Origin of the sequence: Paraglaciecola sp., assembly GCF_039964565.1 — a bacterium.
In the GTDB taxonomy this organism is placed as follows: Bacteria; Pseudomonadota; Gammaproteobacteria; order Enterobacterales; family Alteromonadaceae; genus Paraglaciecola.
The window spans coordinates 115,343-173,013 of the sequence record NZ_JBDVXF010000049.1; the positions used below are offsets into that span (position 1 = coordinate 115,343).

Here is a 57,671-nt window from a genome sequence, read left to right on the forward strand (position 1 = left end):
ACTCTCTCCACCGATTGACCAGCCTTTTTTCTTAAGTAATTCCATAACGTGGCGGTCGCCTACCTTACTACGCAAAAACGGCACGCCTAACGTACCTAGAGCAACTTCTAGACCTAAGTTACTCATCACAGTACCGACTACTCCACCATGCAGACGACCACTTTTAAGAGCGTCTCTTGCGATAATATACACAATTTGATCGCCATCAATTACATTGCCTTTATGGTCAACTAACATTAAACGGTCACCGTCGCCATCTAGTGCAAATCCTAGGTCGGCGCTATTTTCGATAACACTTTCAGTTACCGCTTTCATAGAGGTCGCGCCAACTTTACGATTGATATTTAGACCATCTGGCTCAGTTCCAATCTCAATCACATCTGCCCCTAGTTCACTGAGTACATTAGGCGCTATGTGGTAAGTAGCGCCATGAGCGCAGTCGACAACAACCTTTAACCCTTTTAAGGACAGTGCAGAAGGAAAATTGCCTTTACAAAACTCTATATAACGACCGGCCGCATCACCAATGCGTACCGCTTTACCCAGTTTATTTGAAGCGACGCATTCCATGGGCTTATCCATTTGTTCTTCAATGGCGGTCTCAATCGCATCGTCTAATTTCATGCCATCAGCGGAGAAAAATTTGATACCGTTATCATAGTAAGGATTGTGTGAAGCACTAATCACTATACCGGCTTCAGAGCGAAATGTTTTGGTAAGATAGGCAATAGCCGGCGTTGGCATGGGGCCAAGTAAACCAATGTTAATACCGGCTGCAGACAAACCGGCCTCTAAAGCAGACTCCAGCATATAGCCTGAAATACGAGTATCTTTACCAATTAGTACTTTATTAGTACCCTGCCCGGCCAATACTTTACCTGCGGCCCATCCTAGTTTCATCACAAATTCAGGGTTAATTAGGTTTTCACCTACTTTTCCGCGAATTCCATCAGTTCCAAAATATTTTCTATCACTCATTGTTGTTCCTGTAATCCTGGATTAATCCCAGTTTTCCTTGAATACCATCTATACCAAAATATTTTCTATCAAACACAGCTATTTCTTAAAGGTATTAATCATGTTGACTACTTTAACAGCATCAACTGTCTCTTTAACATCATGTACTCGAATTATCTGCGCCCCTTTTTGGGCTGCAATAGTAGCAACGGCCACATTACCAGCAAGACGTTGTGTTACTTCTCGTTGCAATAAATTACCAATCATAGATTTTCGGGACATACCTGCCAAAACAGGCACATCTAATTTGTGAAACTCTTCAAAGTTCGCAAGCATTTGGTAATTATGTGCCAGTGATTTACCAAAACCGAAACCTGGATCAACGATAATTTGTTCAGCAAGCATACCTGCTTCAATACATATTGAAATCCGTTGCTGTAAAAAGTCCTTCACCTCCGCTACGACATCCTCATAGTGTGGGTCTTGTTGCATGACTCTGGGTTGTCCTTGCATATGCATTAAACATACTGGGACATTGGCTGCAATAGCCGCTTGTAACGCGCCTTTTTCTTGTAGTGCACGCACATCATTAATTAAACTTGCTCCAGCCCGTATTGCTTCGGTCATGACTTGAGGTTTACTAGTGTCGATTGAAATGATGGTGTCAAAGCGTTGTGACATTGCCTCAATCATTGGGATAACGCGATCTAGCTCTTGCTGCAAAGACACGTCCTGAGCGCCAGGCCGGGTAGATTCCCCTCCTATATCAATAATGTCAGCCCCTTCCTCTAACATTAAAGCCGCATGGGCGAGTCCATTTTCGAGTAGATTAAATGTTCCTCCGTCGGAAAATGAATCCGGCGTCACATTGAGGATCCCCATCACTTTAGGTGTAGATAATTCTAAAAACTTATCTTTAAACTGCATACGTACTCGATAATTTCATCTTGTGATCAACAAGCCACAATAAAAAAACGCCTTGTTGAACAATCAACAAAGCGTTTTCATTACCGGCAATTAGCCTAGCTAGTTGCGTCGCCGGGCTTACCTACTTTAGGTTTCACTGGCTTTTCATCTTTTTTATCATCTGTTACAGGCGCACCACCTGAAGGTTTTCCACCATCATCTTTATGATCTCGATCCCAATCAGCTGGCGGCCTTGGTTCAATTCTAGCCATTAAATCATCAATTTGTTTGGCATCAATGGTTTCATACTTCATTAAACAATCTTTCATTGCTTCAAGTACGTCACGATTTTCAGTTAGAATTTTTTCCGCACGCTCATAGTTGCGGTCGATGATAGATTTGATTTCCGCATCTATCGCTCGAGCCGTATCGTCAGACATATTTTTGGACTTCGACATACTGCGACCTAGAAACACTTCACCTTCTTCTTCAGCGTATAACATCGGTCCCATTTTTGACGACAATCCCCACTGCGTTACCATTTTACGTGCGATTTCGGTAGCGCGTTCGATATCGTTAGATGCGCCAGTAGTGACACCTTCTTCACCTAAAGTCATGTTTTCGGCAATTCGACCGCCAAACAAACTGGAGATCATGCTTTCTAGATGTTGCTTACTGTGGCTATACCGGTCTTGTTCTGGCAGATACATAGTCACACCTAACGCTCTACCGCGAGGAATAATCGAAACTTTATAGACAGGATCATGTTCTGGCACCAAACGACCAACAATAGCGTGACCGGCTTCGTGATAAGCAGTATTGGTTTTTTCTTCTTCCGACATCACCATGCCTTTACGCTCAGAGCCCATCATGATTTTGTCTTTGGCTTTATCGAATTCTTCCATCGACACCACTTTTCTACCTGAACGAGCAGCAAACAAAGCGGCTTCGTTAACCAAGTTGGCCAAATCTGCACCCGAGAATCCTGGCGTACCGCGAGCAATCAAACTCGCTTCTACGTTATCTCCCAGAGGTACTTTACGCATGTGTACTTTTACTATCTGTTCACGCCCGCGAATATCCGGTAAACCTACTGTTACTTGGCGATCGAAACGACCAGGTCGTAACAATGCAGGGTCTAGAACGTCTGGGCGGTTAGTTGCAGCAATAACAATGATGCCTTCATTCCCCTCGAAACCATCCATTTCTACTAACATTTGGTTTAGTGTTTGTTCTCTTTCATCATGGCCACCACCTACTCCAGCACCACGTTGACGGCCTACAGCATCAATTTCATCGATAAAGATAATACAAGGCGCCGACTTTTTAGCCTGATCAAACATGTCACGAACTCGAGACGCCCCCACACCCACGAACATTTCCACAAAATCAGAACCTGAAATGGTAAAGAAAGGCACTTTGGCTTCACCTGCAATCGCTTTGGCTAACAAAGTTTTACCTGTTCCTGGAGGACCCACCATTAAAATACCTGTTGGTATCCTGCCACCTAATTTTTGAAATTTGCTGGGGTCACGAAGAAAATCCACTAACTCAGACACATCTTCTTTTGCTTCATCACAACCTGCCACATCAGCAAAAGTCGTTTTAATTTGGTCTTCTCCTAATAAACGCGCTTTGCTTTTACCAAAAGACATGGCCCCTTTTCCGCCACCACCTTGCATTTGGCGCATGAAGAAAATCCATACACCAATCAGCAATAACATTGGGAACCAAGAAATAAAGATAGATGTTAACAGAGACGACTCTTCAGGCTCTTTACCAAAAACCGCTACGTTGTTTTCAATAAGCTCGTCCATCAAAGCAAGGTCAGTGTAGGGAATAATCGTTGTGAATGACTCACCATTACGTTTTACACCATTAATTTGTCCAGTATTTCTGTCGATTGTGGCACTGCTCACTACACCATTACTGACATCACGTAAAAACATGGTGTAATCAGTATTGGATGCTTTGGATTCATTGCCTGAAAAATTTTGGAAAACCGACATCAATACGACAGCGATGACCAGCCATAAGATTAAATTTTTTGCCATGTCGCTCAAGTTTTTAAACCTCTGTTGTTGCTAGAATCTATGTGACTCTATGAATTGCGTCTTGCGCCTAATTACTTAGTGACGTTGAGACTACTATAATTTGTAACCGGTCGCCACCAGATAAACCTCTCTGGAGCGTGCTCGGGATGATTCGGGCTTTCGAGTTTTGACTGTTTTAAAAGTCCTTTGTAATTCTTTCATAAAGGGTTCAAATCCTTCTCCCATGAATACTTTGATCACAAAACTGCCATTATTTTTCAAAACTTGGTGGCACATGTCCAATGCCAACTCGCTTAAATACATCGATTTAGCTTGGTCTATGGCGTCGTTTCCACTCATGTTCGGCGCCATATCAGACATCACAACGTCTACGTTTTTACCACCTATTTTGTTCAATAATTCGTTTAAAACATTTTCTTCACGAAAGTCACCTTGCAGAAATGACACCCCTATTAAAGGATCCATAGCTAAAATGTCACAAGCTATGACTAAACCATCATCCCCCACTACTTTTGCCGCAAATTGTGACCAACCTCCCGGTGCAGCCCCTAAATCAACCACCGTCATGGCTGGTTTGATTAAGCCATCCTTTTGTTGAATTTCTTCAATCTTAAACCCAGCTCTAGATCTTAGACCTTGTTTTTGTGCCTTTTGCACAAATTTATCGTCGAAATGTTCTTTCAACCAGCGCTGACTACTGACAGATTGTTTATTTTTGCTCATCGACCTGAAAAAAACACTGTATTCAAATTAGGAATAAATGGGAGATGGCGCTAGAATAGCGCTTTTCAACCATTCATCATTAATATATTTGTAAGAAAAACTAATCAATGACATTATCAAACAAACAAAAACAACACCTTAAGGGCTTAGCCCATTCTATTAAGCCAGTAGTTCAGTTGGGCAACAACGGTCTGACCGAAGGCGTTTTGGCAGAAATAGAGGGGGCTATTAATCACCACGAATTAATCAAAGTAAAAGTGCCAACTGACGATAAGGAAGAGAAAGCCCTTATCATTGACGCTATTGTTAGAGAAACAGGTGCGTTCAAATTGCAAACGATTGGCCATGTAGTGGTACTGTATAAACAAAGTGAAGATAAAAAAATCGAGCTTCCTAAGAAGTAAAGATTCCAGTAAAAGAAAAGTAATTTAAGTATCTTGTGGTTGCCGATTAATTGCTCATAGATTTTATGTCTTTTTATTGATAAAAATAACAACAGTAAGTGAACACAATGAAAGAAGTCGAAAAAGTGGGCAGTATCGTTATTGTCGGTACTGGCATGACACTTGGTGCACATATTACCCCTATTTGTAGAAGCCATATTGAACAAGCCAATGTGGTATTTACCAGCGCCCATCCTATGATGGAAAAATGGATTCAGACCATGAACTCTGATGTCCGCACGCTTCAAAGATTATACGCTGAAGGCAAAGACCGCCGCATTACATATCGTGAAATGGTTGATGCTATGATGGCCGAAGTCAGAGCAGGCAAAAAGGTAGTGGGTGCTTTTTATGGCCATCCTGGTGTATTTGCTTGGTCGCCTCATAAAGTTATCGAACAAGCGAGAGAGGAAGGCTACGCAGCACACATGGAAGCTGGCGTATCTGCCGAAGACTGTTTGTATGCCGACCTTGGAATCGATCCAGGTAAAGTTGGCAGTCAAAATTTTGAAGCCAGTCAATTTATGTTTTACCAGCGTAACATCGACCCCTCAGCTTACTTAATCTTATGGCAAGTGGCGATTGCGGGCGATAAATCCATTAAACGCTTTAGTACGGGTAAGGCTTATCGGCAATTATTAGTTGAACTATTACACGAATATTACCCGTTAGAACATAAAGTAGCTTTATACGAATGTCCAACCCTAGCATTGGAACCACCCAGAATCGATTGGATAGCGCTTAAAGACTTTGCAGAGGCTGATATTTCACTGATTACCACTATGGTTTTGCCTCCGAGTAAAAAAATGCTTAAAAATCAGCAAATTTTAGATAGACTATCCGAGTTAGACAAAAAATTTCAATAACCTAAAAGGAACGACAATGACCGCTATACAAATATTAGAAAAGCTCGGGGCTAACGCCTCATTTAACCCTAATAATTTAACGGACTTAAATAAACAAGAAATTTTAGAACTATCAGAAAATGACGAAGATTTTAATGCTGCGTTAATTTTGAGTCATTCGCCCGCAGAAGAGGATGCTCCAGAAGACGAGCCCGAAGAAACCCCAGAAGATAAAGTTTAAAATATAGGTCTATGCTCATAATATAAAGCTTTTAATATGCGCAGATTTTTAATACTTATCTTTGTATCCGTTTCGTACGGAGCCTTAGCGCTAGAAAGTAGTGAATCAATTTCAGAGCAAAGGCTCCAACAAGTAAACAATTTAGTACATAAAGAGCCAGAAACGGCGAAAAAACTAATAGCAAGCATTGACGTAACTAAACTATCACCACCAGACGCACAGCTCCTCGATTATTTATCAGCTTTTCTTGTGGCCACCTCTGGTCAGTTAGACGAAGCAATTACAAAATTATTACCTCTAACAGCCCCAAACTCAGATTTGAACATTCAGATTCGATCTCATTCTCTACTACTACTTATATATGCCGGGGTGCATGATTGGGAAAGTGGTTTAAGTTCCTTGGCTGTTCTCACTGAAATCATAGAGAAAAATCCCCAGCACAAGTTGAGAGAAGCTGTTTATTCCAATATTGTTAACTTTTATAATCTTATTGGTGAATATGAAATTGCCAAGCAGTATGTAGATAATGTTATTGATTCTTTCGAATCTAGCGACAACAAATGTTCACTCTCCACCCAAGACGTTTACGCAGAACTTAAGTTAAACTCAGAAAAGCTGACTGAACAGGTATTCTTAGAAGTTATCGATTCTTGCAAAGCGACAAATTCCATATACGCCGCCCATGGAGCCTACACTTATTTGGCTGAATACCTCATCTCTCAAAATAGATATTTAGATGCAGAAAAAATCTTGTTAGATAACCTTGAAGAAGTTGAAGGTACTGGCTTTCACACCATGACGGCTTCATTTTATGCAACGCTTGCAGAAATAAATTTACTAAATAATCAGTTTGATGAAGCTCAATCCTATGCAAAACGAATAATTGATAGCGAAAGCAAACACCAAAGTGCTGAAAGTATTGCAACCGCTTACAAAGTGTTATCTAAAACCTCTGAAAAACAAAAATTATATGAGCATGCGCTTAACTATTACAAAAAGTATTCTGAAACTAAGCAAATCGAAATAGACCAAAATAAAGCAAAATTACTAGCCATCCAAAAGGCTAAGGTAGACGCGGTTAAAAAGAATACCCAAATTGAGATACTTGATAAAGAAAATATGCTGTTAAAGACCCAAGCACTTTTAGATAGTGAGTCAGCCCAAAATAAACGCTTAGCTTTAGCCTTACTGACAATGGTGTTAGTCATGTTTGTGTTATGGACCTATAAAAACCGCAGAAACTACCTGCGAATGCAACATTACGCTCAAACAGATGAACTAACAGGTATAGCAAACCGTCACTATTTTACTCAACTAGCCAGTACCGCCATAAAATACTGCAAACGAACGGATCAGCCTGTTAGCTTTATAATATTTGACCTAGATTACTTTAAACGTATTAACGATAGCTTTGGACACCAATCTGGCGATATAGCATTAAAAATCGCAGTCAACGCAGCCAAACTGGCGTGCCGTAAAAACGATATAGTTGGACGTTTAGGCGGAGAAGAATTTGGTATTTTGTTACCGGGCTGTGCCAGTCACTTAGCATCATTTATCGCTGAAAAGTGCCGTAAAGCGGTCGAACAAGCAGATTATTCTTTATCAGGACATGGATTAGATGTAACAGCTAGTTTTGGTATCGCAGATTCCAGCAACTGCGAATACGATTTCGAAAAGCTATTCGCAGGCGCTGACTTTGCATTATACCAATCTAAAGACATGGGCCGAAACAGAGTGGTGCAATACCAAAAAGAAACAGCTAGTTTCCATATTTAATATTGCACAATAGAAGTTTATTTTTAGTGGTGATGTCCACCAACACCATGAGCATGTCCATGTTCAATTTCTTCGTCAGTAGCTGCCCGTACATCTTCCACTTGAAATTCAAACTGCAAGGTTTTTCCGGCTAAGGGATGATTAGTATCTACTGTTACCATAAACTTGCCCGCTTTAATGATGGTTACTTCACGCTGCCCTTGTTCAGTATTTACCACAGCTGTCATACCCGCTTTCCATTTTGGTTTCTTTTCGGCACTCATTAAATGTTTTACTGATATTCGTTGTTCGCTATCTGTTTGAATCTCGCCAAACGTTTCCGCCGCTTCCAATTCGGCTTCTAGCACGTCTCCTTTTGACATGGACTCTAACGACTTTTCAATACCCGGCATCATATTGTTATAGCCATGTAAATAAGCAACGGCTTGCGCGTCAAAATTAGATTCTACCTCTTTTCCATCTAAGTCTTTGATTCGATAATGAAATTGTACAACCGTACCTTTTGAAATTTTCATAATGTAGTCTTTTATAATAAAAAATTGAAGGCAATATCATAACAGATATATCGCTTCACATTAGAAGTGTGAAACGATATACGCCGCGATGGGTAAAATTAAATCTGCGGTTTCAGAAAACCGGCTGATATCAAAACTTAACGTTTTGATTCATTTGCTTGTTGGATAAACAAACCGCTACTTTGTCGATACACATATTAATCAATCTGAAGAAGCAATTGATAAACCTAGTAGGGTAATTGTTTTAATCATCATCAGCGCCTGCCACAATATTGGCAATGTTCAATAAACTAGAAACTGCCATATAGTTTACTGATGTTTTTGGATAGCGGCCTTTAGAATTATGCACTCCCGCTTCCTTATCCATTAACAAAGTCAAGGCGTCATCCACTGTTTCAACTACACAGATATGGAACTTCTGGGCTTTTACTGCTGCCAATACCTCTTTATCAAGCAAAAGATTGACTTGATTAGACTTGGGAATAATCACCCCTTGAGTGCCAGTTAAACCTCTGTGTTGGCAAAGCTTAAAGAACCCCTCAATTTTTTCATTCACGCCGCCTACCGACTGTACTTGTCCATATTGATTAATTGAGCCGGTGATCGCTAAATCCTGACGCACAGGAATTTTAGTTAGCGCTGATATGAGAGCGACTAATTCAGCTAACGACGCACTGTCTCCGTCAATGTGCCCGTAAGACTGTTCAATAGCAATATTGGCTGACAAAGTTAACGGAAATAACTGTGCGTATTTATGCCCCAAGTACCCAGTTAACAGCATGACTCCTTTAGAGTGACTAGGTTGTCCTAGTTCGACTTCACGCTCAATATCCACTACACCATTCGCACCTGCGTAAACAGTTGAAGTTATGCGCGCTGGCGTGCCAAACATACTGTCGCCGATTTCCAGTACGGTTAAACCGTTGACTTTACCCACGTCAACGCCTTGGGTTGCGATTAATATCTGGCCTTGTTTAATGTCGTCTAAAACGGCTTCACTTACACGACCGGTTCGGTGAGTTTTCGCCGCCAAAGCCGACTCGATATGGGTGACATCTAGCTCTTGGGTTTGTTGTTGTCTGCAAAAATATTCTGACTCATGAAGTAGCTCAAGCACATCTGAAAAACGTGCAGATAAACGCTGTTGATGTTCTGCAAGTCGCAAACTGTATTCTACAAGGCGGTACATAGCTTTTGCCGATATGCTTTGTAAACCCAGTTCTTTTACTTGGATTCGTACACGTCCAACAAAATCAAACAAAGTTTTTTTGTCTAATGGAATTTCATGATCAAAATCTACTAACACTCTAAACAATTCATAAAACTCATCGTCGTAATCTTGCAAGGTGTAATAAAGATCTCGAGACCCCAACAAGATGACTTTAACGTCTATGGGTATTTGTTGTGGGTTGAGAGTAATAGAATTAACCATTCCCACATCGTGCTGTGGTAAGTCCATTTTTAATGAACCAAATTTAAGCACTAACTTGAGAGTTTCCCACGCGTAGGGTTGCTCGATTAGTTTGTCTACATCTAGCAACAAATACCCACCATTTGCTTTATGCATTGCTCCGGGGCGGATCATCCTATAATTGGTAAAAACTGAACCTTGGATATTGGTATATTCAACCCTACCAAACAAATTTTGGTGCGTTGGATTCGCTTCATAAACAACAGGTGACCCACTATTAAGCTCATGGGATACAATAATATTGGGTAAATATTGTTCCTCCAAAATGGAACGTTTATCGTAATCATCGTGCTTGTCGTCTTTTTTGTCATCAGCTAATACTTCCACCACCGTTTCCACTAAGTGAGGCTTAAGCTGTCGCAAAAATTTCAAAATGGCCAAGTCAGAAGAATACTTATGTTCTAAGTCTTTTAGCAAAGGCCTAATCCCTTGCTCCGCTGTTTCTTTCTTCAAAGTCCTGAGTTTTTCGGCTGTAGCGCGTTTCCATTTTGGCAACTCGATTAATGCTTCGCTTAACTTGTCCTCAAGTTCATCAATCAATTGGTAATAGTGCTGTCTTTGCTCGTCGGATACGTTAGAAAATTCAGCGTCTGTAACAGTTTTACCATTGATAATAGGCGAAAAAGAAATAGTACCGGCGTCTTCACATAAGGCGATACTGTGCTGCAAGGCTTGTTGTTCAACATCATCAATAGCCTTGTCGTAGCCTTGATCGAACTCACGAGTGATAGCGGCTTTCTTACGTTGGTAACCGGGGTTATCAAATGCAGCTGGAAACGTGTCTAACAACTCATCAACAAGATTTTCCATGTCTTTGACCAGCTTTTTACTTTCTCCTGCTGCTAATTTTAGAGAAAAAGGCTCTCGCTCATCTTCAAAGTTGTTGATATAACACCAATCATCAGGAGTAACGGTTTTACTCACATATTTATCAATAAACTCATGAACTAAGGTAAAACGTCCAGTGGCTTGTTCACCCATCACATAGAGGTTATAACCTCGCGCCTCTATACCCAATCCAAAAGACAACGCGTCACGCGCCCTATCCTGTCCGATAAAAGTGGTATTCAGTGCTTGTTGATCTTTTAGTGCTTGATTAATCAAACGCCGGCTGGGTTTTGCAGTCAACTGCTGCAGATGTAAGGCATATTTGCTTTGCATGTTAAAAGACTTATTTACCACAAATTAGGAATATATCAATTAGTGAAACCTGTATTCATCAGGCTGTCAAACAGATACGAAAAGAATCGAAAATAATGTCGATAAGTGACTATTTTTAATACAATTGCTATTTGTTTGTAATTCTACAAACACTAAGGTTGTAATCGCCTATTTTTTGCTCATATAAATATAAATGACTTCATACATCAAAAAAATTTTGAATAAGCTCCATAAATCACGCATTTACTATTGTTAGCATGGGATACGCTAAGGTATTCTAACAAGCTAAATTTTATATCATTGTGTAAGGTTATTTTGACCTTATCCCTCTAGTCACGGAAATCTTTGTTAATGGCCGAAAAACAGTATCAACCTCAAGAAATAGAAAAAGAGGTTCAAGCCTATTGGGAAACCCAACAAACTTTTAAAGCGCAAGAAGACCCTAATAAAGAAAAATTTTATTGTCTTTCTATGTTTCCTTACCCTAGTGGCCGTTTACACATGGGCCATGTACGCAATTACACCATAGGTGATGTGATTAGCCGTTATCAGCGGATGTTAGGTAAAAATGTGTTACAACCAATGGGTTGGGATGCGTTTGGCCTTCCAGCCGAAAACGCTGCTATCAACAATAACACGGCACCCGCTAAGTGGACCTACTCAAATATTGAGTATATGAAAACCCAATTAAAAACCTTGGGATTTGGTTACGACTGGGATCGCGAAATCGCCACGTGTAAAAAAGAATATTATCGCTGGGAGCAATGGTTTTTTACACGTTTGTTCGAAAAAGGATTAGTGTATAAAAAAAATGCGACCGTAAACTGGGATCCTGTAGACCACACGGTTCTTGCTAACGAACAGGTAATTGATGGACGTGGATGGCGCTCTGGCGCATTAGTTGAGCAAAAAGAAATTCCGCAGTGGTTTGTAAAAATCACCGACTATGCAGAAGAATTGGTTAACGATTTAGAACAATTAGAAGAATGGCCAGAACAAGTCCGCGCCATGCAAAAAAACTGGATTGGCCGTTCAGAAGGCGTAGAAATAACCTTTGAACTTGAGAATCCTGTTGCACAACAAGCAAATTTTGACGTGTATACCACCAGGCCCGACACATTATTAGGTGTGACCTATGTAGCGGTTGCGGCACAACATCCCATAGCCTTAGAAGCAGCCAAATCAAACACTGAATTAGCTGAATTTATCGAAGAATGTAAAACCACGAAAGTAGCAGAAGCTGACATGGCCACCATGGAGAAAAAAGGCTGTGCAACGGGTTATTACGCGGTTCACCCACTAACGGGTGACAAAGTACCAGTTTGGGTAGCGAACTTTGTGCTTATGGGATACGGCTCAGGCGCAGTAATGGCGGTACCGGGTCATGACCAACGTGATTGGGAATTTGCGACTAAATATGGCCTTGAAATAAAACAAGTTATCCAAGGTGACGCACAAAGTACTATCGAATGTGATCTCTCAAAAGCAGCCTATACTGAAAAGGGCATACTGATTAATTCTGGCGAATTTAATGGTCTGAATTCAGCTCAGGCGTTTGAAAAAATTGCCGAATCACTCAGTGAACAAGGTAAAGGTAAAAAGAAAATCAATTATCGCCTGAGAGACTGGGGCGTTTCTCGACAACGTTATTGGGGCAGCCCAATCCCGATGTTAAATCTAGAGAATGGTGATTCAGTTCCGGTACCTAGTGACCAATTACCGGTGGAGTTGCCAGAAGACGTGCATATGAACGGCGTTATTTCTCCCATCAAGGCAGATCCAGAGTGGGCAAAAACCGAATTTGAAGGGCAACCAGCATTACGGGAAACCGATACCTTTGATACCTTTATGGAGTCATCTTGGTATTACGCTCGTTATTGCAGTGCTCAAAATGATCAAACCATGCTAGATCCTCAACAAGCTAATTACTGGTTACCTGTCGACCAATATGTTGGTGGAATTGAACATGCAATTTTACATTTATTATATTCGCGGTTTTTCCACAAATTGATGCGTGATGAAGGTTTAGTGCAGTCTGATGAACCATACAAGCGTTTATTGTGTCAAGGAATGGTGTTAGCCGACTCATTTTACCGTGAAGACGAAGCAGGCAAAAAAGTCTGGTATTCCCCTGCAGATGTAGTCAGTGAAAAAGATGATAAAGGTCGGATTATCAAATCGGTACTGAAATCAGACGGACAAGATGTGATTCATCACGGCATGATCAAAATGTCAAAATCTAAAAATAATGGCATAGATCCGCAGCAAGTTATTGATTTATACGGTGCAGACACCATCCGCGTATTTACTATGTTTGCCGCTCCTCCAGAACAAACGTTGGAATGGATAGACTCTGGAGTTGAAGGTGCCCATAGGTTTGTAAAACGCCTTTGGACGCTAGTACAAGAGCATATCGAAGCCGGTGAAATTGCAACTATCAATAAGGCTAATTTATCTAGTCAGCAAAAAAATCTTAGACGCTTAATTCACAAAACCATTGAAAAAGTCAGTGATGATATTGGTCGTCGTCAAACATTTAACACCGCTGTTGCTGCCACGATGGAATTACTTAACCACTTACAGAAAGCAGATAAAACATCTGAGCAAGATTTAGCGGTGATGCGTGAAGGTATAAATGCCATGGTTTTATTACTTGCGCCTATCGCTCCGCACATTTGTCATGTGATGTGGAAAGATTTAGGTCATAGGAATGAAGTTGAAACTGCACCTTGGCCAGTGGCTGAAGCTGAAGCTATGGTTGAGGATGAAAAACTGGTTGTTGTGCAAGTAAACGGTAAAGTCAGAGCCAAAATTACAGTTGCTGCAGACGCAACAAAAGAGCAAGTTGAAAGCTTAGGCTTAGCTGAACAAAATGTGCAGCAACATATAGAAGGCAAAACTATCCGCAAAGTTATTTATATAGCGGGTAAATTACTCAACATAGTGGCCAATTAAGGTGTTCAAAACCATAGGCTTAAAAATCTGCGTCCTTGCTATTGTTATGACAATAGCAGGATGTGGATTTAAGTTACGTGGTGACTATGGTCTTCCGGTTGGAATCGAACAACTGCAATTATTGGCCTTGCAAAAAAACACCCCTCTTTACCGAGTGTTATGGAAGCAACTACAAGGTTACAAAATCGACGTTTTGGATAACACCGCCAGTGGTGCTCAACTCGAATCAGAAATAGATGCGATTGTTTATCTAACCTCAGATAAACTTGAGAGACGTTTATTGTCGTTATTTTCGACGGGCCAAGTGGCAGAATACGAATTGGTGTACACCATAAAATACCAAGTCCAATTTCCCTCTGAAGACCCTCAAGAAATGGAGTTCGATGTCACCCGAGAATATCAAGACGACCCTGATGCTGTATTAGCAAAGTCTCGTGAATTGGACCTAATTCAAAACGAAATGCGTCAAGAAGCCGCCAATCGTATTATTCGTCAAATAGCCAGTTCTCATAGTAGCTGGCGACAAACAAAAGGTGGCTAATGCAGGTTTATCCAAACCGATTTAGTGTTGACGCGTCTGCGCAACTAAAACCCTTTTATCTAATTTTTGGTGATGAGCCTCAACAAAAACTTGAATGTATAGAAATCATTAGAGTTGCTGCGCTTGCCCAAGGATTTGATGAACGCCAATCTTTAGTAGTCGACGCTCAATTTAGCTGGGATACCCTAATTGAAGCCACACAAACCTTATCGTTGTTCTCAAGCAAGCAGCTTATCGAGCTTGAGTTACCCACCGGAAAACCTGGAGCAGAAGGAAGTAAAGTTTTAGCAGCCATCGCACAAAACGTTAATCCCGATGTATTGATAGTGATACACGGGGGCAAGATTGGCAAAGATGTACAAAACACAAAATGGTTTAAAGCGGTGGATAAACAAGGGATTTATGTACCTTGTTACCCACTAGAAGGCAATGCCCTGTATCAATGGTTAAATAACCAAATGCGACAATCAGGCATGCAGCCATCACAACATATTTCACAATTGTTAGTGGACTATTGTGAAGGTAACTTACTTGCTGCCAAGCAAGAAATTCAAAAATTGATATTGCTCTACCCACAAGGCAACCCAAGCTTAGAACAAGTTGAAGAAGCGGTAGTCGATCAATCTAGGTTCACTGTGTTTCATTTAATCGACGTTTTGCTCGCAGGAGAAGCGCAAAAGGCAATCAAAATGCTTTATCGTTTGGAAAGCGAAGGCGTAGAGCCTAATATTATTGTGTGGGCATTAACGCGTGAGTGGCAAACTCTGCAATCTTTATTATTCGAGCGCCAACAAGGTAAAACGATCAATTGGAATCAACATCGTATTTGGAAAAATAGGCAACCTTTTTATCACTCAGCTTTACAACGGTTATCCTTAGAGCATATGCAAGCGCTACAACAAAAATTAACCGAGTTTGATAACGCAATTAAACAATCTCAAATAGTTCGTCCTTATGTGGAGCTATGCCATTTATGCTTGTTATTTGTCCCATGCTCGTTACATAACTTACCTCTAGATTATGGCTCTTTAGACTAACGTTTTCATGAAACTTACTCCTCCTTTAGGTATTTTTGGCGGTACATTTGATCCCATTCACAATGGGCATATATTTCCTGTACTAGAGGCAGCAGAAAAGACCAATATTACAAAGATTGCCTTAATGCCGTGTTATATTCCCAGTCATAAAGATCCTGCCACTGCTAGTAGCGAAGATAGGCTTAAGATGGTGGAATTAATTTGCGGCCAGTACCCTCTTTTTTATGCTGACTCACGAGATATTAATCGTGGCAAACCCACATTTAGCGTCGACTCCTTAACAGAAATACGTCAATCGATGCCTAATACTCCACTGTGTTTTTTCATAGGCACAGATTCGTTGCAAAACTTGTTTACTTGGCACAACTGGGAAAAACTATTTTCGCTCTGTCATTTTGTAGTATGTAGTCGCGTCGGAGAAACCTTAAACGCTCAGAATACCTATTCAGACGAGCTACAAACACTGTTAAAAAAGAGACAGGTAACCGATCCGTTTGCGTTGCATAATAGTCTCGCGGGATATATTTACCTTGCCAATACCCAAACTTTAACAGTGTCATCTACAAAAATAAGAGAACAAATCTTTAATAATCAACCAGTTGACAAACTTTTACCCTCTAAAATATTAGATTACATTCAGCGCCATAAGCTCTATCAGCCACATACTGATTTCTGTTAAACTATGGCAAACTCATACTGTATAAAATTCAACCAAAAGGAAAACCTTTGGATCACCAACAATTAAAAGCGTTCGTAATAGAAAAAGTCGAAGACTTAAAAGGCCGCGACATCATCGATATTGATGTCGCAGAAAAATCCTCAGTTACCGAAACTATGATCATTTGCTCAGGTAACTCTAAACGTCATGTTATTTCGATTGCCGAAAATGTGGTAGTTGAAGCCAAACAAGCGGGCAACGCACCTTTGAGTATTGAAGGCCGGGAGACTGGCGATTGGGTGTTAGTGGACCTAGGTGATGTGGTTTTGCATGTCATGCAAGACGAAGCGCGAGACTTCTATCAGTTGGAAAAACTCTGGGCCTAAGTCTGTGCGTATACAAATGATTGCAGTGGGCATGAAAATGCCTAAATGGATTGAACAAGGGTTTTCAGAATATTGCAGACGTTTTCCTGCGGATATGCCTTTGCAACTAACCGAAATCGCCGCGGGAAAACGAGGCAAAAATGCTGATATTAAACGTATCTTGCAAAAAGAAGGTGAGTTGACTCTTGCAGCTATTCCTAGGGGTAATAGAGTCGTCACTTTAGAAGTAACAGGTGCTCCTTGGGACACCCCAAAACTCGCAAAAACCATGGAAAGCTGGCAAATGGACGGTAGAGATGTCAGCTTATTAATTGGCGGGCCAGAAGGATTGGCTCCAGAATGTATAAGAATTGCGGAACAAAAGTGGTCGTTGTCGAGTCTTACCCTACCGCACCCCTTGGTACGTATCATTGTTGCAGAAAGTCTGTATCGAGCTTGGTCAATTAATAATAACCACCCTTACCATAGAGAATAACATTGCCTAATCCGCGTATCCTCATAAAAGACCATTCAGCGGAAGCCAACCTTTTTGCAAGGCGCACCTTTATTGGTCTCTTAGTGGTATTTGTAATGATTGCGATGGTGTTGACAAATTTGTATTACTTGCAAGTCAGTCGCTTTGAAGACTATCAAACTCGGGCAAACGGAAATCGCATAAAAGTGTTACCCGTGGCGCCAAACCGCGGATTAATCTACGATAGAAATGGCATTTTATTGGCAGAAAACCGTCCGGTCTTCAGTTTACAAATTATCCCAGAAGAAATTGAAGATTTAGAGGTCACTATTCAGGCACTCAGTAATTTATTAGAAATCGATGACGAGGATATCAGTGACTTTTATAAAGATTTAAAAGGTAATAGACGTTTCAAACCAGTTAATTTAATTAATCGCTTAACCCCCAAAGAAGTGGCGCTATTTTCAGCAAAACAACATAATTACCCTGGCGTATCTGTCGAAGCTAGATTAGCGCGATACTACCCCTATGGCAGTGCGCTTACCCATGTATTAGGATATGTTGCCAAAATTAATAAAAAAGACCTACAAAAACTCAGTGAAGCGGGATTTGAAGCCAACTATGCGGCCACCTACGACATCGGCAAACGTGGCATAGAAAAATATCACGAAGAAATACTTCACGGAGAAGTGGGATTTCAAGAAGTGGAAGTCAATAATCAGGGTAGAGTAATTCGGACTTTGAACTTCAACCCTCCTACACCCGGTCAAGATATCGTTTTAAACATTGATATGAATTTGCAATTGGAAGCCGAAAAAGCCTTTGATGGCAAAAAAGGCACCGTCGTTGCAATCGACCCCAAAGATGGAGGCGTGTTAGCTTTATATAGTAGTCCAAGCTACGACCCTAACCTTTTTGTGCATGGGATCAGTAGTAAAAATTATAAAAAATTACTCACCACTGACCGACCATTATTTAATCGTGCTACCCAAGGGCAATATCCCCCAGCGTCAACTGTTAAACCGTTATTAGCATTAGCGGGGCTCGAAGAAAAAGTTATTACACCAGAAAGTCGTATTTATGATGTAGGTAAATACCAGTTGAAAAATGTTGAGCGAATCTGGCGTGACCATAACCCATGGGGGCATGGGTGGGTGGATGTAACCAAAGCGATTGAAGTGTCCTGTGATATCTACTTCTATGATATGGCTTATAAATTGGGCATAGACCGCATCAGTGAAAGTATGAACGAGTTTGGTTTTGGTGATTACACAGGCATTGATTTACATGAAGAAGCGGATGGCATCATGCCAAGTAGAGGCATAGTAAAAGCCTTGTTTAATCGCCCTTGGTACATTGGTGATACTATCAATATAGGAATTGGGCAAAGCTATTGGACTGCTACACCGGTACAACTTGCCCAAGCGATAGTGACTTTGGTCAATAAAGGCAAACGTATAATCCCACAGATTATACGCGGAAATATGCAAAACGATGAAGTCATATTGCAAGGAATAAGAGAAAGGCGACCCATTGCGATTAAGGACGAACACAACTGGGATGTCGTATTAGATGCGATGTACGGAACAGTTAACCGAAAAGGCTCAGCGCGCAAAGCATTTAGAGGTGCTCATTACATATCAGCAGGAAAAACAGGTACAGCGCAATTGGTTACTATCGCACAAGATGAAAAATATGACGCCGAAAAACTCTCTAAGAAAAATCGAGATAATGCGATGTATGTGGGATACGCACCCTACGACGCACCACAGATTGCAGTCACTGTAGTGTTAGAAAATGCAGGCCACGGCGGCGCTGAAGCGGCTCCGATCGCGCGTAAAATGATGGATAATTTTTTCAGAGATCAAATATTTCCAGAACATCAAGTAATAGAGCATTTAGGGCAAGAAACAGAAAGCGCAGAGTCAACACAAGCAGAGGTGCAACATTGATGCTTAGGACCAAGCTCGCTCCAAACAGCCGTTCGTTTTGGGACAGAATACATTGCGATGTATTACTATTATTGGGGCTTTTAGTGCTGATGGTGGTAGGACTGGTGACTATTTACTCTGCTGGCGGCCAAGATTTAGGTCTAATTCAAAGGCAGTTAACACGCCTTGCTGTGGCTTTAGGTGTGATGTTAATTGTGGCGCAAATTCCTATCATGACCTATCAAAAACTGTCCGTGTATTTTTATGTCATTGGGGTGGGTATGTTAATTGCCGTTTTGGTCATTGGGGTATCTAGTAAAGGGGCTCAGCGTTGGTTAGATTTAGGGGTATTTCGCTTTCAACCTTCCGAAATAATGAAACTAGCGGTACCTATGATGGTGGCTTGGTATATCAGCCGCTTTAATTTACCGCCCAAAACTTGGCATATCCTAATTGGCTTTGTTTTAGTAGGCATTCCGACGCTACTAATTGCTCGCCAACCAGATTTAGGCACCTCGCTATTGATAGCAAGTTCTGGTGTATTTGCCTTGTTTTTGGCAGGTATGAGTTGGCGCTTTATCTCTTTTGTTGCAATTGCTACTTCTGCTTTCACACCTATCATGTGGATCTTTTTGATGAAGGATTATCAAAAACAAAGAGTCTTAACTTTTCTCAATCCAGAATCTGATCCTCTAGGTTCGGGTTATCATATTATTCAGTCTCAAATAGCCATTGGTTCAGGTGGCGCCCAAGGAAAAGGCTGGCTGCAAGGCACACAATCACAACTAGAATTTTTACCAGAGCGCCATACCGATTTCATTTTTGCTGTGTTCAGCGAAGAATTTGGTTTTTGGGGCGTCGTTGCACTACTAGCAATTTATGCCTTTATCGTGATTCGTGGCATGTTAATAGCCGTTAAGGCTCAAGATGCCTTTAGTAAGATCCTAGCGGGTAGTATCACCCTCACATTTTTTGTCTATGTTTTTGTTAATATGGGCATGGTTTCTGGTATTTTACCTGTGGTAGGTGTGCCTTTACCTTTGGTGAGTTACGGCGGTACGTCTATGGTAACCCTGTTAGCGGGTTTTGGTATTTTGATGGCCATTAGTACTCAAAAAAGAATCATGTCGCGAGAATAATCAGGGTTTGAAGTCCCTAAGTATTTTAGTTAAGTAAAACACTTAACCTATAAGGAGAAACCATGCATTTATTTAGAGCTGTATTGTTATTAAGCCTTTTTCTAACGGGCAATGCTGTACATGCAACACCATCAGAATTACAACAGCAATTCGTTGATTTAATGGTTGAGAAACATCAATTTAATCGCGATGTAATTGAGTCGACGTTAGCCAAAGCCAATAAAAACCCAAGGATTTTAGAATCCATTGCTAAACCTTGGGAAGCTAAGCCTTGGCACAAATATTATCCTATATTTCTAACAGAGAAACGTTTAGCAAAAGGTTTGGAGTTTTGGAACACTCACCAACAAACATTAGCGCGCGCTGAGCGGGAAAGCGGCGTACCCGCAGAAATTATTGTCGCCATCATTGGGGTTGAAACGTTCTATGGAACCTATATTGGCAAATACTCTGTTCTCGATGCTTTGGTTACTTTAGGGTTTCATTATCCGCCTCGATCTAAATTTTTTCGTAGCGAGCTAGAACAATTATTTTTACTTGCTAAAGAAGAAAACTTTGAAATTACTGAACTCAAGGGGTCTTATGCTGGGGCGATGGGATGGGGTCAATTTATCTCTTCAAGTTATCGTCATTATGCAGTAGATTTTGACGGAGATGGAGTAAGGGATCTATTAAATAATCCTGATGACGCCATAGGTAGCGTCGCAAACTATTTTAAAAAGCATCGTTGGCAAGCCAACTCTGATATCGCTTTCAAAGCACAAGTTAGTGGAACACAACATTCCAAGTTATTATCAAAGTCTTTAAAGTACTCTCATAAATGGTCGCAAATGCAAGCGGCAGGTGTCTCGGTAGCTGAGACTAATTTGAACAAAGATGAAAGTGTTAAATTATTTGCGTTTGAACAACCCAATAGTAAAGAATATTGGGTTGGGTTACCTAACTTTTATGTCATTACTCGATATAACCACAGTCCATTATATGCCATGGCAGTATTTCAATTTAGCCAACAACTTAAAGAAGGCTTCAATCCAGCAACCATAGCTAGAATTGACGATTAATATTGCCATGAGAACCCTTCTTCGTTGTGTGAGTTACGTTTTATTGATTATCGCTGTTATTGGATGCGCTCCCAAAGGGCGTTATTTCCAACACCAAGACTCAGCTCCGAAGGTCATCCCCAAAAAAGTAACAAGTCTGGATGCCGTTGCTAAATACGAGTCTTACGCAAAAGCTAACATGCGTCCGTATACCGTTAGAGGGGTTCGTTACCAGCCACTGACCACAGGAAAAGGGTTCAGTGATAAAGGTGGCGCCAGTTGGTATGGCCAAAAATTTCATGGTCACCTTACTTCCAACGGCGAAACCTATGATATGTACCAGATGTCAGGCGCGCACAAAACCCTCCCCTTACCTTCTTTTGTAAGAGTTACCAACTTAGAAAATGGCAAACAAGTTGTGGTAAGAGTTAACGACAGAGGACCTTTTCACAGAGGACGAGTAATAGATTTATCCTATGCTGCAGCGCTGAAACTAGACATGCTAAACACAGGTGTAGCACAAGTGAAAATTGACGTTATTCATGTTGACCAAGAAGGCAATATCACTGTAGGTCGCAACCCAATTATTAAAAAACCGTCAAAAAATGATCAACAACTCTTTATTCAGGTTGCCGCCTTACAGAATAAAGATCGGATAGAAAAGTTAGCCGCAACTTTAACAACTCAATACGAACATCCGTACCAAACAAGATTCGAAAAAGGAATGTATAAATTGCACCTCGGGCCTCTATCTAACGAGCATGAGGCCAATAAATTACTAAACATGCTTAAAAACAATAACTACCCAGGCGCCTATAAAATTTACTTCGATTGAAACCACTTCATAGATAAACTTAAACTTTTTGTATAAATTTAAGTCTCACATCCTTGAAGCTGACAAAAATTTCCATATTAATTAGGATTAATCAGTTGTTGGGCAGCAATTTAACACTCAAAGTGCTATATTGCTGGGCAAAATTTAAGGTCAAAATTACGTCTCAAAAGACATAATTACGACATCTATTCTTATAACATTTTCACAAACGGTAGTTTAATGCTTAAACCAAAAACGTATTTCGGCTCTCTCATAAACAGCTTAGTCCTGTGTGTATGCACTTTTTCAGTTTCTGCTGCTGTGGTAATCCCACCTGCGCCAAGTGTCGCTGCCAAAGGTTTCATACTAATGGATTACCAAACCGGTAATGTTATTGCAGAACAAAACGCTGACATTCAAATACCGCCTGCAAGCTTAACCAAAATGATGACAAGCTATGTAATAGGAGTAGAACTGGCCAACGGCAATATCAAAGAAACAGATATGGTGACTATTTCTGAGAACGCTTGGGCTAAAAACTTTCCTGATTCGTCAAAAATGTTTATCGAAGTAGGCAAAAAAATCTCAGTTGCCGACCTTAATCGCGGCATCATTGTGCAATCAGGCAACGATGCGTGCGTAGCCATGGCTGAACATATAGCTGGAAGCGAAGAAGCCTTTGCCAGCATGATGAATATGCATGCAACTAAACTCGGCATGACACAGACCTATTTTGTTAATAGCCATGGTTTACATGATGCTCAGCACTACACCACGCCACGAGATATGGCAATATTGTCTGCGGCACTGATACGTGATGTGCCACAAGAGTACGCCATCTACGCTGAAAAAGAATTTACGTTCAATGATATTAAACAGTACAACCGTAATGGCTTATTATGGGATAAGAGCCTGAACGTTGACGGTATCAAAACTGGCCATACTTCAGATGCAGGCTATAGCTTGATAACCTCTGCTTACCAAGGTGACATGCGTTTAATTTCTGTCGTAATGGGCACAGACAGCGAGAGAGCCCGTAAAGTTGAAAACAAAAAGTTACTTAAATACGGCTTCCGTTTTTATGAAACTATCACGCCCTACAAAGCGGGTGATAGCTTTGTATCTCATCGTATCTTTATGGGTGACAAAGAAACAGTGGACCTTGGTATTTTACAAGATACCCCAATTAATATCCCTCGAGGCCAGAGCAAAAATTTGAAAGCTAACTTTAAGTTAGATAAAAACCTTCAAGCCCCTATTTCCAAAGGTGAAGTTGTCGGAAAATTGTATTTGCAAATTGAAGGTGAAGACGTCGCCGAATACCCATTAGTTGCATTACAAGAAGTAAAAGAAGGTGGATTCATCGACCGCATGGTTGATTTTGTCAAATTGCAACTCGGTTTCGATAGTTAATAATTCGCCCATCTATAAATTTTCGAGAAAAATATGGACACTAAATTTGATGAACTGCTGGACTTCCCGTGCCAGCAAACCTTTAAAGTAATGGGGCTGGCCCATGAAAGGTTACCTGAAGACGTAATTTCTTGCTTGCAAGTCCATGCACCTGGAGACTATTCACCTAAGGTAAAACCCAGTTCAAAAGGAACGTATCACTCAATTTCACTAAGTGTAACTGTGACTAGCAAAGAACATATGGAAACCCTTTATGTTGAACTTGCAAAGTTAGAGTTAGTTAAAGTGGTACTGTAGACAGCATTTGCCATCAATTATGTCAGCTAAATTAGTTATCAGGCAATTGGGCCTTCAGCCATACCTGCCTATTTGGCAAGCGATGCAAGATTTCACCAATAACAGAGATATCAACACTGCCGACGAAGTTTGGCTAGTGGAACATCCAGCGGTTTTCACCCAAGGACAAGCTGGTAAAGAAGAACACTTACTTATGCCCGGTGATATTCCAGTGGTCAAAGTTGATAGAGGCGGCCAAGTCACCTACCATGGTCCCGGACAACAGATGATGTATGTATTACTGAATCTAAAACGCAATAAACTAGGTGTAAGGGACTTAGTAACAGTATTAGAAGAGTGCGTGGTTAACACCCTAAAAGAATACTCAATAAATGCTTATCCTAAAGCGGATGCACCCGGTGTCTATGTTGACGGTAAGAAAATTTGCTCAATTGGCTTAAGAATACGCAAAGGTTGTTCTTTTCATGGACTGGCCTTAAACGTCAACATGGACTTAAGTCCATTTAAACGTATAAATCCATGTGGTTATGCGGGTCTGGAAATGGTAAATTGCGCACAATTTAACGGCCCTAATTCTATAGATGTAGCGGGCAGTAAACTGATTGAAAACTTATGTGCCTTATTGGGCATAATAAAAACAGAACATAAAGAAGGCTTAAATGACTAACGCACGCCCTCAAGCCGGAGTGAAACTTCGGGATGACGAAAAAGTTAAACATATTCCAATCACCATAGTGCCGACTGAAAAAGCAGAAATGTTACGTAAACCTGCGTGGATTAAGATAAAACTGCCACGCAATACTGACAAAATTGATCATATCAAAAATACTCTGCGTAAAAATAACTTACATTCTGTTTGTGAAGAAGCCAGTTGCCCGAACTTAGCCGAATGTTTTAATCATGGCACCGCGACCTTTATGATTTTGGGTGATATCTGCACCCGCCGCTGTCCTTTTTGTGATGTCGCTCATGGCAAACCACTGCCCCCAAGTGCAGAAGAACCAGTCAAATTAGCCAAAACCATAGCTGAAATGAAATTAAAATATGTAGTGATTACATCAGTAGACCGCGATGATTTACGCGATGGTGGCGCTCAACACTTTGTAGACTGCATAACAGCTATTCGCGAACATAGTCCGGCTACCAAAATTGAGGTATTAGTTCCCGATTTCAGAGGGCGTATGGACAGAGCCCTAGAAATACTCAAAAAAGGGCCGCCAGACGTGTTTAATCACAATCTAGAGACTATCCCACGTTTATACAGAGAGTGCCGTCCAGGTGCTAACTATCAATGGTCTTTAGATTTATTGAAAAAATTTAAACAACAGCATCCTGACATTCCTACTAAATCAGGCTTAATGATGGGTATGGGTGAAGATAAACACGAAATAGCAGAAGTATTAAAAGATTTACGCAGCCACGACGTTGAGATGTTAACCCTAGGCCAATATTTACAACCCAGCAAACATCACTTCCCATTAAAACGTTATGTACATCCTGACGAATTTAATGAACTCGATGAAGTTGCTAAAGATCTTGGCTTTACACATGCCGCATGTGGTCCCATGGTACGCTCTAGTTACCACGCAGATAAGCAAGCAGCTGGTGAAGAAGTGAAATAACCTTGAGTTATCAATGAATAGTCAAAGGCCCAGCTATTTATCTGGGCCTTTTTTATTCACAACCGAACCTTTATTTCAACAACGCTAATAACTCTGTTGTTTTTTCTTCCATTAAAGCAATGTCACCTCTAGATTCTACATTTAAACGAACCACAGGCTCTGTGTTTGATTTACGTAGGTTAAAGCGCCAAGTTCCAAACTCTAAACCAATTCCGTCGGTGTAATCGACTAATGTCGCGGAAGACTGGTACTTTTCTAATACCGATTTAATAGCCACATCGGGATCGGCCAATGTTCGATTAATTTCACCTGATGAAGGAAAGGCTTCAATTCGTTCTTTGACTAACTGTGATAATGCTTTTTGTGTGGTGCATAACAACTCTGCCACTAATAACCATGGGATCATACCTGAATCACAATAGGCAAAGTCTCGGAAATAATGGTGAGCACTCATTTCGCCGCCATATATCGCGTCATCAGCGCGCATTCGCTCTTTGATAAAGGCATGCCCGGTTTTACTTTTTATGGGTACACCGCCTGCTGATAGAACGATATCTTCGGTATTCCAGTAAACTCTTGGATCATAAATGATTTTTGAACCTGGTTTTTTGTCTAAGAAGGCTTTGGCTAAAAGGCCAACAATATAATAACCTTCGACAAAATCCCCTTTTTCGTCAAATAGAAAACAACGGTCAAAATCACCGTCCCAAGCAATGCCCATATTGGCGTTATTTTCGATAACCGCATTGGCGGTATCCGCTCTACTCTCAGGCAATAATGGGTTAGGAATTCCATTTGGAAAAGAGCCATCGGGTTGATGATGTACTTTTATAAACTCAATGGGCGCACCGGCGGCTTCTAGGGCACCTTGAATCGCATCTAACGCGTCACCTGCCGCACCATTACCCGCATTAACTACCAACTTTAAAGGTGTGATGTTAGCAGTCTCGATATACGACAACATGTGGGCCACATATGCCTGCATATTGTTTAGTTGGCTATATCGACCAGAATCTTGCAATTTATTGGTTTTAACAGACGCCTTTCCTTGCAAAAACGCTTGTTCAGTTACTAAACCTTCTGAGTAAAATTCTAGCCTAGCTTGTACATCTTCAGTCGTGTAGGTTTGCGCTAAATCACGGATCGCAAACAAACCAGTGTCACCACTGACTGGTTTAGCGTCAGTTTTGACTAATTTCAAACCGTTGTAATCGATAGGGTTGTGACTCGCAGTCACTTCAATTCCACCATCAACACCGAGATATTTAGTAGCAAAATAGATTTCTTCAGTGCCTGTCATACCTAAATCGGTTACCTTGGCTCCACCATCTATTAAACCAGCAGACAAGGCTAACTTGAGTGGTTCAGAGGTTAATCTCACATCCCCCCCCACTACCACCGTTTTAGCTTGCATGTATTGTGCAAAAGCACGCCCAATACGGTAGGCAATAGACTCATCAAGTTGTTCAATCAATTTACCGCGTATGTCATACGCTTTAAAACATGTAATTTTCATAAATTCTCTTATCTAGCGATGAATATCAGTAAGCCTATTTAGCTTCAACACGACCATAGCGGTCAGAAAAGCGCACAATATCATCTTCACCTAAATAGGTGCCAGATTGCACTTCGATGAGTTCTAGCGGTATACGACCGGGGTTTTCCAATGCATGCACAACACCAATAGGAATGTATGTTGATTGGTTCTCGGATAACAATAAGGTTTGATCTCCATTTGTAACTTTTGCAGTGCCTGACACGACTATCCAATGCTCAGCTCTGTGATGGTGCATTTGCACTGAGAGTTTTTCACCTGGTTTTACAGTGATTCGCTTAACTTGGAATCGTTCACCGTTATCAATTGAGTCATAACTCCCCCAGGGTCTAAACACTTCGCGATGGAATTCCCACTCTGGACGATGTTCTGCTTTGAGTTGATTAACAACGTTTTTGATATCTTGCACTTTATCTTTGTGTGCCACTAAAACAGCATCTTTAGTTTCAACCACTACAACATCATCTAAGCCCACAACGGAAATAAGCCGTTGTTCCGAATTAATATAACTATTGTTTACGCCATCAAGAATTGCGTCACCAATGACAACGTTATTATTGATATCTTTTTGCTTCGCGGTTTCCCATAACGAAGACCAACTGCCTACATCACTCCAACCGGCATCAAGTGGAACCACACAGGCTGCATCAGTTTTTTCCATGACTGCATAATCAATAGAATCATCAGGACAAGTACCAAATACATCGGCATCGACTCTGACAAACTCTAAATCAGTGGACTCCGAGGCGATGGCCTTTTTACAAATGTCGAGCATTTCTGGCGCGTACTTTTCAAGCTCTTGAAGATATCGGCTGGCTTTAAACATAAACATGCCGCTATTCCAGTAATACTTCCCCGAATCAACGTACTGCTGCGCCGTGGCTAAATCTGGTTTTTCAACAAAACTCGCTACATCAAAGCCCACGTCTACAGAAGCAATCTGTTCACCACGTTTTATGTAACCGTATCCGGTATGGGCTGAGTCTGGCACTATGCCAAAAGTCACTAATTTTCCCTGATGAGCGAGTACTTCTGCATGAGATATCGCTTTATGAAATTCAGGGGCATCGTTTATTAAATGATCTGCCGCCAAAATAAGTAAAATTGGGTCTTCGCCATTTAACGACGCATGTAACGCCGCTAACGCAATTGCCGGAGCAGTATTACGACCCATAGGTTCGAGTAAAATGCCACCGTGTTGAATATCTTGTTGTCGAAGTTGCTCTGCGACTAAGAATCGATGGGCATCATTACAAATAACGATAGGTTGCTCCGAATTGCTACCATCTAATCTTGCAATGGTGTCTTGCAACATCGTCATGTCGCTTGTCAAACTCAAAAACTGCTTAGGTAACGCCGCTCTTGATTTAGGCCATAAACGACTTCCACTTCCACCAGCTAAAACAACAGGTTTCATTTCACATTCCTTTTTGATTATTCTTATTTCTTAAAACAACGTTGTTGTTAGTGTATAGCGCTAAATAGTATTAAAGCTTGGCTGCATATTCAATCACCAACAGCAAACAAGACGACTTTATTTACTATTGATTTATGTTCCTTCGAAAACTTACCAGACTCCATTGGAGTTATCTACCGCTCCCCTGATATAATGCCCTTCTGAGTGAAATGTATTAAAAATGTGAGTTTATGGATCAGCAGCAAGTATCTGAGCAACGTTTTGGCGGCACCCAACGTCTATATGGTTTATCAGGTACCGATATTTTACAGCAATCACACGTCTGCATAGTTGGCATTGGCGGAGTCGGATCATGGGTCGCCGAAGCTTTAGCCAGAACAGCGCTAGGGCGTATTACTTTGATTGATTTGGATGACATTTGTGTCACTAACACCAACAGACAAATCCATGCACTTCAAGAGACTGTGGGTGAAGCAAAGGTAGACGCAATGGCTAAACGGATTTTGCAAATTAATCCAACCTGCCAAGTATCGGTTGTTGAAGATTTTGTCACCCCCGACAATGTTGCTGAATTAATTCAGCATTCCTTTGACTACGTGGTAGACGCTACCGATAGCATCAAAGCAAAGGCCGCTATGGTAGCCTATTGCAAGCGCAATAAAATACCGATAATTACCATAGGTGGTGCTGGCGGACAGGTCGACCCAACTCAAGTAACAGTGACAGATTTAAGCAAAACTATTCAAGATCCATTGGCAAAAAAATTACGTTCTGAATTACGTAGATTTTATCACTTTAGTACTAACCCCAAACGTCGTTTTGGTATTGATTGTGTATTTTCAACTGAACAACTTCGTTATCCACAGGCTGATGGCAGTGTGTGCATGAACAAAACACTCACAGATGGTAGTGTTAAGTTAGATTGCAATAATGGATTTGGAGCGGCGGTGGCGGTTACCGCCACATTTGGATTTGTAGCGTCAGCAAGAGTAATAGACAAGTTAATTAATAAACACAATAGTACTAGTCAGTAGCGTCAACTTTTGATTTGCACTTGTTGTAATCCCAAAATAAGGCTATGGCCAACCATATGCCCACAGCTATGGCTAAAAACCAAGTGTTTTCTGCAACTTGCATGACTTGCTCGCTTAGTACTGAGGTGCCCCAAATTAACAACAAATAGTAAGGTAAGTTAAGAATCCCTGCCCAAAGTACCACTTTGGGTGACTGTTGGTTAGCCCCTTGAGTAAACATAAAAAATGCCAGTGAATTAATATGGATCATCGCTACTAACAAATTTTTCAACGCTAATTTGGGACGTGTAGTTTTTACCTCGCCGAAGGATTTGCCTAAATAGTAGTTAACACATGAGCCTATTGTTGCCGCAACAACCATGGTCAAGGTTAAAAAAAGTATATCCTGTGGCTGCGGTTTAGATAACACCACCAGTACCACTGCAAAAAATTGTCCAGGAAAATAAAACCCAACGTAGACAATAGATTCCAATAAAATAATTAATAGAATAAGCAAATAAAAGTATCCCTTAAAGCTCGACTCTACACTCTGCAGCAATTCTAGGCCTGAAGGTATCACTTCATAACTAACTAACGCAGATAATACAGTTAGTGCAATGAGTGCGCTTAGGGGTAAAACAAACGAGTATTTCAAAAACAACTACACCTTTATTTGATGGTTAGCCTTTTATACGACAAGACTAGCCGAGGGATCATCAATAAAACTCGACCAATAATAAATCTGGGTCCAACATAGCTAAATTATATTTCTAATCGACAAACTCGCGAATAAACAACACAATAGTCTTACAAAAAAGCACAGTGAGGCAAAAACATGCAGATGACATCAGCAGAATTGACAGAATTAATGATCGATAGCGCACAAAATGCAGTGACCACTACTGAAGAAGAATTCAACATCACCTTGGATGGTTCTGATGAAAGTATCGATCTGGTAGATGATGTAATATTAAGCTGGTTGGGGCGCTATAAAGATCAAGCTTTAGAGGCCAATGCAGTGTTTACCATATGTAATATCTACGGAGCTTACGTTGGTGAAATCTTTCGTGAAAAAATCGGTGGCAATTGGACTTATGACGAATCGGATCCTGATGCACCTTACGTTGTACTGAACTATGCTGGCAGCACTTATGCGTTTGCCGGAATTTGTTATCAAAGACTAGTAAACGATAGTCAAATTAGTGTCAGAAGTTATTACGACCAAGCCATAGCAAACAATCTACAGTAACTTTACGCATTGTACTTAAATCGCAGATTTGGCTGTTGACGATTTAGATAGATTATCTTTCCAGTCCGTTAACATCATCCGTGTGTGCCTGTCTCGAATTAAAAAATATAAAAACAGTACATCTAAGATCAACGTTACCGCAATGACCCACGAAAACTGCCAATGGTGGGCCATAGCGAGCATGATATGTAGGCCTAAGTCGGCTAGAACTGAAAAGATTAACAATGGCTTGATGTATGAAAACAACCAACTTCGGTCCGCTTTCCAAATTTTTTCCCTAAACCCCAAAAGTAATAATGTCAAAAAAGACGGAACGGCGATCGCTAGACTGATATAAAGGTAGTGCTTATTTGAATAGAACAACGCTAATAACTGCTCACCATTTTCTCGCACAGAAACTGAACCTATTAATACCAGCAGACTTCGGCATAAAAACCCAATACAAACATATAGAGCGACAGCTGGTTTTATTCTGCCAGCTTCATCGTAATATTTTAGGGGGAGTAAAATTTTCATTGCTCTGGGTTGATATACTTAAGGAAATTGCAGATTAAAATAACTTATGACTTACGCAAAACGCTACGAATTTCGGCTAGTACTTCGTCGCCATCAGCTAGACTCGTTACCGAAGTATAAACATGCATATTCGTATCGACCACAACGTTTTCGCCATTGCCATCTTTAATTGTTATACCGGTTAAGGCATTTTGAACTCTTGAAAATAGTTCCTCGGCAATAACATTTTCTAGATTGACTAAACATACAATGAACTGTTCAGTTCCTACTCGGCCAACAATGTCCTTTTCTCTGGTTACCTGCCGCAAACATTCAGCAACGTGTTTTAAGGCCTGCTCCCCTGATTTATAGCCATACTCGGCATTAATAGCAGAAAAATTACTCATATCTATTAAGGCCATTGCATTAACGTTGTCACCAACAGGTGCTTGTACCTTTTTTACTTTAGCCATAACTGAATGTTCATTTGAGAAACCAGTCAGCGGATCAGTGGCTAGCTTGCGTAGATATCTCCGCCCTACAGTTAAATAGCCTAAACCTGTTAAGGCTAAAACACTCACCAACACCAATAATATAATCTGCAAACGTTGCTCTTGTGCTTTCGCTAGATTCGATTCCAGTCCACTAATTTCATTATGTAAGTTGGCCACCCCAAGCACTCGGGCTGATGTTTGTTGATTTTTTATTTTCTCCAGCGCGATAGCGGAGTAATTATCAAAACTAACCTTCGCCGCTTCTACATCCCCTAAAAACAAATGAGCTTTAACTAAGAATTCCGTATAATAAATATGTTTGGATAATCTAGCCGGCATCGCCAAGTTAACATCATTTTGTTTTTGTAAAAATTCCTTAACGCAAGCTCTGTCCTCATCATGTAAACAAAGCGCGGCAACATACCACTGATGCAACCTGTCCATAGTCTGGTCAGAAATTTGTTCTAGGAACACCTGCCAACTACGCAGGCTCTTGCGCAGTGCTTCAAAATCGTTAGTGCGATAGGCTTGACGACTTTGAGCAAAATGATACCAACTATTAGTTAAAGGTGTATTCACTTTTAAGTTGCGCCTACCCAATTCTTCTATCATCAGGTTAGCGTTTTCATAATCACCACTACCGGTATAAGCTGTGATTAGACTAATCAAGGGGGCAAGTTGGTTTTTCTCTTCGTATACATTTAATCCAATTTCATACGCTTTGGCATATTGCTCAGCGGCAAGTGCCCGTTGACCAATAGAGCTATACAGCAAGCCAATATTATTATGGATATGTGCCAAAGAAGCTAAATCGGAACCATCAGAATAAGACTCAAGTAAGGCAAATAAGCGTCCTAGTTTAATACCTATATCTTGCTTAACTTGATCACAAACCGTAATAAGACCTAGCTGAGAACTTAAATGAATATCATTGAATTTTCCCTTAGCTAGTTGTTCTGATTGGCGATAATAATCACATTTCCGAGGCCTTTCCTGCACATCAAAAATATACCCTAATTGGTAATGGATACTGGCATAACTCTGTGAATGCTTGTTAATTATGGGATCTAACAATAAATTTTGAAGCATTTTTTCGGCTTCATCATACTTGCCAACACATATTAACCACTGCGCTTTATGGACTTTTAATTTAATCAATTGTTCAGGTAAAACGTTCGATCTTTTAATATACTGGTCAACCTGTGGCATATGTCCGTCACCAGGGCAGTTATAGGAAGAAACCTGAATATCTTGAATAAATTCGTCTACTTCATCTGCTAAAACGCTTTGTGTACAGGTAGCAAAAACTAAGCCCACAAGCGAGGCTTTTGAAATAATGGTGAAAGAGAATTTTTGTATATACTTCATAGTCGGTAACCTTAATTGTTACCACAGTATTTTTCCAGTTCAATTCATTGCAAAAATAACAAAAAAAGCGATTTTAAAACAGATACGCTATTTAACTTCCTCAACGCGGTAATGAGTAGCTCGCTAAGGCTTCATCTCTTGCTTGACAGTCATCTGCTACTTTTTTTAAATCGCACTGCAACTCTGCCGAGTGAGAATGAACAGGTTTAATTGCAACCGACGAACTTTTCGAATAAGCAATTTGCCCAAATTCGCAACAAGACAAAATAATAAAAATAATCCAAAATAACTTCTTGTTAGACATACCCGACTCCGTTTGATAGATACTATTTAGTGTACTTTACCTATCTAGAGCAAATCTAAAGCCAAAAATTATTATCAATACTTTCAATGCTTTACAAAAAACGAAAAAACAAAAATTAAAAAAAACGCCAATTAGTGTGTAATCTAACTAAATTTTGCGTAATTGCAAAATTTCGTAAAACTAACTAGCGCTTCTAAGGCTAAAAGACTATTGATTTACCGCGACCATTGGCTTCAGAAGCCGCAGATAGTTTACCGTCTTTATTTAATACGACATGCATATCCCCAAAACGTCGATTACTCATGATATATCCCATTTTTTCTAGCTCACTGATCACTTCAGGGGCTAATCCATCGTGGTAACGAATCACATCTTTTGGCAATAATTGATGATGAAATCTGGGTTTGTTCACTATATCTGTTGCGTCCATAGAAAACTCTAAAGCATTTAAAATAGACAAATATACAGAGCTTATTATAGTGGTACCGCCAGGGGAGCCTGTTACCAGCACAACTTTACCATCTTTAAGTACCATGCTTGGCGTCATTGAAGACAACATACGTTTCTTAGGTTGTATTTCGTTGGCTTTGCCTCCCACAGCCCCAAACACGTTGGCGACTCCTGGTTTGGAGCTAAAATCGTCCATTTCATCGTTCAATAAAAATCCAGCTCCTTCAACAACCACACTGCTGCCGTATCCCAGATTAATAGTGGTGGTGTTCGACACTGCGTTGCCCCACTTATCCATCACTGAGAAATGTGTGGTTTCTTCACTTTCTTTTAATCCGGGTGTAATCGATTCAGTTTCTGATATTTTATCTCGCATAACTGACTGACTTCGCATCGATAAATAGTCATCAGCAATTAAGTTAGTCACGGGCACGTCGATAAAATCCGGATCGCCGAGGTATTCTGCTCTATCAGCAAACACCCGTTTTCCAATTTCCGACAATAAATGTAAATAAGCTGCGGAGTTATGCGTCAGTTTTTGCTGGTCCCGAGTCAAAAGGTCGTACATTTTCAGCCATTGAATAATAGCGACACCGCCAGAACTAGGCGGTGGCGAAGTGAGTACCTGATATTCACGCCATTGCGCATTAATGGGTTGGCGCGTCTTAGCGTCATAGGACAATAAATCTTGTTCCGTTACTAATCCTTTTTCTTGACGCATAAAATCACTGATTATTTTCGCAGTTTCGCCTTTATAAAACCCATCACGTCCATGGTCTCGAATACGTTTTAAGGTTTCTGCCAATTCTGCTTGTTTAAATATTTGGTTGGCCTTTGCAGATTCAAAATAATCTTTGAAGTTTAAGTCAAAACCTCGCTTTTCCAATCGGGCAATATGCCTTTCAATGGAACTTGCTAGTTTAGGGTGTACCTCAAAGCCCTCCTGCGCCAAAGTAACTGCAGGTTGCACTAATTCTTTCCAAGTTAAACTGCCATGTTTTTCATGGGCTAGCCACATGCCTGCCACAGTCCCTGGCACGCCAGAAGACAAAATACCAATTACCGATTGATAAGGAATAACCTCTCCGTTTTCGTCTAAATACATGTCTCTGTGTGCAGATAATGGAGCCTGCTCTCTATAATCGATAAAATCACTTTTTTTATCTTTATAGACCAGCATAAAACCGCCACCGCCTATATTACCGGCTTCAGGTAGGGTAACTGCTAATACAAATTGTGCCGCGATGGCTGCATCGACCGCATTACCACCTTTTTGTAAAATGTCTCGAGCGACGTCTGCGCTGTAGCTGTCAGGCATAGCGACAGCTGCTTGGCTAACAGTTGCAGGCGTTGTTGCTTGGGTGGGTAGCTCCTTTTGTGAACATCCTAAAAGGCACAGACTCGTTAACGATAGTAGCAGCAAGCCCGTAAATTTATTTGTTGTTATTTTTGCCATCAATTCATTTCCTTCAAACTTAAATCATTACTAAACTAGCGATAAAATATCCAACAAACGCTATGGCTCCACCGAATAACGCATAGGGCATTTGTGTACGTACATGAGTCAATAAATCGCATCCTGATGCGATAGATGACACAGCAGTGGTGTCTGAAATTGGGGAGCAGTGATCACCAAATACTCCACCGCCCAAAATAGCAGCGATCACTAATGAAGGCGGCAGCCCAAGTGTTTGGATTAACGGTACCCCAATTGGGATCAGTATTGCGAAAGTTCCCCAAGAGGTACCTGTGCTAAACGACATCATGGCCCCAGCTAAAAACAGCACAGGCACAATTAAACTAACTGGCAAATAATCCCCCACCATTCCAGCTACAAAAACCCCAGTACCGAGGTCTTTTAGACTGGCACCAAGTGTCAATGAAAATAAAACAATTGTCACCAAAGGCAAGATTTCTCCCATACCTTTAAAACCAGTATCAACCAACTCTTTATGGGAAGATTGTTTAGCACTTAACATTAAAATATAGGCAACAAAACATGCAAACAAAGTGGCATAAAGCACTGATTTACTGCCATTTCCGTTAGCCAAATCCCCGTTTCCAGTCCACAACATGAAACCTACCATGGAAAAAATCATACTTGCCAAAGGCACTAACATAAAACGCGCTTTCGTTGCTGGCACTGCGACCTGCTCTCCTTCCATAGTTGCAAGCTTTTTCTCGGCTTCTTTCATTGGGCCATGAACTTTATCCGCTAATATTGTATACAACACTATGACAAGAGCGATAATTGCGTAAAAATTTAGTGGGATTGTGCCCCATAAAACAGACACAGCACTTTGCTCGAATTCATAATTGCTTAACAAGGCCAAAATAAATGCACCCCAGCCATTGAGCAAAATAAGGATACAAATGGGTGCACTGGTGCTATCGATCACATACGCCAACCTCGCACGACTCATTTTAAATTTGTCAAACAATCCACGGGCTAAAATACCTGATGCCAATACACTTAGATTCGACTCGATGAATACCACTATGCCTGTAAACATAGTAAGTAATCCGACTTGTTTTTTGCTCTTTGCTACTCCTTTGTTTATCAACATTTCTACTGTTGCCGTTACTCCTCCTGAATAACGCATAAAAGCTAACAAAGCGCCGATTAAAAGACTAAAAAGTAGAATTCGACTATTCCCCTCCGAAACCACAATTTCGACCACCCGCTCAATTGAGCCAATGGTACCGGAAAACAATACTTCAGTTTTATTCTGATAGGCGAGCAACCACTCAGCCGACAGGATCGCAGCTATAAGCGCCAATATCACTTCTTTGCGCCAAAACACGATGATGATGGCAATAATGGGTGGGAGTATGGAATACCAATGCATAAACAAACCTTATTTTGATGACACGTTTTTTATTGAGATGGATCTGCAGGACTTTTACTCAGTCTTAAACAGGCAGTGCGGTAGTATATTTAATTTGCTCCATAGCAAAACTCGATGTTACGTCAGACAAATCAATTCCGTCTACCAGTCTCTTATAAAATACATCAAAGGCTTGCATGTCTGCTACTACTACTTTGAGCATATAGTCATATTCGCCACTCATTCGGTAAAATTCAACAATTTGTTCAATATTTGTAGCGTGCTCCGCAAACTTTTTTAGCCAAGTAGAATCATGCTTAGACGCTTTCACTTGTACAAAAACCGTCATGCCTAAACCAATTTTTTCGGGATTTAGTAACGCTACCCGTCTATCAATCACACCAAGTTTTTCCAAAGACTGGATTCTGCGCCAACAAGGTGTGGTGCTTAGACCTATCTGTTCTGCAATATCTGCCACCGATTGAGTTGCGTCTTTTTGCAACAACCTTAGTATTTCACAATCCAATCTATCCATAATTTTTAATATCTCCCAACAGACGGTAACTAGAATATTTTTCTAACATATTAAAGTTTGTAAGAATTATATGCAATTTTATTCCAAGTTCACCATGGCAAACTATTGTGTAAACAAACGACTCGGAGTATTTACCTATGAACGCACAAACCAACGTCTTATCAGAGAATATCACTGCAATAGAGAGCAACAACTCAGCGGTTATTATTCCTCCCAGGATATATGATGATATCACTCAAACCATAGGTAATACCCCGTTAGTACGCCTTAATCGTTTAGCCGAAAAGTTCTCATTGCAGGCTAATATTCTTGCAAAGATGGAATACTTTAACCCAGCAGGTTCAATTAAAGATCGTCCAGCAATGGCAATGATCGACGCACTGATTAAATCTACAGACTTTACTGAGAAAACCGAAATAATTGAACCCACATCGGGAAACAATGGTGTCGCTTGCGCGTGGATATGCGCAATGAAAGGCATTAAGTTAACCATAGTAATCCCAGAGCATATGTCTATTGAACGCCAAAAATTGATCAAACATTACGGTGCGCACCTAGTTACCACAGCTAAAGAGTTAGGCACGAAAGGTGCTATAGACAAGGCTCGAGCAATGGTTCAAGACAACCCTAATGCAGTTATGTTAGATCAATTCGCGAATCAGGCGAATCCTGATATGCACTTTAATAGTACCGCACAAGAAATATGGCGAGACACGGCAGGTCAGGTTGATATTTTAGTTGCCGGTGTGGGTACCGGAGGCACTATCACGGGCATAGCTAAAGCATTAAAAATTCGAAACCCCAACATCCAAATCATTGCCGTTGAACCCGCTTCCTGCCCAGTTTTGAGTGAAGGATTAAAAGGTGTCCACAAAATCCAAGGTTTAAGTTCAGGTCATGTTCCTGATGTTTTAAACGTAGATATTTTAGACGAAATTATTACTGTCACCGACCAAGATTCAATTCAATATGCACAGATGTTGGCGCAAGTTGAAGGAATGCCGGTTGGAATTTCATCAGGCGCAGCCGCTTGGGCAGCCATTAACGTAGCGCAAAGGCCGCAAAATTCAGGAAAGAACCTAGTCACAATTTTCGCTGATAACGCAGAGCGCTATTTTAGTACCGAATTGTTTTTAGATTAACCCTATGGTTTAAATCCATGATAAATGGCAGCAGCTTTAAAAACTCGATGCAAAAACATGCTGAATTTTTCGCATTGCACTAGGGCTCAAATAATCTTGCATGCGACTGAAAAGCTCAATAAGTTCGCTGCCATTTTCCGTGACAAAATCTTGATTATTTAACGCTATTTCTGTTTCGTTAGCTGCGCTAAGTTCGCATAGTTGTTGTATTAGTTCATCTGAAATAATAACTTTTTGATTGGATATTCGGTCATAAAAAACGGGTTGCGCGACGTTTCCGAACTGCTTAAAAAAAATATCTCTATCACAGGCGCAGTAGTGGTAAACGATGCGTTCCGCGGCGTTACCAATGATAGCTGCCACTTCACCTCTTTGGTTTAAATCAAACACGTTGTGTGAAAACGCTAAAGTGCCATAGGCCGCATGATACAAACCTGCATCTTGCAGAATTTCTGATGCATGCCACTCTTTCAGTAAACACCGAGTGCCTTCCAAATGAGCAATAAGTGAACCATCGACATGTTCAAATTCCCCAGCACCCAATTCTATCAAACGTCTAAATTTTTCATCCATAGCAACTCAATCTATCAAACTAGCTAACCAAGACTAATCCTATACTTACTTATATAAGAGGTAAGCGCAATAGTTGCGCCTACCTAGGGTTTTGAAAATCCATTCAATGGATCTATTGGTGTTTTAAGAATCGAGTATGTTAGGCTGATTTGGATATTAATTATTGTTAATCATTCGAGAATCCTTCAACTATCAAGGTATTAGTCATTAGCATTTTTTAGATTCGTTCTTTTTAGGGCGACATTGTGGGGCGATGTTATGAGGCTATGTAATCAAACAACTGTCAATTTTTGAGGTGCAGAAAATGAACGGAAATTTGTATTTAGATGGAAACCCAACACCTAGAGCCGAATTTGAAATCAGATCAAAAAAGCTAGCCAACTTATTACAAGCTCAGGGGATTGAGCCAAATGATACCATAGCGATTTTAATGCGTAACGACACTAAATACTTAGAGGTTATTCAAGCCTGTCGATATCTAGGTTGTTACTTCGTCCCTCTAAACTGGCATTCGGTAACCACAGAAATTGAACACATAATCCAAGACTCACGCGCCAAAGTATTGGTCGCCCACAAAGACTTAATAAAGCAACTTGAACAACCCAAGTTATCCGAAGTATTGTTGGCATTTTTCCCCACACCCGAAGAAGTCATAGACAACTATCCTATAGATTTACAGCAACCAAGTTGCACTGCTGACTTGGCCTTAGATATCGAGTTGTCATTACAAACAACCCTACCAATCGATTCTACTCCCAAACCTTTTAGAGGTATGTTTGCCTATACTTCTGGTAGTACTGGCAGACCCAAAGGCATCAAGCGCAAAGCTGATGATGAGGATACTGATAAATATGCCGTGTACCAAGGATTAGCAAAATCGTTAATGCAATTAACCTGCAACGATAAATTCTTAGTGGCTGCACCTCTTTACCACAGTGCTCCCAATACATTAAGTATCTGTACTTTAGCGGCATCTGACGTAACTCTGTTCATTGCCACCAAATTTGATCCACAAGCGTTTTTGTCAACCATCGACAAAAGTAAAATAACTCATATCTATATCGTTCCTACCATGATGATTAGGTTATTAAAGTTGCCTCAGCATATCAGGGACCAATACGATCTAAGCTCACTAAAATTTGCGATATCCACCGGTTCTGCATGCCCAAGTGAAATAAAGCTAGCAATGATTAACTGGTTTGGACCGATATTTTATGAATCTTACGGCGCCAGTGAGATAGGCTTTATGACCTTAATATCCTCGGCAGAGGCGATAAACAAACCGGGTTCAGTTGGCAAGATAGTGCCTGGAGGTGACATCAAAATATTAGATGAATCTAAACAACAACTCGGTCAGTTACAAGCTGGATTAATTTACGTACACCTGCCTATGTTTGGTGAGTTCGAATATACCAATTATGACGGCGAAAGTAGTGCCTACAAATATGAAAATTACGTGTCGGTAGGTGATATAGGATATTTAGATAGCGAAAACTATTTGTTTATCAATGATCGTCAAAAAGACATGATCATCTCAGGCGGCGCTAATATATTTCCCCTCGAAATAGAGTCGGTACTGATTCACATGGATGAAATAGTTGACTGCGCTATTTTTGGGGCACCCGATCCAGAATATGGAGAAAAAGTAGTCGCAGCAGTTCAATGCCATCCCCAAAAAACTATCACTCTGTCGCAAATGTATGATTTTTTAGAAGGTAAGCTAGCGCGTTTTAAGTACCCTAAGAAACTTGAGCTACATGAAAAACTCCCTCGAGAAGACAGCGGTAAAATTTTTAAACAGAAACTGCGAGCCTCCTAAGTTGTCATTCACTCAACGACGAGTCTTTTGTAACTCACTTTCTCAATATCTGCCACTTCAACCGAAATCGTTATGGGTGGCTCAAAATGGCTCTTGAGATTTTCCGCTACTAAGGTACTTAATTCTTTTTTCTGTTGATGATTCCTACCATGTAGAATTTTTAAAGTAATGTGAATAAAAGGCATATCAGTTAAACCTGTTTGAAAATGCGTGTATTCGATCGCCCTGGTTTTAATCGATGACTCTTCAAATAGCCCAGATGAAAAAACGCAGCCGTGCACGGCATTCACTAACGCATCAACAGAAAGAGTATGCTGTAGATTTTTAGAATATTCGATAATACAGTGGGGCATTACAAATCCTAGTTATAAAGGGAGTCTTCAATGGAAATAAGAGCTTATCATCTTGGTGAAGAACATCAAATTTGGCAGCTTTTTTATCAAACTGTCCACGGAATCAATGCTCAAGACTATTCTCAAAATCAATTAGATGCATGGGCCCCTAATTCTTTCGACCAACATTTATGGCAGAAAAAACTGACAACACTCGGCACTTTTGTTTGTGTAAATTCACGGCGCATCCAAGGTGATAATGATGATAAGAAAGCCAACAACGTGATACTTGGCTACAGCGATTTACAAAAAGACGGCTATATTGACCATTTTTTTTGTCACCAACAGCATCAAGGTTTAGGAGTAGGTACAGCTTTGATGACGTATATTCACAATCTGGCTCAAAAGCGTGGCATAACTCAACTTTCAGCGGATGTCAGTATCACTGCTAAGGGCTTTTTCGAAAAACATGACTTTAATATAGTGAAAAGTCAGAATGTGTTAATTAGAGGGCAAATATTGGAGAACTTTAAAATGGTAAAACCATTGTCATTTTAAGGGCGCGGTGTATTCGAAGTATAAAATAATAAGACTTGAGACCGCGGTCAAAAGTAGCACATATCCGTTAATTCCAAAATGGTCACTGTCTCGGCGATTACGACGACGCTTCATAATTAAGACCGTCACACTTATAATTAAACACAGCGACAACAAGCCTGCTAAATACATAGTGAGAGTTTTAGACCACCCCTGACGCCCTTCTATCCCCCAAAAAGCTTGCACTCCAGAGGTAAATTCAGGGCGGGCATCATGAAACACCAATAACGCACCAATAAATACAAACCAACCCAAAACGTTGATAAATACCATAGATTGGAAAAATTTATCTTTTTCTCTCGGTGACTTTCTTCGGTTCTGCCCCGGTTTCGATATTTGCTCTTTGTTTTTCATATGCTTAATAATACTAGCTTTATTGTCGATTTTTCTTGAGTCTAAGCGCTACCTGAGTAAGATTACACACCTTAAGAGATTAGCCAAGTAAACTGTATCGTTAAATACAGTCAATTTGTGTTTGTTTTCGGCTGTATTCATAGTTTCAAGAGTATTTTTTGTCTCCTTATGTGGCTTCCAGCAAAATTCAGTAAATTAATTTTTATCGATTGTACTTTTGTTTGCGCTTTGAAAAACAGTTTACACATTAAATGATGACGGGAACTAAATCCCAAAAATTGGAGAGAAGTAGATGGCGCACGCCCCGGTGGCAGACATTTTTGCCGGTAAATATTCAGTAGGTGATCAAGTTACAATTAAAGGATGGGTACGCACTCGCCGTGATTCAAAAGCGGGTTTGTCTTTTATAGCCGTTCACGATGGTAGTTGTTTTGATCCTATTCAGGTAATTGCGCTTAGTAGCATTGAAAATTATAGCGATATCCAAAAACTCACTACTAGTTGCTCCCTTGTGGTCACTGGCTCGTTGAAGGAATCTCAAGGTCAGGGACAATCTTTAGAAATTGAAGCTGCAACAGTTGAGATCATTGGATGGGTAGAAAATCCAGATACATTTCCAATGGCGCCTAAACGCCACAGTATGGAATACCTGCGTGAACATGCGCATTTGCGTGCGCGCACCAACGTTGGCGGAGCAGTCACTCGTGTTCGCAACTGTTTATCTCAAGCGATTCATCGTTTTTTCCATGAACAAGGTTATTGCTGGGTAAGTACGCCAATATTGACTGCTAGCGATACCGAAGGTGCGGGTGAAATGTTTAGAGTATCCACGTTAGATATGCTTAATATCCCCAAAACGGATAAAGGCGAAGTGGATTACAGCCAAGACTTTTTTGGCAAAGAAACGTTTTTAACCGTTTCAGGTCAATTAAACGGTGAAACTTACGCAACAGCGATGTCGAAGATTTATACGTTTGGGCCTACTTTCAGAGCTGAAAACTCTAATACAAGCCGCCATTTGGCAGAGTTTTGGATGATCGAGCCTGAAGTTGCGTTTGCCGATTTAGCGGATATTGCACAACTTTCCGAAGACTTACTTAAATATGTTTTCAAGGCTGTTTTGGCTGAGCGCCCAGACGATATGGCGTTTTTTGCACAGCGCATTAATAAGGATGCGATATCTCGTTTAGAAAAAGTGATCGCCCAAGAATTTGTACGTATGGACTACACTGACGCCATTGAGATTTTACAAAACTGTGGCAAGAACTTTGAATTCCCTGTGAGTTGGGGCGTGGATTTGTCTTCTGAGCATGAACGTTACTTAGCTGAAGAACACGTTGGTGCTCCCATCATTATGCAAAACTACCCCAAAGACATCAAAGCGTTTTACATGCGTATTAACGACGACGGTAAAACCGTAGCGGCAATGGATGTCTTAGCTCCGGGTATTGGTGAAATAATTGGTGGTTCGCAACGTGAAGAACGTCTGGATGTATTCGATCGCCGTTTAGCTGAAATGAATCTTAGCCAAGAAGACTACAGCTGGTATCGTGATTTGCGTAAATACGGCACAGTACCCCACTCTGGCTTTGGTCTAGGGTTTGAGCGTTTAGTGGCGTATGTAACGGGTATGCAGAATGTACGCGACGTCATTGCCTTCCCAAGAACCCCAGGTAATGCAAATTATTAAACATGCTAGGTAGATAACTGATCAACAGTTATCTATCACAAAGAGATGAAATGAAGAATCCCTGTCAGGTAACTGACGGGGATTTTTTTAGCCATCTAACTTGCGATACAATCAACACATGTGCCACCGCAAGCAACAACTAATTCAAACGCAAACGACCAATTTTTGCGCTTATTTCTCAGCGCAATACAAACCTTATTTGAGAGAATGATAGAGTCCTATTCGTCCTTGGTGGCGTACTTTTCGGTTATTGACCCTCCTATGTTTTACTTTCCTCTAACGATACCCAAAAAGCTAGAACCAATGGAGGGCAAATCAACCGGTTGCAAACATACATATGAATTATCAAGATATGTTCACTAATAAAATATTGCAGCATATTGGTTTCGGTTAATGTTAAACCCATGTTAGAAGTTTGAATCATTAGGCATAAGGCACCTGTACAAATCGACCTGAACAATCAACTTTGCTAACAACACAAACATGCATAGTTGTGAATAATTTTTATCTTAGTGGAGAGTCAATAACAGTGAACAAATCAAAGCAACTTTTTACCCAAATTACTTCAAATGGTCAGCTGGAAGTATCCTTGCAAGAACGAGATGTCCCTACACCTAAACCCCATGAAGTCATTGTTCGTATTGAAGCGGCCCCTATTAATCCGTCTGATATGTGGCCTATGTTTGGTCCGGCTGATCTAACTGAAGCAAAATACGATGCCGACAAAAAGCTCATGACGGCTCCTGTTCATAAAGGCATGCTACCTCGAATAAAGTCGCGTTTAGATCAAGTATTACCCATTGGTAACGAAGGTGCTGGTACGGTAGTCGCTACAGGCGATCATCCTGCAGCTAAAGCGCTAATGGGTAAAACTGTAGGTGTATTATCAGGATCCATATATAGCGAGTATTGTTGTCTGCCGATGCAAGCTTGTATCGTCCATAATGAAGGGACCACAGCCAAGCAAGCGGCATCGTCTTTTGTCAATCCATTAACTGCACTTGGTATGGTTGAGACTATGCGAATGGAAGGTCATACTGGATTGGTGCATACGGCTGCTGCTTCAGCCTTAGGTCAAATGCTGAACAAAATATGCCTAGCTGAAAATGTACCTCTAGTAAATATAGTGCGAAACCAACAACAGACAGATATTTTAACCGCAATAGGTGCTAAACATATTTGTGATTCGTCTAGCCCAACGTTCAAAGTCGATTTATATAAGGCGATTCAAGAAACCGGTGCAACCCTCGCCTTTGATGCGATTGGTGGGGGTGAGTTAGTAAGCGATATTTTAACGGCAATGGAAGCAGTGGGCAGTAAAGACGCAGTTGGCTTTAATACCTACGGCTCTGAAGCAAACAAACAAGTTTATATCTATGGAGGCTTAGACTTTGCCCCGACCGTACTTAACCGGGCCTATGGTATGACATGGGGAATAGGTGGTTGGCTATTAATGCGCTTTTTAGGAAAATTAAAGCCTGAACAAGTGGCGCAACTGCATAAAAAAGTAGCCGATGAAATTAACACAACTTTTGCTTCGACTTTTACTGAGGAACTCAGTCTAGAAGACGTCATGCAACCTCAAACCGTTCTCAAATATAATGCTAAAAAGACCGGTGAAAAGTACTTAGTTAATCCAACGAAAGCGTAATCAAAACACAAAAAATAAAAACGGGCGCCATTGGTGCCCGTTTTTATTTAGTTGCACATCCGTTTACCAAATGCGCACGCGATCTTCAGGGGCTAAATAAAGCGCATCGTCAGGCTGCACGTTAAAGGCTTTATACCAAGCATCATGATTACGAGGAGCTAAGGCTCGATAACGCCCTGGCGCATGTGTCCCTCCTTTTAACTGAGATAACATACTTTGCTCAGTGCGTTTTTCACGCCAAACTTGCGCCCAAGCTAAGAAGAAACGTTGATCACCGGTAACACCATCAATCACCGGCGCTTCCTTACCATTTAAGCTCAGTTGATAAGCATGGTAAGCCATAGCTAAACCACCCACATCCCCGATATTCTCACCTAAGCTATTACGACCATTCACAAAATTTCCTGCGATTGGCTCATAAGCACTATATTGTGCTGCCAAGGCGTCGGCTTTGGCCTCAAACGCAGCTCGGTCCTGATCCGTCCACCAGTTTTGTTGAATACCATTGGCATCAGATTTTGAGCCTTGGTCATCAAAACCATGACCCATTTCGTGGCCTATTACTGCACCTATTGCCCCATAGTTAACGGCGGGATCGGCATTAGGATCAAAAAATGGTGGTTGTAATATAGCCGCCGGGAATACAATTTCGTTGAAGGAACTGTTGTAATACGCATTCACCCGCTGTGGCGCCATTCCCCATCGATTTCGGTCGGTTTTTTGTAACTCTTTGTTAGCACTGTCTGCACGGAAGAACTCTCGCATACGTATAACATTGCCTACCAAATCATCGGCTTTAATGTCTAAACCAGTAAAATCTTGCCACACATCTGGATAACCAATTTTAGGTACAAAAGAGGCTAGTTTTGCTTGGGCGTTTACTTTGGTTTCTTGCCCCATCCAATCTAACCCCTCTATACGTTCGCCTAACGCTTTACGAAGATTTTCAACTAAATCAGCCATTTGTGATTTTGAACTCGCAGGGAAATGTTTCTCAACATAGGTTTTACCAATGGCGAAACCCAACGTTTGGGTACCAGACATTGCTGCAATCGCCCTTTTCCAACGGGGACGGGGTTCTTGTTGTCCACTTAAGGTTTTACCAAAAAAATCAAAGTTTGCAGCAAAAATTTCGTCAGACAATAACGGCGCGTGATTAGAGATCGTGTGGTAAGTCATATAGTCTTTCCACACCGCTATGGGTTGCTCTTTTATGACTCTAATGACGTCTTTTATAGGTTGAGGTTGCGATATATTCAGGTGAGGTACTTTGTATTCAGTTTCGGCGAGGTAGGTATCCCAATCAAAGCCGTTGTATGTATCTGTTAAATATTCTCGTTGCAGTTGATTAAGGGATAAATCCCTATTGCGCCTTTTTTCACGTGGCCATTGCACCGCAGCAATTTTAGTTTCGAGTGCTAGTATTTGTTGAGCCTTTTGGGCTGGATCTGCAATATTCGCAAAACCTAACATTTTTTCAATGTGTGCCACATACGCGTTGCGAATTTCCACAAAACGGTCTGACTCTTCTAAATAGTAGGAACGATCAGGTAAACCTAGTCCGCCTACACCAACCGACATTTGGTATTGATTGGGATCTAATCGGTTAAAGCCCATTCTCGCAACAATAGGACTAATAGAGCCGTCGCGCCAAGCGCTACCAAAAGCGGCTGTTAATGCACGCTTATTGTTTATACCGCTAATTTTTTCTAGTATCGAGGAGATAGGTTTAAGGTCTTTAGCGTTCGCGGCATCGACGTCCATGTAGGCGGAGTAAAAATTTGCAATCATTTGCTGTTCTGGATTTAAATTCTTGCCACTGCTTATTTCTTCTACTAAAGCTTTAATTTGCGTTTCGCTGCGTTCTGCCAATTTATCAAAAGCACCATAACGGGTTTTGTCACTTGGCATTTCAAAGTTGTCGTACCAAGTGCCACCAGCATATTTAAAGAAGTCGTCACCCGGTTGAACGGATTCGTCTCTTGCATCGAGCTCAACCCCGAAACTACCCAATTCAGCAATACCTTTTGACACCTCTGCAACTGTCTCATTGGTTTGTTGTTGCTCTCCGTGCTTACTGCACGCACTCAGTAAGAAAATGGATGCAACTGCGGCACTTATAATCGTTTTTTTCATTCTTATTCCATCTGTTGTTAAACTTTTATTGCATTATTAAGAACGTTGATAACCTAAATTAAGCTCAGTGAAAAGTGAATTAATCAATAACCCACGTCTGTTAATGTAAAGGTAACTGTCCGCATCCTTATTTTGATTTTGAAGAGTAAACTGTATAGCTCGAATAGAAACGATCTGTGTCTATCCGTTCCAAGTTGTAAACATAATAATGGTTGGTCAGATTATGGAGATGTCATGAAGCAACTACAACAAGCATTGTTTAAACAACAAAAAAGTAAAGCACTTCTAAAACAAGCACAACAGGCAGCCTTTAACTACATAGACAATGTAGCTAAACAGCGAGTTTTCCCGGAAAAACAAAGTATTCAACAACTTGTTATCTTTGAAGAGCCCTTACCCGAGGCAAGCAGTGAGCCTACTTTACTTTTAGAACTACTCGACACTGTAGGATCTATCAATACCGTAGCTCAAACTGGGGGCCGATATTTTGGATTTGTGAATGGTAACGCTCTACCGGTTACTTTAGCCGCCAAATGGTTGTCAGACATATGGGATCAAAATGCCGCACTACATTTGATGTCACCCATCGCCTCTAAATTGGAGAGTGTTTGCGAGAATTGGCTTAAACAACTTTTCAACTTACCAGAACAAACTGTGGCGGGTTTTGTCAGCGGCACGTCAATCGCGACATTATCTGGTCTTGCAGCGGCAAGATTTCGACAACTTAAAAAGTTAGGTTGGGACGTAAATCAACAGGGGTTATTTTCGGCTCCCAAAATTCGTCTAATACTGGGTAGTCAAATTCATGGCACGGTGGTAAAAGCTATCGGTTTATTAGGTTTTGGGCAAGACGCCATAGAATGGGTAGACTGTGACGATCAAGGTCGCATTATAGTGGATGCGCTGCCTCAGTTAGATGCAAGTTGTATCTTAGTATTACAAGCAGGGAACGTAAACTCAGGGGCTTTTGATGACTTCACTCAAGTATGTAGGCTGGCAAAAGAAGCCGAAGCTTGGGTGCATATTGATGGTGCATTTGGGTTATGGGCCAAAGCTTCCACTATATTTGCCAAACGAACTCAGGGCTTGGAGCTAGGAAATTCTTGGTCTGTAGATGCGCACAAAACACTCAACACCCCTTATGATTGTGGGGTTGTGCTATGTAGAGATTCTGAAGCCTTAACCAGTGCCCTACATCAGCAGGGAAGTTATATCCAGTTTAGTAAACAAAGAGATGGTTTAATGTACACCCCAGAAATGTCGAAACGAGCAAGAGCTATCGAACTGTGGGCGGCAATAAAATATTTAGGCCGCAGTGGCGTTGCAGAACTAGTAGAACAACTGCATATTCACGCAAAGTTGTTTGCCAAGTTATTAACTGACAACGGTTTTTACGTAGTCAATGAGGTGGTCTTCAATCAAGTGATTTTGAAGTGTGAAACTGAGAAACTAACCCAACAAATATTAGCCTTGGTGCAACAATCAGGCGAGTGTTGGTGTGGAGGCTCACGTTGGCAAGAACAACAAGTAATACGCATCAGTGTGTGTTCTTGGGCAACCACGGAACAAGATGTAATACATTCAGTCAAAAGCTTTGTTGCCGCGAAAAACCAAGTACTAGGAAAACCAAGTTGATGCCCAAACCATCTGTATTTTTGAGGTGGTATGGGATAATTACTGAATCTTTAGCTAAATTGATGTTTAATAACTCGTCAGTTATTTATGACATCATCAAACTGATCAACGGTAAACTAAAACTAAGCCCATAATGTCGAAGCCAACAATAATTCTGTGTCATGAATGCCACTATAAAGTGAAGTTGCCTGAACTGTCTCATAAGCAAGCGGCTATGTGCCCTCGATGTGGATTACAGTTGACCGTTTACCATCACAATGCATCCCAGAAAATTATTGCCCTAGCTGCCACTTCTATTATTTTCCTGTTAGCTTCCTTGCCATTTGAATTTCTATCTTTTAGTAGCAGTGGCCAATCTCAATCTATTGATATTATTAGTAGTTTTTGGATTTTAGTTGAAAAGAACTATGGGCTACTTGCGGTGGTAGAAGCAATTGCAGTGTTAATACTCCCTGCTTTTGTTTTGATAAGTTTATTGTATTTACTGGTACCACTGAGCCTAGGTTTTCGGCCCAAAAATGCCAAATGGTTGCTAGAACTTTTATTTAAATTACTTCCTTGGACAATGGCTGAAATTTTCATGATTGGCGTGTTAGTGAGCTTAATTAAAATAATGTCAATGGCTGAGATTGGAATTGGCTTGTCCTTCTATGCATACCTACTTTTTACTCTTTTTATGACGATTACGCTGTTATATGTAGACAAATACCAACTTCAACAATTACTGATTAACAATATTGTTGAAGAGCATCCACCCATTGACCCCAATGGCAGCATACAAAAAACGTGGGCTTTGTTACTCACTTCTATTTTGCTATATGTACCAGCCAATTTTTTACCGATAATGCACACTAATGTGTTGGGCACAGATGAACCCAATACCATTTTAGGCGGCATTGTTATTCTTTGGAAAATGGGCTCATACCCTATCGCTATTATTATTTTTATAGCCAGTGTGTGTATCCCGGCAGCAAAAATAATTATATTGTGTTGGTTAAATTATTCGGTACAAAACAAACATCAACATGCTCTGCGAGAAAGAATTTTTTGGTATAGGTTCACCGAATTTGTTGGCCGCTGGTCGATGATAGATGTTTTTGTAGTGGCGATATTGGTCAGTCTGATTCAACTAGGCAACGTAATGAATATATTACCAGGGCATGCTGCTCTCGCCTTTTGTGGTGTTGTAATATGTACCATGCTAGCGGCCATGTCGTTTGACTCGAGACTTATTTGGTCTAAGACACAAAAAATACAAGGAAATGAGAAACCAGTATGAGCCAGGAACAGTCATCCTCTACTTTGCCCGAAGAAGCCATAGTGAAACCGGTAAGAACAGTTTCAAAGATTTGGCTAGTACCAATAGTCGCCTTATTGATAGGCCTGTGGATGATTTATTACCAGTGGAACAACCAAGGGCAACTGATCACCATCCAGTTTAAAACTGCCACAGGTCTAGAGGCGGGAAAGACCAAAATTAAAACCCGCGACGTAGATATTGGTTTGGTCAGAAATATAGAGCTTTCTGAAGATTTAAGCGGAGTATTGGTCACGGTCAGAATGGATAAAAAAGTAAGTCCAATTCTGCATGCTGATAATCAGTTTTGGATTGTTTCACCTCGCGTTTCTCTCAGTGGAATATCTGGACTCGGCACCATTTTGTCAGGGCCTTATATTAATATGGCGCCTGGTATTAACCAAGAAATGAGTGATGAATTTATCGCCCTCGACGCGCCACCTGTTACCCCAGCTGGTACGCCTGGATTACACGTTACCTTAAACAGTGAAAGTGAATTCGCTTACAAAAAAGGGGATCCGGTCGTTTATAAAGGTATAAAGGTGGGTGAGTTTGAAGACATTCATTTTAACTTCGAGGAACGGATTGTGTATTACAATACTTTCATCGAAGCCCCCTATCACAAGCTAATTACTTCTAACACTAAGTTTTGGGATATCAGTGGCGTGCAAATGGAGTTGGGAGCCAGTGGAGTCAAAGTCAGTACCGGCAGTTTAGAAACTTTGCTTACCAATGGTGTGACTTTTGGTATTCCTGAAGGCATGCCCCTAGGCGAACAAATCGAGGAACGCAGTTTTTTTGATATCCACCCCAATTACGAGTCAGCTTCAGAGGAACGTTTTAAGTATAGTGCAGAATATGTAATCCTCGTTAAAGACACGACTCGAGGACTTCAGGTTGGGGCTCCAGTCGAATACAGAGGCGTTGTTGTCGGGAAAGTTTTATCTATTAATTCACTAGAAAACACCCAAGAAGACCTACTAAAACATCATCATGACATTCCAGTAGTTATCAATATTCAACCAGGTCGAATACAGCAACCTGACAATCCAGAGGGTATCGCATTTATTCGTAAACAAACTAGCCTGTGGATTGAACAGGGATTAAGAGCCACCCTAAAAACAGGAAACTTGTTGACAGGAGCTTTGTTTGTAGACTTACAACATTATTCAGACGCACCGTCTTTTGTAGCTCAACAACGCAATGGATATGACGTTATTCCCACCATAACTGGAGAATTTTCAGAAATCACCTCTAAAGTCACCGCTATATTAGACAACATCAACGAAATCAAATTAAAAGACTTGTCTGAAAATGCCAATTCTATGCTATCGCAAATCTCTCAAGCCGCGCAATCACTGCAATCCACTGCGACGGCCGTAGACAACCTGCTAACATCAGTGCAACAAGACCAAATAAGCAGCACCTTAGCCGAAACGTTAGAAAACATATCTAGACTGACGCAAGATTATTCGGCTGAATCAGACACGTACAAAGAACTCAACCACACTATGCAGGCACTACAAGCCATCATACAAGAATTGCAACCTTTGTTGATGCAGTTAAATAGCAAACCTAACAGTCTAATTTTTACTAATGGTAATGGGACAAGGTTGATTCCTAAAGCTAAGCAAACCAACAAAAATGAGGCAACAAAATAATATGAAAGCAATCACGATTTTTTTATGTCTGTTGTTACTCGGTTGTACCTCTGAGCCACTCAACGTACGCTACTACTTATTGCATACTCCGCTAAATACAGTGAACCCCCTTAGCGATAAGACAAAACCAGTAGCCGTTTTACAACCACTTAAAATTGCTGACTATTTACGGCAATCAAGTTTAGTTTTACAAGTCGATGACCATGAACTCCATTTCTCTCGCCAAGATGTGTGGGCCGAAACACTACAATCTGCTTTTTATAACGCATTGCTGCAAGACCTGAATAGCACAGGTCAGCGCAATTATCTCACCTCATCAGCGCCGGAAGCCACAGTTGCCACAATGGCAATTCAAGTTCAACTAGATCATTTTCATGCCACCGACACATCAAAGGTTGTGAGTTCCGGTCGTTATTGGTTGACGGCAAACCACGCTAATGTGAGTAGTAATAAAATGCTTGCCACATCGGCGCATTCATTCTATTTTGAATCAGAGTTAACACAGGATGGTTATTCACACGGAGTTAAACAACTTCGCAAGTTAATAGGCAAATTAGCGAATCAAATTGAAAAGGATATTGCGGCTGTGCCGAATAGTTAAATGGGATTTATGGATTTTAAAAGATTTATTCAGAATCATTTAAATACTGGTGTAGTGCAAAGCAACGATCCAGAAACGAATCAACAAATTTTTATCGCCAATTTATTTAGTTTTATTGGTTACACCGTCACTTTTATAATGGGCATAAGTGCCTTGATAAGACAAGACTACTTGCTCGGTTCGGTGCTACTTTTAGCCTGTGTTATATTTTTCAGTTCACACTTAATACTACGTTCAGAACGTTTCGAAAACCCTTACAAATTATCCGCCAATTTAGTTACTTCTTCACTCATGATACTTATGTTGTATCTCGTGTTTACCGGAGGAGTCAACGGCACTGGGCCGCTGTGGATTTATATTGTGCCACCTGTGGCGTTGTTTTTTGGAGGGATGCGCAAAGGCACTCGAAACCTTGGTGTATTTGTTCTAGTGATCAGTGTTTTGATGTTTTATCCGAATAACGAATGGCTTGGCACTGTTTACACTTTTGAATTTAAATCTAGATTAATTTACTCATTTTTGACTGTTTCATGTCTGTTTGCGCTTTACGAATATGTCAGGAAAAACTCGTTTCAGCGCATCAAAGAAATGAGTCAAAAATTCGAAAAACAAGCCATGTGCGACCCTCTATCAGGTTTATTAAATCGCCGTGGAATGCGAGAAAAGCTCCAAAATGAGTTTGACCGAAGCCAGCGTTACAACAACGATTTAACCTTAATGATGTGTGATATTGACCACTTTAAGGTGGTGAACGACAAATATGGTCACGACAAAGGTGATGAAGTGATAAAAAGTTTAGGCCTTAATTTGCAATCTGGATTGCGTAAACAGGACTCACTTGCAAGATGGGGAGGCGAAGAATATTTATTTTTATTGCCGGAAACCAGTGGTGAACATGCAATGCAATTGGCAGAAAAGTTACGCAAAAAAGTAGCCAATACACAATTCAAACAAAATGATAAGCTTTTCAGTGTAACCATTAGTATTGGCATACATCAAATTGCGAAAACTGATACGATCAATCAAGCCATCACTAAAGCAGATACCAACCTATACAGAGCCAAAGAGCAAGGCCGCAACCGCTGTATCATTGATTAAGCGATGTATTTAACAAAGGCTTATTCGAACATTAATTCTAAGGTAAAACATTCACCCCATGCGCAGCAACCGTAATCCTGTCGATGTAGACACGCCAATAAACTGGCGCATATTTTCTCAGTTGTGGCCCTACTTAACTGAATTTAAGGTCAGAGTTGGCCTCGCCCTGTTATGCCTAGTAGCCGCTAAAACCGCTAGTATATATTTACCCTTTATTCTCAAATATACCGTTGATGAGCTAAATGATACCTCCTCGACAAATGGCATTTTATTGGTCCCTTTTGGCTTAATTGCAGCCTACGGTTTACTGCGCCTAGCTAACGTTTTATTTGGGGAGATCAGAGACACACTTTTTGGCAGGGTAACCGAACGCGCCATGCGCCGTCTAGGAATCCAGGTGTTTCGACACCTACACAATTTGGACCTAGAGTTTCATCTAAATCGACAAACAGGAGGCTTATCCAGAGACATAGAAAGGGGCACCAGTGGTATCAGTTTTCTTATGCGTTTTTTGGTGTTCAATATTGTGCCTACTTTATTTGAAATCGCCGTTGTTGTTGGCGTGTTGTTCTACAACTACGGCGTTAGTTTTGCTCTGATAATATTGGCTTCAGTGATCTGCTACATAAGCTTTTCAGTTAAAGCAACAGACTGGCGTACCAAATATGTTCGTGAAGTTAATCAAGCTGATTCCAGCAGCAACTCGAGGGCCATTGATAGTTTACTCAACTACGAAACGGTAAAGTATTTTAATAATGAGAACTACGAAGCAAATAGGTATGACTCTGATTTAGCCAGCTGGGAAACCGCTAGACGTAAAAACCGTTTATCATTATTTGCATTGAACGGTGGTCAAGCGTCAATTATCGCCATTGCAATGACGAGTATGATGGCGTTGGCTGCCTACAATGTCGCCCAAGGAAGCATGACTATTGGTGATTTTGTTCTGATCAATGCGTTTACCATGCAAATTTTCATGCCTTTGAATTTTTTAGGGTTTGTGTATCGAGAGATCCGTGGCTCATTAGCGAATATAGAGAATCTGTTCAGCCTCTTAAATAAACGCCCCAAAGTGCCTATTGATGAAAATGCTAACGATTTAATTGTTAGCCAAGGAAAAATCACCTTTAATCAAATACAATTTAGTTACCGCCCCGACCGCGTTATTCTAGAGGATATCAGTTTTGATATTCTACCTGGCCAGAAAGTCGCAGTAGTAGGCGAAAGTGGCTCAGGTAAGTCAACTTTAGTCAAACTGTTGTTCAGATTTTACAATGTAAACAAAGGTCATATTAGTATCGACGGCCAAGACATTAGTAACGTCAATCAACACTCTTTACGTAAAACCATTGGAATTGTGCCTCAAGATACTGTGTTATTTAATGACACTATTATAGAAAACGTACGCTATGGCCGCCCAGATGCCACTAACGAAGAAGTGCAACAGGCTATCGATTTAGCTCACCTTAGAGGTTTTATTAACTCCCTACCCCAAGGTGAAAAAACTACAGTTGGCGAACGAGGACTTAAACTCTCGGGGGGAGAAAAACAACGAGTAGCCATTGCCAGAACCATCTTGAAACGGCCACCTATCATGGTTTTTGATGAAGCCACTTCGTCTCTGGACAGCCAATCGGAGCAAGCAATTTTGACTGCGATAAAAGAGATATCGCAAGGCCATACAAGTTTGGTGATAGCCCATCGTTTATCAACTATCGTAGATGCTGATAAAATTGTCGTCATGGGTCAAGGTAAGATACTTGAACAAGGTAGTCATAGTGAGTTATTAACAATAAAAGGTGCCTATAAAAAACTGTGGGACACCCAACAAAATAACCATGAACAAGAGTGAACAAATGGATAACAAGAGTCTACTAGAAGCAATAAACCAAACTATGCCCTTCGGAAAATATGCCGGGAGAAAGTTACTACACTTACCCGAACCTTATTTAGTTTGGTTTAATAATAAAGGCTTTCCTGATGGTAAATTAGGTCAGCAACTAGCCTTGATGCATGAAGTAAAAGTCAATGGTTTAGAGTCTATGTTAGCGCCGTTATTGAAAGACTCGCTTTGACATCTGCTGGTAATAAAAGCAAACAGCGGTAAACCCGCTGATTTTTAACTCTATTTGAAAACACTAAGAATGATGGCCCGATTAACCTATAACGTTTTACTGTTGTTAATAACCTTCTGTACTCAGGCGAAACAAGAATGGTGAACACCTACACTGGAAAACCTCATCTATCTAGAGCTCGAAACTGGCACTGTAGTCATAGAACTTGCACCATTTATGGCGCCCAATCATGTAACGAGATTTAAAAACATAGTAGAAGAAGGCTTTTACGACGGTAAATCAGAGATTTCTGTTTTGACTGTTAGCCAATAATATACCAAATACTGAGCTCTCCCCTTTTATTTTGATTTCGAACAGACGTGACGTACAATCAGTTAAACTATAGTTTTCTAGTTAAAAAATGGTTGTAATAAGTGAATCGTAGGCAAAGCAGCAGGAAACTGGATCCTCATGAACAGTTAGGTAGACGGTTGGGATTACGCATTAGTTTCTGGGCACTACTAGTACTTGTTGTCGCATCTATTATTACTTTTTTTTCAACCTACCCTCGCTACCAAGAACAAGTTATATCATCACTTAAACAAGATATTCAAGCGGCACTTGTTCCCACGGATGTGCTGTTTTCTCATGTAACAAACAACGCAAACATTCTCGCCAAGCGCTTTCTTGACCATTACCAGCATCAGTCAGAAAATCAGGCAGAGACTAATATACTGTTTCAATCTTGGTTTGAACAAACCTCTCCTGGCATAACGCGCCTTAAACAAGTTTACTTTGATGGAATATCCGACAATCATTATCTGCTGAAGGGTATCTCAGCATTTATTGGTCAATCAGACAGTCCTTTGGATCAGGAGCGAAAAGCACGGATAGTTGCTGCAACTTTGACTCTTAATGAACTTGGCCCAGCTTGGTCAGAAATGGTCAGTAACAGCCACCTTTCCATGCCAGAAAATGCGTTAATTATCTTTTCTGAGAACATTCCATGGGGTCGCCAAGCTGATAAAGATTTAATTATGACTGACTACAGCGTTCTACAATCCAGTCTTCAATCAGAAAACCCCGAGAGGGAGCCAAATTGGACCGGTTTATACTTTGACGTTTCAGCAGGTATCTGGACGATTACCTATCAACGCCCAATTGATCTGAACGGTAAACACCTCGCAAATGCTAGCTTTGATGTCGAACTAAGTAAGTTACTAGATAGTTTACAAAAAAAACGACATTCAAAAGCGGATTTTATGTTGCTCAATCAACAAGGCGATTTAATTGCGGCATCAAATATTAGTAACAAACTGAAGAACCAACCACTACTCAATCATGATAACTATCACGACCCACTGTATCAGGCGGTTTATAAAGTTATCGCCAAAAACAATAACCCCAACAATAAGCAGGTGTTTGAAAACGCGCTACCGAACCATTTGCTCATACTTCAGCCTATTCCCGGTGTAGATTGGTGGTATGCGGCACTTTACCCAGAAGACTTGATTCGCGAACAGGCCACGACCCACTCTCTGATACTCAGTATTACCGGATTATTCATATTAGGTTTACTGCTGCTAATCGTACATTGGCAGGTAACCATAGAAGTATCCCAACCACTACACAGGCTCGCTTCAGTAGCAGGATTGATGGACACGCAAAATTATCGCGATGTCATTACAACGAGTACTAAACAATGGCAATTCAAAGGTGAGGTAAAGCTTGCTCTGGATGCATTTAGGACAATGGCTCGGCGATTTGTCAAAGCTCAGCACGGACTAGAGAAACAGGTTCAGCTACGAACGGCTGAATTAGCAGATGCGAACCAACGCCTTCAACAGCTTGCGCATGTAGATGGTCTTACCGGGTTACTGAACCGACGGTCATTAGACCGTGACTTAAAATCCATTTTATCCGGCGAAATACCTCACGTTC

53 protein-coding genes (2 of these 53 running past the window's edge) are annotated in these 57,671 nt (G+C 40.8%); 34 read left to right on the plus strand and 19 right to left on the minus strand.

Annotation, left to right across the window (positions count from 1 at the left end; genetic code table 11):
* The 4 genes from glmM to rlmE all read right to left on the minus strand — a co-directional run.
* Positions 1 to 978: the 5' portion of a phosphoglucosamine mutase gene (gene glmM / locus ABJK37_RS24030; RefSeq protein ID WP_348359116.1), read on the minus strand. 363 nt of this gene lie to the left of the window's left edge; only the first 978 of its 1,341 coding nucleotides appear in the window; the start codon lies at positions 976 to 978; its stop codon lies beyond the left edge, outside the window.
* Positions 979 to 1,056: 78 nt separating this feature from the next.
* Entirely contained in the window at positions 1,057 to 1,884 is an 828-nt protein-coding gene (gene folP / locus ABJK37_RS24035; RefSeq protein ID WP_348359119.1) for a dihydropteroate synthase, read from the minus strand.
* A 95-nt stretch (positions 1,885 to 1,979) separates the two neighbouring features.
* Positions 1,980 to 3,926, minus strand: a complete 1,947-nt coding sequence (gene ftsH, locus ABJK37_RS24040) for an ATP-dependent zinc metalloprotease FtsH (RefSeq protein ID WP_348359122.1) — start codon at positions 3,924 to 3,926, stop codon at positions 1,980 to 1,982.
* An 84-nt stretch (positions 3,927 to 4,010) separates the two neighbouring features.
* Positions 4,011 to 4,640, minus strand: coding sequence for a 23S rRNA (uridine(2552)-2'-O)-methyltransferase RlmE (gene rlmE / locus ABJK37_RS24045; protein WP_348359125.1), 630 nt, complete (start codon positions 4,638 to 4,640; stop codon positions 4,011 to 4,013).
* Positions 4,641 to 4,747: 107 nt separating this feature from the next.
* Here rlmE and yhbY point away from each other — a divergent pair, with 107 nt between their 5' ends.
* The 4 genes from yhbY (at position 4,748) to ABJK37_RS24065 (ending at position 7,948) form a co-directional block, all read left to right on the plus strand.
* The gene (yhbY, locus tag ABJK37_RS24050) at positions 4,748 to 5,044 is read left to right on the plus strand and encodes a ribosome assembly RNA-binding protein YhbY (RefSeq protein ID WP_348359128.1); all 297 of its coding nucleotides are present in this window, start codon (positions 4,748 to 4,750) and stop codon (positions 5,042 to 5,044) included.
* A gap of 107 nt (positions 5,045 to 5,151) precedes the next feature.
* Positions 5,152 to 5,949, plus strand: a complete 798-nt coding sequence (locus tag ABJK37_RS24055) for an SAM-dependent methyltransferase (RefSeq protein ID WP_348359131.1) — start codon at positions 5,152 to 5,154, stop codon at positions 5,947 to 5,949.
* Between the two features lie 16 nt (positions 5,950 to 5,965).
* Positions 5,966 to 6,169 carry a hypothetical protein gene (locus tag ABJK37_RS24060; protein ID WP_348359134.1) on the plus strand — a complete coding sequence of 68 codons (204 nt, stop codon included), beginning with the start codon at positions 5,966 to 5,968 and terminating at the stop codon, positions 6,167 to 6,169.
* A gap of 36 nt (positions 6,170 to 6,205) precedes the next feature.
* Positions 6,206 to 7,948 carry a tetratricopeptide repeat-containing diguanylate cyclase gene (locus tag ABJK37_RS24065; protein WP_348359137.1) on the plus strand — a complete coding sequence of 581 codons (1,743 nt, stop codon included), beginning with the start codon at positions 6,206 to 6,208 and terminating at the stop codon, positions 7,946 to 7,948.
* A 23-nt stretch (positions 7,949 to 7,971) separates the two neighbouring features.
* Here ABJK37_RS24065 and ABJK37_RS24070 read toward each other — a convergent pair whose 3' ends face one another.
* Positions 7,972 to 8,463 carry an FKBP-type peptidyl-prolyl cis-trans isomerase gene (locus ABJK37_RS24070; RefSeq protein ID WP_348359140.1) on the minus strand — a complete coding sequence of 164 codons (492 nt, stop codon included), beginning with the start codon at positions 8,461 to 8,463 and terminating at the stop codon, positions 7,972 to 7,974.
* A gap of 244 nt (positions 8,464 to 8,707) precedes the next feature.
* The gene (locus tag ABJK37_RS24075) at positions 8,708 to 11,095 is read right to left on the minus strand and encodes an AAA family ATPase (RefSeq protein WP_348359143.1); all 2,388 of its coding nucleotides are present in this window, start codon (positions 11,093 to 11,095) and stop codon (positions 8,708 to 8,710) included.
* A gap of 351 nt (positions 11,096 to 11,446) precedes the next feature.
* Between ABJK37_RS24075 and leuS the strand changes: the two genes are divergently transcribed.
* From leuS to lipA, 14 genes are all read left to right on the plus strand, one after another.
* Entirely contained in the window at positions 11,447 to 14,050 is a 2,604-nt protein-coding gene (gene leuS / locus ABJK37_RS24080; protein WP_348359146.1) for a leucine--tRNA ligase, read from the plus strand.
* Between the two features lie 46 nt (positions 14,051 to 14,096).
* Positions 14,097 to 14,591, plus strand: a complete 495-nt coding sequence (gene lptE / locus ABJK37_RS24085; RefSeq protein WP_348359149.1) for an LPS assembly lipoprotein LptE — start codon at positions 14,097 to 14,099, stop codon at positions 14,589 to 14,591.
* Positions 14,591 to 15,628 carry a DNA polymerase III subunit delta gene (gene holA / locus ABJK37_RS24090; protein WP_348359152.1) on the plus strand — a complete coding sequence of 346 codons (1,038 nt, stop codon included), beginning with the start codon at positions 14,591 to 14,593 and terminating at the stop codon, positions 15,626 to 15,628. The genes lptE and holA overlap by 1 nt, the downstream gene beginning before the upstream one ends.
* A 7-nt stretch (positions 15,629 to 15,635) precedes the next feature.
* On the plus strand, positions 15,636 to 16,307 hold the full coding sequence (nadD, locus tag ABJK37_RS24095) for a nicotinate-nucleotide adenylyltransferase (protein ID WP_348359155.1): 672 nt from the start codon (positions 15,636 to 15,638) through the stop codon (positions 16,305 to 16,307).
* Between the two features lie 47 nt (positions 16,308 to 16,354).
* Complete coding sequence (gene rsfS, locus ABJK37_RS24100) at positions 16,355 to 16,672, plus strand: ribosome silencing factor (RefSeq protein WP_348359158.1); 318 nt, start codon at positions 16,355 to 16,357, stop codon at positions 16,670 to 16,672.
* Positions 16,673 to 16,676: 4 nt separating this feature from the next.
* A complete protein-coding gene (gene rlmH / locus ABJK37_RS24105) occupies positions 16,677 to 17,147 on the plus strand; it encodes a 23S rRNA (pseudouridine(1915)-N(3))-methyltransferase RlmH (protein WP_348359305.1) in 471 nt (156 codons plus the stop codon).
* A 2-nt stretch (positions 17,148 to 17,149) separates the two neighbouring features.
* The gene (gene mrdA, locus ABJK37_RS24110) at positions 17,150 to 19,078 is read left to right on the plus strand and encodes a penicillin-binding protein 2 (protein WP_348359161.1); all 1,929 of its coding nucleotides are present in this window, start codon (positions 17,150 to 17,152) and stop codon (positions 19,076 to 19,078) included.
* Positions 19,078 to 20,196: a rod shape-determining protein RodA gene (gene rodA / locus ABJK37_RS24115; protein ID WP_348359164.1), complete on the plus strand. Its 1,119-nt coding sequence runs from the start codon at positions 19,078 to 19,080 to the stop codon at positions 20,194 to 20,196. The genes mrdA and rodA overlap by 1 nt, the downstream gene beginning before the upstream one ends.
* Positions 20,197 to 20,258: 62 nt before the next feature.
* Positions 20,259 to 21,257, plus strand: a complete 999-nt coding sequence (gene mltB, locus ABJK37_RS24120; protein WP_348359167.1) for a lytic murein transglycosylase B — start codon at positions 20,259 to 20,261, stop codon at positions 21,255 to 21,257.
* Positions 21,258 to 21,264: 7 nt separating this feature from the next.
* Complete coding sequence (locus tag ABJK37_RS24125; RefSeq protein ID WP_348359170.1) at positions 21,265 to 22,071, plus strand: septal ring lytic transglycosylase RlpA family protein; 807 nt, start codon at positions 21,265 to 21,267, stop codon at positions 22,069 to 22,071.
* Positions 22,072 to 22,290: 219 nt separating this feature from the next.
* A complete protein-coding gene (locus tag ABJK37_RS24130) occupies positions 22,291 to 23,463 on the plus strand; it encodes a serine hydrolase (protein ID WP_348359173.1) in 1,173 nt (390 codons plus the stop codon).
* A 33-nt stretch (positions 23,464 to 23,496) separates the two neighbouring features.
* Positions 23,497 to 23,760 (plus strand): DUF493 family protein YbeD, encoded by a 264-nt coding sequence (gene ybeD / locus ABJK37_RS24135; protein ID WP_215928495.1) that lies wholly within the window; start codon positions 23,497 to 23,499, stop codon positions 23,758 to 23,760.
* A 19-nt stretch (positions 23,761 to 23,779) separates the two neighbouring features.
* Positions 23,780 to 24,427, plus strand: a complete 648-nt coding sequence (gene lipB / locus ABJK37_RS24140; RefSeq protein ID WP_348359178.1) for a lipoyl(octanoyl) transferase LipB — start codon at positions 23,780 to 23,782, stop codon at positions 24,425 to 24,427.
* The gene (lipA, locus tag ABJK37_RS24145; protein WP_348359181.1) at positions 24,420 to 25,382 is read left to right on the plus strand and encodes a lipoyl synthase; all 963 of its coding nucleotides are present in this window, start codon (positions 24,420 to 24,422) and stop codon (positions 25,380 to 25,382) included. The genes lipB and lipA overlap by 8 nt, the downstream gene beginning before the upstream one ends.
* 70 nt (positions 25,383 to 25,452) lie before the next feature.
* Here lipA and ABJK37_RS24150 read toward each other — a convergent pair whose 3' ends face one another.
* Together ABJK37_RS24150 and ABJK37_RS24155 are read right to left on the minus strand one after the other, a co-directional pair.
* Complete coding sequence (locus ABJK37_RS24150) at positions 25,453 to 26,898, minus strand: phosphomannomutase CpsG (RefSeq protein ID WP_348359184.1); 1,446 nt, start codon at positions 26,896 to 26,898, stop codon at positions 25,453 to 25,455.
* Positions 26,899 to 26,932: 34 nt separating this feature from the next.
* Positions 26,933 to 28,354, minus strand: a complete 1,422-nt coding sequence (locus ABJK37_RS24155) for a mannose-1-phosphate guanylyltransferase/mannose-6-phosphate isomerase (RefSeq protein ID WP_348359187.1) — start codon at positions 28,352 to 28,354, stop codon at positions 26,933 to 26,935.
* 230 nt (positions 28,355 to 28,584) lie between these two features.
* Here ABJK37_RS24155 and tcdA point away from each other — a divergent pair, with 230 nt between their 5' ends.
* On the plus strand, positions 28,585 to 29,388 hold the full coding sequence (gene tcdA, locus ABJK37_RS24160; RefSeq protein ID WP_348359190.1) for a tRNA cyclic N6-threonylcarbamoyladenosine(37) synthase TcdA: 804 nt from the start codon (positions 28,585 to 28,587) through the stop codon (positions 29,386 to 29,388).
* Here tcdA and ABJK37_RS24165 read toward each other — a convergent pair.
* Positions 29,378 to 30,022: a hypothetical protein gene (locus ABJK37_RS24165; RefSeq protein WP_348359193.1), complete on the minus strand. Its 645-nt coding sequence runs from the start codon at positions 30,020 to 30,022 to the stop codon at positions 29,378 to 29,380. The two genes, tcdA and ABJK37_RS24165, sit on opposite strands and share 11 nt — an antisense overlap.
* A 180-nt stretch (positions 30,023 to 30,202) precedes the next feature.
* Here ABJK37_RS24165 and ABJK37_RS24170 point away from each other — a divergent pair, with 180 nt between their 5' ends.
* Positions 30,203 to 30,616 carry a hypothetical protein gene (locus tag ABJK37_RS24170; protein ID WP_348359196.1) on the plus strand — a complete coding sequence of 138 codons (414 nt, stop codon included), beginning with the start codon at positions 30,203 to 30,205 and terminating at the stop codon, positions 30,614 to 30,616.
* A 15-nt stretch (positions 30,617 to 30,631) separates the two neighbouring features.
* Here ABJK37_RS24170 and ABJK37_RS24175 read toward each other — a convergent pair whose 3' ends face one another.
* From ABJK37_RS24175 to ABJK37_RS24200, 6 genes are all read right to left on the minus strand, one after another.
* Entirely contained in the window at positions 30,632 to 31,132 is a 501-nt protein-coding gene (locus tag ABJK37_RS24175; protein WP_348359199.1) for a DUF2919 domain-containing protein, read from the minus strand.
* A 44-nt stretch (positions 31,133 to 31,176) separates the two neighbouring features.
* Positions 31,177 to 32,973 (minus strand): GGDEF domain-containing protein, encoded by a 1,797-nt coding sequence (locus ABJK37_RS24180; RefSeq protein ID WP_348359202.1) that lies wholly within the window; start codon positions 32,971 to 32,973, stop codon positions 31,177 to 31,179.
* Positions 32,974 to 33,073: 100 nt separating this feature from the next.
* The gene (locus ABJK37_RS24185) at positions 33,074 to 33,277 is read right to left on the minus strand and encodes a hypothetical protein (protein ID WP_348359205.1); all 204 of its coding nucleotides are present in this window, start codon (positions 33,275 to 33,277) and stop codon (positions 33,074 to 33,076) included.
* Between the two features lie 199 nt (positions 33,278 to 33,476).
* Positions 33,477 to 35,183, minus strand: coding sequence for a gamma-glutamyltransferase (ggt, locus tag ABJK37_RS24190; protein WP_348359208.1), 1,707 nt, complete (start codon positions 35,181 to 35,183; stop codon positions 33,477 to 33,479).
* Positions 35,184 to 35,202: 19 nt separating this feature from the next.
* Entirely contained in the window at positions 35,203 to 36,576 is a 1,374-nt protein-coding gene (locus ABJK37_RS24195) for a Na+/H+ antiporter NhaC family protein (RefSeq protein ID WP_348359212.1), read from the minus strand.
* 64 nt (positions 36,577 to 36,640) lie between these two features.
* Positions 36,641 to 37,090 (minus strand): Lrp/AsnC family transcriptional regulator, encoded by a 450-nt coding sequence (locus tag ABJK37_RS24200; RefSeq protein WP_348359215.1) that lies wholly within the window; start codon positions 37,088 to 37,090, stop codon positions 36,641 to 36,643.
* 137 nt (positions 37,091 to 37,227) lie between these two features.
* On the opposite strand from ABJK37_RS24200, the gene cysK reads away from it, so the two are divergent.
* On the plus strand, positions 37,228 to 38,232 hold the full coding sequence (cysK, locus tag ABJK37_RS24205) for a cysteine synthase A (protein WP_348359218.1): 1,005 nt from the start codon (positions 37,228 to 37,230) through the stop codon (positions 38,230 to 38,232).
* Between the two features lie 36 nt (positions 38,233 to 38,268).
* Here cysK and ABJK37_RS24210 read toward each other — a convergent pair whose 3' ends face one another.
* Positions 38,269 to 38,805, minus strand: coding sequence for a DUF6817 domain-containing protein (locus ABJK37_RS24210; RefSeq protein ID WP_348359221.1), 537 nt, complete (start codon positions 38,803 to 38,805; stop codon positions 38,269 to 38,271).
* A 304-nt stretch (positions 38,806 to 39,109) separates the two neighbouring features.
* On the opposite strand from ABJK37_RS24210, the gene ABJK37_RS24215 reads away from it, so the two are divergent.
* On the plus strand, positions 39,110 to 40,624 hold the full coding sequence (locus tag ABJK37_RS24215; RefSeq protein WP_348359223.1) for an AMP-binding protein: 1,515 nt from the start codon (positions 39,110 to 39,112) through the stop codon (positions 40,622 to 40,624).
* Between the two features lie 8 nt (positions 40,625 to 40,632).
* Here the strand turns inward: ABJK37_RS24215 and ABJK37_RS24220 are convergent, their stop codons facing one another.
* On the minus strand, positions 40,633 to 40,977 hold the full coding sequence (locus tag ABJK37_RS24220; protein WP_348359225.1) for a 5-carboxymethyl-2-hydroxymuconate Delta-isomerase: 345 nt from the start codon (positions 40,975 to 40,977) through the stop codon (positions 40,633 to 40,635).
* A 30-nt stretch (positions 40,978 to 41,007) separates the two neighbouring features.
* Here ABJK37_RS24220 and ABJK37_RS24225 point away from each other — a divergent pair, with 30 nt between their 5' ends.
* On the plus strand, positions 41,008 to 41,514 hold the full coding sequence (locus tag ABJK37_RS24225; RefSeq protein WP_348359228.1) for a GNAT family N-acetyltransferase: 507 nt from the start codon (positions 41,008 to 41,010) through the stop codon (positions 41,512 to 41,514).
* Here ABJK37_RS24225 and ABJK37_RS24230 read toward each other — a convergent pair.
* On the minus strand, positions 41,506 to 41,907 hold the full coding sequence (locus tag ABJK37_RS24230) for a hypothetical protein (protein WP_348359231.1): 402 nt from the start codon (positions 41,905 to 41,907) through the stop codon (positions 41,506 to 41,508). The genes ABJK37_RS24225 and ABJK37_RS24230 overlap by 9 nt on opposite strands.
* Positions 41,908 to 42,199: 292 nt before the next feature.
* Between ABJK37_RS24230 and asnS the strand changes: the two genes are divergently transcribed.
* Both asnS and ABJK37_RS24240 read left to right on the plus strand, forming a co-directional pair.
* Positions 42,200 to 43,597 carry an asparagine--tRNA ligase gene (gene asnS / locus ABJK37_RS24235; protein WP_348359234.1) on the plus strand — a complete coding sequence of 466 codons (1,398 nt, stop codon included), beginning with the start codon at positions 42,200 to 42,202 and terminating at the stop codon, positions 43,595 to 43,597.
* Between the two features lie 529 nt (positions 43,598 to 44,126).
* Positions 44,127 to 45,248 carry a zinc-binding dehydrogenase gene (locus ABJK37_RS24240; protein ID WP_348359236.1) on the plus strand — a complete coding sequence of 374 codons (1,122 nt, stop codon included), beginning with the start codon at positions 44,127 to 44,129 and terminating at the stop codon, positions 45,246 to 45,248.
* A 63-nt stretch (positions 45,249 to 45,311) separates the two neighbouring features.
* Here ABJK37_RS24240 and ABJK37_RS24245 read toward each other — a convergent pair whose 3' ends face one another.
* Entirely contained in the window at positions 45,312 to 47,384 is a 2,073-nt protein-coding gene (locus ABJK37_RS24245; RefSeq protein ID WP_348359239.1) for a M13 family metallopeptidase, read from the minus strand.
* 234 nt (positions 47,385 to 47,618) lie between these two features.
* On the opposite strand from ABJK37_RS24245, the gene ABJK37_RS24250 reads away from it, so the two are divergent.
* The 9 genes from ABJK37_RS24250 to ABJK37_RS24290 all read left to right on the plus strand — a co-directional run.
* Positions 47,619 to 49,019, plus strand: coding sequence for an aminotransferase class V-fold PLP-dependent enzyme (locus tag ABJK37_RS24250; RefSeq protein ID WP_348359242.1), 1,401 nt, complete (start codon positions 47,619 to 47,621; stop codon positions 49,017 to 49,019).
* A gap of 133 nt (positions 49,020 to 49,152) precedes the next feature.
* On the plus strand, positions 49,153 to 50,298 hold the full coding sequence (locus tag ABJK37_RS24255) for a paraquat-inducible protein A (protein ID WP_348359245.1): 1,146 nt from the start codon (positions 49,153 to 49,155) through the stop codon (positions 50,296 to 50,298).
* Positions 50,295 to 51,977: an intermembrane transport protein PqiB gene (gene pqiB, locus ABJK37_RS24260; RefSeq protein WP_348359247.1), complete on the plus strand. Its 1,683-nt coding sequence runs from the start codon at positions 50,295 to 50,297 to the stop codon at positions 51,975 to 51,977. The genes ABJK37_RS24255 and pqiB overlap by 4 nt, the downstream gene beginning before the upstream one ends.
* A gap of 1 nt (position 51,978) precedes the next feature.
* Complete coding sequence (locus tag ABJK37_RS24265) at positions 51,979 to 52,578, plus strand: ABC-type transport auxiliary lipoprotein family protein (protein WP_348359250.1); 600 nt, start codon at positions 51,979 to 51,981, stop codon at positions 52,576 to 52,578.
* Between the two features lie 9 nt (positions 52,579 to 52,587).
* A complete protein-coding gene (locus tag ABJK37_RS24270; protein WP_348359252.1) occupies positions 52,588 to 53,676 on the plus strand; it encodes a diguanylate cyclase in 1,089 nt (362 codons plus the stop codon).
* A gap of 58 nt (positions 53,677 to 53,734) precedes the next feature.
* Complete coding sequence (locus ABJK37_RS24275; RefSeq protein ID WP_348359255.1) at positions 53,735 to 55,528, plus strand: ABC transporter ATP-binding protein/permease; 1,794 nt, start codon at positions 53,735 to 53,737, stop codon at positions 55,526 to 55,528.
* Positions 55,529 to 55,532: 4 nt separating this feature from the next.
* Entirely contained in the window at positions 55,533 to 55,751 is a 219-nt protein-coding gene (locus tag ABJK37_RS24280) for a DUF3820 family protein (RefSeq protein WP_348359258.1), read from the plus strand.
* A gap of 165 nt (positions 55,752 to 55,916) precedes the next feature.
* Positions 55,917 to 56,063, plus strand: a complete 147-nt coding sequence (locus ABJK37_RS24285; RefSeq protein ID WP_348359308.1) for a peptidylprolyl isomerase — start codon at positions 55,917 to 55,919, stop codon at positions 56,061 to 56,063.
* 101 nt (positions 56,064 to 56,164) lie between these two features.
* Positions 56,165 to 57,671: the 5' portion of a diguanylate cyclase gene (locus ABJK37_RS24290; protein ID WP_348359261.1), read on the plus strand. It continues 392 nt past the right edge of the window; 1,507 of the gene's 1,899 nt are visible here — the first part of the coding sequence; its start codon is at positions 56,165 to 56,167; the stop codon falls past the right edge of the window.

Coding starts and splice junctions, on each gene's coding strand:
- holA (WP_348359152.1), top strand. CDS start 14,591: ATGCAGGTTTATCCAAACCGATTTAGTGTTGACGCGTCTGCGCAACTA.
- ABJK37_RS24265 (WP_348359250.1), top strand. CDS start 51,979: ATGAAAGCAATCACGATTTTTTTATGTCTGTTGTTACTCGGTTGTACC.
- ABJK37_RS24255 (WP_348359245.1), top strand. CDS start 49,153: ATGTCGAAGCCAACAATAATTCTGTGTCATGAATGCCACTATAAAGTG.
- ABJK37_RS24070 (WP_348359140.1), bottom strand. CDS start 8,463: ATGAAAATTTCAAAAGGTACGGTTGTACAATTTCATTATCGAATCAAA.
- leuS (WP_348359146.1), top strand. CDS start 11,447: ATGGCCGAAAAACAGTATCAACCTCAAGAAATAGAAAAAGAGGTTCAA.
- ABJK37_RS24180 (WP_348359202.1), bottom strand. CDS start 32,973: ATGAAGTATATACAAAAATTCTCTTTCACCATTATTTCAAAAGCCTCG.
- ABJK37_RS24245 (WP_348359239.1), bottom strand. CDS start 47,384: ATGAAAAAAACGATTATAAGTGCCGCAGTTGCATCCATTTTCTTACTG.
- ABJK37_RS24055 (WP_348359131.1), top strand. CDS start 5,152: ATGAAAGAAGTCGAAAAAGTGGGCAGTATCGTTATTGTCGGTACTGGC.
- lipB (WP_348359178.1), top strand. CDS start 23,780: ATGTCAGCTAAATTAGTTATCAGGCAATTGGGCCTTCAGCCATACCTG.
- ABJK37_RS24250 (WP_348359242.1), top strand. CDS start 47,619: ATGAAGCAACTACAACAAGCATTGTTTAAACAACAAAAAAGTAAAGCA.
- ABJK37_RS24065 (WP_348359137.1), top strand. CDS start 6,206: ATGCGCAGATTTTTAATACTTATCTTTGTATCCGTTTCGTACGGAGCC.
- ABJK37_RS24150 (WP_348359184.1), bottom strand. CDS start 26,898: ATGAAAATTACATGTTTTAAAGCGTATGACATACGCGGTAAATTGATT.
- ABJK37_RS24170 (WP_348359196.1), top strand. CDS start 30,203: ATGCAGATGACATCAGCAGAATTGACAGAATTAATGATCGATAGCGCA.
- ABJK37_RS24185 (WP_348359205.1), bottom strand. CDS start 33,277: ATGTCTAACAAGAAGTTATTTTGGATTATTTTTATTATTTTGTCTTGT.
- ABJK37_RS24200 (WP_348359215.1), bottom strand. CDS start 37,090: ATGGATAGATTGGATTGTGAAATACTAAGGTTGTTGCAAAAAGACGCA.
- ABJK37_RS24270 (WP_348359252.1), top strand. CDS start 52,588: ATGGATTTTAAAAGATTTATTCAGAATCATTTAAATACTGGTGTAGTG.
- ABJK37_RS24225 (WP_348359228.1), top strand. CDS start 41,008: ATGGAAATAAGAGCTTATCATCTTGGTGAAGAACATCAAATTTGGCAG.
- ABJK37_RS24155 (WP_348359187.1), bottom strand. CDS start 28,354: ATGAAACCTGTTGTTTTAGCTGGTGGAAGTGGAAGTCGTTTATGGCCT.
- cysK (WP_348359218.1), top strand. CDS start 37,228: ATGAACGCACAAACCAACGTCTTATCAGAGAATATCACTGCAATAGAG.
- rodA (WP_348359164.1), top strand. CDS start 19,078: ATGCTTAGGACCAAGCTCGCTCCAAACAGCCGTTCGTTTTGGGACAGA.
- ABJK37_RS24215 (WP_348359223.1), top strand. CDS start 39,110: ATGAACGGAAATTTGTATTTAGATGGAAACCCAACACCTAGAGCCGAA.
- pqiB (WP_348359247.1), top strand. CDS start 50,295: ATGAGCCAGGAACAGTCATCCTCTACTTTGCCCGAAGAAGCCATAGTG.
- ABJK37_RS24175 (WP_348359199.1), bottom strand. CDS start 31,132: ATGAAAATTTTACTCCCCCTAAAATATTACGATGAAGCTGGCAGAATA.
- tcdA (WP_348359190.1), top strand. CDS start 28,585: ATGGATCAGCAGCAAGTATCTGAGCAACGTTTTGGCGGCACCCAACGT.
- asnS (WP_348359234.1), top strand. CDS start 42,200: ATGGCGCACGCCCCGGTGGCAGACATTTTTGCCGGTAAATATTCAGTA.
- ABJK37_RS24275 (WP_348359255.1), top strand. CDS start 53,735: ATGCGCAGCAACCGTAATCCTGTCGATGTAGACACGCCAATAAACTGG.
- ggt (WP_348359208.1), bottom strand. CDS start 35,183: ATGGCAAAAATAACAACAAATAAATTTACGGGCTTGCTGCTACTATCG.
- mltB (WP_348359167.1), top strand. CDS start 20,259: ATGCATTTATTTAGAGCTGTATTGTTATTAAGCCTTTTTCTAACGGGC.
- nadD (WP_348359155.1), top strand. CDS start 15,636: ATGAAACTTACTCCTCCTTTAGGTATTTTTGGCGGTACATTTGATCCC.
- rlmE (WP_348359125.1), bottom strand. CDS start 4,640: ATGAGCAAAAATAAACAATCTGTCAGTAGTCAGCGCTGGTTGAAAGAA.
- ABJK37_RS24210 (WP_348359221.1), bottom strand. CDS start 38,805: ATGGATGAAAAATTTAGACGTTTGATAGAATTGGGTGCTGGGGAATTT.
- ybeD (WP_215928495.1), top strand. CDS start 23,497: ATGGACACTAAATTTGATGAACTGCTGGACTTCCCGTGCCAGCAAACC.
- yhbY (WP_348359128.1), top strand. CDS start 4,748: ATGACATTATCAAACAAACAAAAACAACACCTTAAGGGCTTAGCCCAT.
- ABJK37_RS24125 (WP_348359170.1), top strand. CDS start 21,265: ATGAGAACCCTTCTTCGTTGTGTGAGTTACGTTTTATTGATTATCGCT.
- lipA (WP_348359181.1), top strand. CDS start 24,420: ATGACTAACGCACGCCCTCAAGCCGGAGTGAAACTTCGGGATGACGAA.
- ABJK37_RS24060 (WP_348359134.1), top strand. CDS start 5,966: ATGACCGCTATACAAATATTAGAAAAGCTCGGGGCTAACGCCTCATTT.
- ABJK37_RS24195 (WP_348359212.1), bottom strand. CDS start 36,576: ATGCATTGGTATTCCATACTCCCACCCATTATTGCCATCATCATCGTG.
- ABJK37_RS24075 (WP_348359143.1), bottom strand. CDS start 11,095: ATGCAAAGCAAATATGCCTTACATCTGCAGCAGTTGACTGCAAAACCC.
- folP (WP_348359119.1), bottom strand. CDS start 1,884: ATGCAGTTTAAAGATAAGTTTTTAGAATTATCTACACCTAAAGTGATG.
- lptE (WP_348359149.1), top strand. CDS start 14,097: ATGACAATAGCAGGATGTGGATTTAAGTTACGTGGTGACTATGGTCTT.
- ABJK37_RS24280 (WP_348359258.1), top strand. CDS start 55,533: ATGGATAACAAGAGTCTACTAGAAGCAATAAACCAAACTATGCCCTTC.
- ABJK37_RS24130 (WP_348359173.1), top strand. CDS start 22,291: ATGCTTAAACCAAAAACGTATTTCGGCTCTCTCATAAACAGCTTAGTC.
- ABJK37_RS24220 (WP_348359225.1), bottom strand. CDS start 40,977: ATGCCCCACTGTATTATCGAATATTCTAAAAATCTACAGCATACTCTT.
- ABJK37_RS24230 (WP_348359231.1), bottom strand. CDS start 41,907: ATGAAAAACAAAGAGCAAATATCGAAACCGGGGCAGAACCGAAGAAAG.